Raw genomic sequence first — 57,671 nt, 5'->3', positions numbered from 1 at the left:
GCCGAAGGCGAAGTGTTGCAATTAATGAACATCGGCAACACCGATGTCGATGAAGAAGATTATCTCAAAGTCATCCGCTACAAAACGGCCAAGCTATTTGAGGCTGCGGCGCGTTTGGGCGCGATCTTAAATAACAGTGATCCTGCGCTTGAAGACGCCATCGCTCGTTACGGCATGCATTTAGGTACGGCGTTTCAAATTATTGACGACGTGCTTGATTATTCAGGCCAACAAGAAGAAATCGGCAAATCACTGGGCGACGACTTATCTGAAGGCAAGCCGACCTTGCCATTGATTTATGTGATGAAGCACGGCGAACCCGACGCCGCTGCGGTCGTCAAAGATGCGCTCGAAAACGCCAAGCGTGAAAACTTCGACGCAGTCTTGGCTGCCGTTCAGCAAACCGGGGCGCTTGAATACGCGCGCCACACTGCCGAGCAAGAAGCCGAACGCGCCAAAGCGTGTTTGACCAGCTTGCCGGACAATCCATTTACGCAAGCGCTGCACGCGCTGGCAAGCTTGGCGATTGATCGAAATAGTTAATCCATTTGCCATGATGGACATCAGCCTAAGGTGCGCCTTAGGCTTTTTTACGCCTGAACCCTATCGAGGTATGGGCAGCCGTCAAGAATCGACTTATAGTCTTTACTCTTTTCTTGGGGTGCTTTGACATGAAACACTGGTTTTTATCGCTCTGTTGTCTGGCGCTGTGGCCCAGCATGAGTGCTGCCGATTCGTTTCGTCTGGCTGCTGCGGCCAATTTACAAGCCGTGACGCAAGCTTTGAGCAAAGACTTTTCGCAAAAAACCGGTCATCAGTTTCAAACCAGTTTTGGCGCTTCAGGCAAGTTATTTGCCCAAATTAGCCATGGCGCGCCGTTTGATGTCTTAATGTCGGCTGATCTGAAATACCCACAAACATTACTTGATCAAGGCGCCGCCATCGCACCACTGGTGCATTACGCCAATGGGGTGTTAGTGCTCTGGAGCAAGCAAGCAACCATCCCTAAAGATTGGCAAACTTGGCTGCAATCGAGTGCAGTACAAAAAATTGCCATTGCCCAACCCGAAAGCGCGCCATATGGCCGAGAAGCGCTGCGGGTTTTAAGCGACTTACCGCAATTTCCGGTACTCAAAAGCAAGTTGGTATATGGCGAAAGCATTGCTCAAGCCAGCCAGTTTATTGCCACTGGTGCGGCGCAAGCCGGTTTTAGCGCCAAATCCATCGTCAGTAACCCCGATCAAAGCCAAAGTGGTGCTTGGATTGAAATCCCACAATCCGCGCATCAAGCCATCGCCCAAGGCGCAGTGCAAACGCGCTTCGGTAAAGACAATGCCGCCGCCAAAGCCTTTGTACGTTATTTGCAAAGCCCTAGCGCCCAGCAAATTTTGCAGCGCTATGGTTACTTGGTACCACCACCATGAATCGACTGCCTGCAACCTTAACGCAAATCGATATTGATGGCGGCATGGCATTTATTACTGCCGATTATTTGCAATACCGTTTCAGCGCCATGCTGCTCGGTATTCAAGATGATGTTGCCCAATGGCAAGTGGGTCACGCCGTTGAGCTGGCTTTTGCGGAAAACGACGTTGCGCTTGCTGTGGATTTACAGGGGCAAATTAGCCTGCGTAATCGCTTTCACGCCCAGATTGAACACATTGCAAACAGCCGACTATTAAGTCGAGTTACGCTGCGCTTTGGTGAGCATACCTTGCACGCCTTAATTACCCGCTCATCGTGTGAATCGCTGGGTTTACACTGCGGTCAAAGCGTTGAATGGTTACTTAAATCCAATGCCATGCAGGTGAGCCGTGCTTGATCCACAACCCTTATTACTCACGCTAAAATTAGCAGCGCACACGACGATTTTACTCACCATCGTGGGTATTCCTCTGGCGTATTGGCTAGCGATGGGCCAGAGCCGTATACGGTATATATTTGAAGTCATCACCAGCTTACCCTTGGTGCTACCGCCAACGGTGCTAGGCTTTTATCTCTTGCTGCTATTTAGCCCGAACAGCAGCGTCGGCGGCTGGTTGGTCGCTCATTTTAATGTGCATCTGGCTTTTTCTTATGCCGGCTTAGTGATTGGCTCAATGCTGTTTAGCTTGCCGTTTATGGTATTACCGCTGACCAGTGCTTTTCGGCAACTCTCACCCACGCTACTCGATGCCGCACGCACGCTAGGCAAAAGCGAAAGCAATATCTTATTTCGCGTCATATTACCCAATTGCCAAATGGGCTTAATCAGCGCGCTAATTTTAACTTTTGCGCATACGGTGGGCGAATTTGGCGTGGTGTTAATGATCGGCGGCAATATCCCGGGGCAAACGCAAGTGGCGTCCATTGCGCTGTATCACGAAGTTGAAACCCTCAATTACAGTGCCGCGCATTTATACGCCGCAGTGCTGGTAGGCTTTTCTTTTGTGGTGCTGATGGCGCTGCGCTTAATCAGCGGAAAAACCCGCCATGCATAATCTCTATCTTGATATCCAAACCCCAATGCAATCGGCACATGGCGCCCGATTATTACAAATCAAAACGCAAATTCAAGCAGGCAGCATTACCGCAATTTCGGGGCCGTCTGGCGCTGGAAAATCAACGCTATTACGACTGATCGCCGGATTAAACACGCCGCAGCAAGGCGAAATTCGCTACGGCGATCAATACTGGTTTAACGGCAAAACGCGCGTTGCGACTCGGCATCGCCACGTTGGCATGGTGTTTCAAGACTATGCACTGTTTCCCAACCTCACCGTGCGCGCGCAATTGGCTTACGCTCAGCAACAACGTAATGAAGCGCAGATTGATCAGCTGATCGAGCAAATGGGTTTACAACAATTGGCTTTGCGTAAACCTGAGCAACTTTCTGGCGGCCAACAGCAGCGCGTGGCGCTGGCTAGATCATTGGCTGCTGAGCCAAAAATCCTGTTACTTGACGAAGCGCTATCGGCGCTAGATCGCAGCCTGCGGGATGAATTGCAACAGCATTTGCTCAATTGGCAAGCGCAATCGGGCGCAATGATCATTGTGGTTAGCCATGATTTAGGCGAGATTTTTCGTTTAGCCAGCCGCGTCATTCAACTCGAAAATGGTCAAATTATTGCCGATGGCACACCTGCGGCCGTGTTGCTGCCACAAAGAGCCAGTGGCCGTTTACAACTGATGGGGACTTTACTCGCAATTGAATCAGCTGGCGTAGCGGCACTCCTCACCGTAGCGTGTGGTAACGAAACCGTGGCAACATTAGTTAGCCCCGAAGAAGCCGCACGCTACAGCATCGGGCAATCGATCTCGCTCACCGTCTCTGCGGCCAATGCTTGCGTCAGTGCAGTCAATTGATAGTGTACCTAAGGTAGTCGCTCGGCATTGGCTAAGCGATAATACAAAATCGTCGTGGGTAACCACGTGAGTAAATCATCAAATTCAGCGTCAGGCGTATCTTGTACAAAGCGCGGCGTTGCGCCATCGGCGATGGCATCGCGGTTTTCTAGCTCGTCGGCGCTACTCCCTACGCCATTGGGGCCGCCGGAAAACACCACTGCTGCCGCATCGTCGATGCGTTTAATCGCACTCACCACCTGCCCATCGCGGCGACTGGCGGAATAGACTGAAATTTTCCCTGGTGTTGCCAAAGTAAAACAAGGTTTCATCGCCGAGCTGCCACAATTGGGCGTACCGGCATCATCTCGCCCGGCCAAATCATTGGCATAACTACTGCCTGCTCCGCCCGTGGTCGATGTCGTCACCTGATATTGCAAACGGCCACCCCATGCATCCAACTCAGGCAAGCCCAAGTCTTGCCATGGCAAATCGCCAAATACCAAGCTGCAGCGATAGGCATTGGTGCCGGCGCCATTACGCGCTTCTTTGCCGGCATTGGCCGCCGTATTGGCCAATGTCGGGTCTGCTGGGCATGGCAGGCGATTATTAATCAGCGCAAAACCAATCAGCGCCTCATTGGCAGCGCGCAACATCTGCTGCGTTTCATTCCAACGACGTTGGCTGATTTGTACATTGAGCGCCCCCAAACCGGCTGCCATCAAAATACCGACCACCAGCAAAACAATCGCCATCTCCAGCAGCGAAAACCCGGCCTTTTTATGCGTCATGAGCATGTTTTTTTCCTTGCGCTACAGACGCCCAAGCGGCAGAGATACAGCACATCATTACTACTGCATGATGGACTGACGTACTGCCGATCTAGCGGGTTGAGCCAATGCGTTTGATTTTGGCTATCGTCCAAATACAGCGCTAAATCGCTGCTGGCATTGGCCGCCAAACTGGGGCTAGGCGCTAAATTATTTGCGCGAGGCACTCGGCTAGCGCCCGGAATAATCAAAATCGCCTCGATACTGGCATCCACCACGCCATCAATCACAAAAGGAGCCGCGCAAATATCGCCTTGCTTGACCGCGTAAAAAATCGCCCGATGCCAAATATTTTGTAAAAACCACTGCGCCAAACCATTGCTTGCCGCCAACGGGAACATCCCTTGCCCAGTCCAGCTATCGCTGGCGCGAGGCAAAATACCGGCGCATAAATTCGCTTGGCTAGCGCAAGATAAAGACGTGGTATCGGGTTTATTGTTGCGGCAGCTGGCATCAGCCAACAGATTGGCTGGATAAGGATAAGACGCAGGCGTTGATACGGGTAAACTCGGCAAAGCAATTTGATACGCCTGCCAATAGCGTTTTAATTGTGCCGCCGCCTCGAGTGCCAATCGATGCGTGGTGCGATCAATCAATTCTCGCCCAGTAATCACGCCAACTTGATCATTAAATGTCTCACTCACCGCCGCAGCAATATAAGGCCCGCCCAAGGTTGCGTTATTTTGTCCCTTACCGCCTTCCAAATATTGATTCACCGCCCACGGCGCGGCGCGCACTTGATGACTTAGCGCTGGGCCCGCTGCAAAAATCAGCGCTGCTGGCGCTTGACCATTATCACTATGCTGCGTGACGCCATCGGCGGCATAGAGTGACAAATTGGCAAAGCTATCGCTGTTGACGCGTCGTGCTTGGGTGGCGCTGGAGCGCACGGCAAAAGCCAAATCGACGACATACCATAATGGCTGGCCAGCGCCATCCAGCAGTTTAGGGATGCCTAATGTTTTCCACGGCAATAAACCGATGCGGTTGGCTGCATTACTGCCATCACAACTGGTAATCGACACGCCCTCAAACGCGCCACTAGCGCCAACCGCAGCCGGACAAGGTAATTCTGCTGGACTTAAAGCGCGTCCGCCCGCTGTGCCCTCACGGCTTAATGACCACGCCAGCAGCGCTTGTCGGGCGGTGGCGATGGCTAAACGACTATTGTCACGGCGCTCATCGGGTCGATCCCGCATTTGTACCACAAGAGTTGATGCCAGCACCAAAACCATAAGCAGCATCAGCACCAGCAACGTGGCACCAACTTGCTTATGGGTTTTTTTCTGACAATACATGGGCGGCTAGCCTGTTTATTTCAGCAAGCTTAAACCATAGAATACGCGGCATAAAAAAACACCCCAATGGGTATTGGGGTGTTGCTTTTTGTGTATGCAGGCTAGCGGGCTATACCCTATAGAACTTAATCAGGAAAGCCATTTGGATTTTGGCTTTGCCAGCGCCAGCTATCATTACACATGTCTTGCAAGGTTTTTTCTGCGCGCCAGCCCAGCTCAGCCAACGCTTTACTCGGATCGGCATAACACGTGGCAATATCGCCCGCGCGGCGCTCCACAATCGCATAAGGCACTGGATTGCCACTGGCTTGCTCAAACGCTTTCACCATATCGAGCACCGAATAGCCAACGCCAGTACCTAAACTCACCGTGATATTGCCCGGCTGGGTTTCGAGTTTTTGTAGCGCTTTTACATGACCAATCGCTAAATCCACCACGTGAATATAATCACGCACCCCAGTGCCATCGGGCGTGGCATAGTCGCCACCGAACACCGACAATTGCGCGCGTTTTCCCACCGCTACTTGCGCCACAAACGGCATCAGATTATTCGGAATCCCTTGTGGATCTTCACCAATCAAGCCCGATTCATGCGCGCCAACCGGATTAAAATAACGCAGCAAGGCGATATTCCATTCTGGCTCGGCAACGCGTAAATCGCGCAAAATGTCTTCCACCATCAATTTGCTGCGCCCATACGGATTGGTCGCCGATAGCGGAAAATCTTCTAAAATTGGCACTGCGTGTGGGTCGCCGTAGACGGTTGCGCTGGATGAAAACACCAGATTTTTAACGTTCGCGGCCTTCATTGCATCGAGTAAACGCAAAGTGCCAACGACATTATTGTCGTAATATTCCAGCGGTTTGGCGACCGATTCACCCACGGCTTTCCAACCGGCAAAATGCACCACCGCGCTAAAAGACCAGCGCGCAAAAACGGCATCGAGGGCTGCGCGATCACGCACATCGGCTTTAACCCATTCTATGGCTTGGCCAGTAATGGTTTTCAAGCGCTCAAGCACTTCAGGTTTGGCATTATTAAAATTATCTAAAATGACCGGTTTAAAACCTGCTTTGACCAATTCAATATAGGTATGTGAGCCGATATAGCCCGCACCGCCGGTTAGCAAGATATACATCGATATTTTTTCCTAAATATTTAAACTCAATTCATGCAACAAAGAGGCAATGTTCAGATTAGGTGTTGATGCTGTGCCGCGCTCGTCGAGCTGGGGCTTAAAAACCCGTTTAAGCGCACCGAGTGAGGAGCGAGACAAACAGCTATATCGTTTGGCTCACGACGATCGAGGGCACAGCGGTGCTGGGCGCGCTCGGGTCGCCTTTCTTTCCCCCTCTTTCTTTGGCGAGTCAAAGAAAGAGGGTCCCCGTCGCGGACTGCGACTGTAAAATAATGTGCCGCAGGCACTTAAAACCATCAACACGTAATCTGAACATTGCCAACAAAGAGACGCTGGCTTGGCCAGCCATTAGCTACGCTCTTGCCGCCACAAGAAAAACAAGGCCATGCTCAATAACACCAGCGTTGGAAATCCTGCCGCCAACATCGCAGGCAAGTTATAGAGTTCGCCAACATAGGTGACCAATTGGCTACCAAAGTTAAAGCTTACGCCCAATAAAATGCCGAGGAAAATTTTAACCCCGACATTCCCCGCCCGACGTTGCGCCAAAGCAAACGGCAGAGCAATCAACATCATCGATAAGCAGGCTAAGGGGTAAAACAATTTGCCCCAAAAGGCTAATTTATAGCGCTGGGTACTTTGTTTATTGTTTTCCAAATGGCGAATATAGGTATTGAGCGCATCCACCGACATTTCTTGCGGTTTAACCATTAACACCGCCAACATATCGGGATTAACCGAGCTTTGCCAAACCTGTTCTTTGATGGGGGTCACTTGCACTTTGGGCTCGGAGAAATCAGTACGCTGCACATCCGTGAGCTGCCAGCTGCCATCTTTTTGGTATTGGGCTTTATTGGCATCCAGGATATAAGCGAGCTTCGCGCCGTCGCCCAGCTGATAAATCCGCACTTTCTCTAGCGTCATATCTGGATTCATCACCGAAACATTGATGATTTGCTTTTCATCTTTTACCCAGACACCCGACTGAAATTTACCGAGTAAGACCGATTGCTTGGCTTCAATTTGATAGCGCTTGGCAGCCTCAGAACTCATCGGTGCCAGATATTCGCCCAATAGATAAGTCAGTACCGCATAGCTGGCACCACACACAATCAACCATCCACACAGGCGAAGAATCGACACCCCGGCGGTACGCATTACGGTAATTTGCGAGGTATCGGCCATGCCAGATAAAGCAAAAATACTGCCAATTAACACGGCAACCGGCAGCAATTGATACAAACGACTTGGCAAAGTCAGCAAGACATACACCAAGGCATCTTTGAGCATATAGCCGTCTTTGCCCACATCGCGCAGCTCGCCAATCATGTCAAAAAAGATAAAAATACCGGTCAAAACCACCAGCGTAATCAGCACATAGCCAAATACGGCACCAAATATATAACGACCCAATCGACTCATGACCTTAACCTCGCACGCGGCTGCGCCACCAGAACAAACCAATGGTCAGTAAGGCCACCAAACCATGCAAAGGCCACATCCCTATTTGCGGTGAAATTTTGCCAACGGCAATCCAAGCTTGCATCACATTAATACCGTTGTAATAACCAAATGCCAATAAAGCGGCAATCACCAAATGAAAGCCACGACCACCACGTGGATTGGAAAACGCCAACGGAATCGCAGCCAACATCAACAAAAAGGCCTGAATCGGCAACGCCATTCGCCAAGCCAACTCGGCTTGATATTCCCGCGAATCACTGCCCCATAATTTGGCGGTACTCATCGCCGAGGTCGCCGGATTAACCACCACTGGCGACGGGTCTTCAACACGCACACGGCCTTCTTTAAACGTTAAAATATCGTATTGTGGTGAGCCACTCGGGGCTTTATAGGCGGTAGCGTCTTTAAGCCACATCCAACGATCACCCATTTCATCAACAAACATGCCGCCATTCTCGGCCAGCACGGTGGAGATTTTGCCGTCTTGGCGAATTTGCACAAAGACGTTTTCGCCCTCATTCCGATCACCGGAGAAATTCTCAATAAAATAGACTCGATCAGCACCGCGCGACTCGCGAAAAACCCCCGGTGACACTTGTGAGACCTCTTCGTTTTTTAAACTGGCATCGCGATATTCTCGCCCTTTAAGCTGCGCCCACGGTGATACATACAGGGCCAGCAGGGCGATTAAAATCACCACCGGCACGCCCATTTGCATTACCGGTAAAATAAAGCTGCGAATCGAGCGCCCAGCCGCGAACCAGACGACCATTTCGTGGTCTTTCCACAATCGAGTCAGCACCGTCAAAATGGCGATAAACAGCATTAAAGAAAATAAAATCGGGAAATAACGAATCGCCGCAAAGCCCATCACCGCCCAAACGGCCGAAGAGGCTAATGCGCCAACCGCGGCTTCTCCGAGCAAACGAACGACTTGCGAGGTCATGACAATGACCAATAAAACCACGAATAGCCCAAAAGCCACCCAGGTCATTTCATGGATAAGTGTTTTTCGAAACAGCATGGCGTATTTTAATCTGTCTTTTGACTTGGCCCGAGGGTCAGTGAATAATCAGTGAACTAGAGCAAGGTTTGCTCAATGTCTATTAGCGCAAGACCCAATAAGGAGTCCCCCGTGGAATTTACCATAGTTTCCCCCGCCCCCGAGCATGCAGATTGCGTCGTATTACCCGTTCTTGGCGAAAAATTACCTAGCTTTGCCAAAGAGCTGGATATTAGCTGCGGCCATCTATTTACCACGGCGATCCAAGATGGTGAATTAGCCGCCAAAGTCGGCAGCACGGTTTCACTCGGTCTGCCAGTGAGTTTAGGCTATAAACGCGTTTTATTAGTGCAACTGGGTAAAGAGCCCAATATCAAAGCCATTCGTGACGCCAGCCGCGCCATTGCCAAGGCCTTGTTGGCCAGCAAAAACAAAACCGTTTGTTTGGCGCTGTCTTTAGCGCAGTTTAAAAAACAAGACAACGAAATCCTTGCGCAAGAATTAGTCCAAGCATTAATGCTTGAAGCCTATCGTTTTGAGCAGTTTAAATCTGAGCCAGCACCAGCGGCGACACTTGAAATCGTCAGCTTAGTCGCACCGAAAAAAACCGACATCGAGCCAATCGAGGCCGGTTTAGTGTATGGCCTAGGTATTGGCCACGGTATGAATCTCACTCGGGACTTGGGCAACTTACCCCCTAATGTATGCACACCAAGCTACTTGGCTGCGACGGCACAACATTTAGCGCATACCTATGATTTCTCTTGCCATGTGTTAGAGCAGCCCGAACTCGAAGCGCTCAAAATGGGCTCATTCCTCTCGGTTGCCAAAGGCTCAATCGTGCCACCACAATTTATTGTGATGGAATACCGTAATGCCGATAAAAAAGTCGCGCCAACGGTGTTAGTCGGCAAAGGGATTACTTTTGATTCTGGCGGTATTTCACTCAAGCCCGGCGAAGGCATGGACGAGATGAAGTACGATATGTGCGGCGCAGCCACTGTGCTCGGCGTGTTTCGTGCCGTTGCCGAGCTCGATCTCAAAATCAATTTAGTCGGCGTGATTCCGGCGTGTGAAAACATGCCCAATGGCAACGCCGTCAAGCCCGGTGATATTGTCACCAGCATGAGCGGGCAAACGATTGAAATTCTCAATACCGACGCCGAAGGTCGTTTGATTTTATGCGACGCGCTCACCTATGTTGAGCGCTTTGAGCCGGCGGCCGTGATTGATATTGCCACACTCACTGGCGCTTGCATTATTGCTCTGGGCCACACCACGACAGGACTGTATGCCAATAACGAGCAATTGGCTGCTGATTTACTCAGCGCTTCACGCCAATCGGATGACAAAGCTTGGCAAATGCCATTGTTTGACGAATACCAAGAGCAATTGAAATCCAATTTTGCCGATATGGCCAATATCGGTGGCCGTCCAGCGGGCTCGATCACGGCTGCTGCGTTCTTGTCGCGCTTTACCAAAAAATATCATTGGGCGCATCTGGACATTGCCGGCACCGCGTGGAAATCAGGCGCAGCCAAAGGCGCTACTGGCCGCCCTGTACCCTTACTCGTTGAATATCTACGCGCGCAACAAAGCTAAAAGGAGTGTAGCGCCGTGTTGTTTTTCAACACGGCGCACAACAGCATGACTGAAATTTCATTTTATTTTAATGTGAATAACCGAGAATCCGCGCTTTGCCAATTAGTGGGTAAAGCGCTGCTGCAAGGCCATCGCATGTTCATCTTAACTGGCTCAGAGGCGGCAACCAGCGTACTGGATCGCCTGTTATGGGAAATCCCACCAGCCGGATTTTTGCCACATTGCCAAGCCGACGCCGAGTTTGCCGAACAAACGCCGATTATTATTGATCACCGCGTTGAATTAATCACTCCGCGCAGCCTGCTATTTAACTGGACTGAGCGCGTGGCACCCCGTTTTAGCGAGTTTGAGCGTTTAATCGAAATTGTCGACAGCGACGAAGCACTCAAAGCCGCCGCACGCAGCCGCTGGGCCGCATATAAAGCACAAGGTTTTACCCCCAATGCAACCGACATGCAGGAGCTACTCAACCGTGGCAGAACAGAATCTACCGCTCAATGAAGACACGGTAAGCCCTTTATTTAATAAAATGGACGCCCTGATGGCGCGCCATCGCAGCCCTGCGGGCAAAACGCAGGATGAAATTCCCGTTCTCACCGATCTTGCGCCCAAGCTAGCCGACATTCCGGTGCTCACCGATGTGATTAGCAAAGAAGAATTACTGCAAAAAATCGAACATATCGAGCGCAGTCTAAACGACGAACCCGCCAGCAAAGCCGTTAGTGAGCCAATTCAAAACCGTGGCATTCCAGTACTCATGTTCTCGACGCTCTCTTCGCCCGACAGCGAGCTTGACCTCACACCACCACCCGCTCTAAGCAATATTCAGTTCGAAACTCCCGTCAGCGAAACAATCCCAGCGCCCGCCGAACCGATCTTTTTTAATCTGCCGCGCTTAGATCTTGCCGCCATCGAAGAAGATATTCCGTTAATCCCTGCCAGCAAACCTGCCGCCGCCCCCGTTGCCGCACCGTTTGAATGTGTTGCCGATGATTTAATCATCGATTTCTCTGCCCCAATCGAGCCCCATCACCAAGTAAACGCCGAACCAACTGCCGCAGAACTCGTCCCACCACTTGCGCAGCCCGAATCCGAGCCCGCAATACTGCCCGCCACCAGCACCAGCCGCCAGCCCACACGACTGGTTGCCAGCAGCACGCTAGTTTGGGAAGACGACGTCGAAAGCGAGCCGCAAACACTTAGCACGCCAGACGAATTGCCCAGTGCTAACACGCTCAGCGAAGCGGCCATCGCTGACCTTACCGCCATCGTCGGCGCACAACTGGCCGTCGACATCGCCAGCGAAGTCGAGCAATTAGCCCGGCAGCATTTCTCTAAACTGATGGCGCAATTTTACGGCGACACGCTACGCGAACTCACCAGCGAAATCAGCCAGGAACTAGAAACCCGCCTCGCGCCAAGAATTAGTGAATTAGTCAAACAAGAATTAATCAGTCAAGGGCTGATTAAAAACGCAGAATAAACCGAATAGCGACAGCGAAACTCCGTCTAAAGCAAAACCATCAATAAAGGGTATCTCACTCTAAGTCTTTAATTAAAAAGCTTAGAACAAGATACCCTTTAAAAAAACCTCAAACCCAGCATTAAAATATTCAGAACAAGAGCAACAACTTCACTTTGCGTATACCCAAATGGAATTACGGTGTTTTAAATATTTGCGCGACTGATTTTGATGCTGCCTCAAGCAATAATGCAGAAGCCCCCATGGTCTGCATTGCAACAATCAAGCCCTCCCCAATTAAAAACAATTGCATTGCCATTGTTGGCGGATCAATTGCACCAGATTGAGAGCAAATCATTTCAAGATAATTCAAGACGCGTAATTTATGCGCTTTGGATAGAAGATGCGGGCTGGCGCTGGGTTCAGCAAATTCAGCGGCCGCATTAATAAATGCGCACCCACAAAAGTCAGCTTCACTGCCCCAATTAGCCAAAAAAGCCACATACGCTTGTGGTCGATCAACAACGTCGGCGGCCTCAACAAAAGCCTGCATGCGTTCAAAAAACTGCGTATCGCGCAAGTTTAATGCCGCAGCAATTAAGTGATCTTTACTCGGAAAATAACGATACAAGGTCCGCTTAGTCACACCAGCAACACGGCTGAGCTGATCAACCCCCGTTGCGTGAAAACCATGCTGGTAGAACTCGTTCAGTGCTGCGTTAACAATTTGATCAGATGTATTCATACCGGTCATTTTAATATGAACATTAACAACAAGTACACCGATCTGTTGACTTGTCGGTATACCGATCAGTATCCTAGCTGATCATCTACCTACAAATTGGAGTTCGATCATGGCTTTTAAATTTCGCCTTAACTCAAAAGCACCGCCAGTGCCATCCACTCAATTTGTATTGATCTCCATGTTAGGGGCTGTTTTAGCCATTGGCATCACCGCGTGGTTATCAAAAAACTCTGGATTTTATTGGCTGATGGCGCCATTTGGTGCGAGCTGTGTTTTGGTATTTGGTTTGCCAGACTCGCCGCTGGCTCAGCCGCGCAGCGTGGTCGGCGGCCATTTGATAACCACTCTTGTCGGCTTAATCATGCTGTATGCCGTAGGCGACTTTTGGTGGTCAGAAGCGCTGGCCGTTGGTTGGGCTTTAGCCCTCATGCAACTCACCCGCACGGTACATGCCCCAGCAGGAGCAAATCCATTACTGGTGATGGCAACTCATCCGGGATTTAGCTTTCTGATTACGCCGGTATTGCTTGGTGCGCTGAGCATTGTCGGGGTTGGATATCTCATAAACAATCTTAGGCAAAGCGGTAGTTATCCTCGATATTGGTTTTAATTTTCTAAGTACCATCGCACTGATGGAGCACGGCGAAATTGCAGATCAGCGCAAGTTGTAACAAGTAAAAGGGTATCTAGCCCTAAGTGTTAAACATCAACACTCAGCGCCAGATACCCTTTACTTCAACAATTAAAAACCAGAATCAAGACTTCCCAATTGGTTTATTGGGTTGTTCTTGCTTGATGGCGAATGTTTTGCCTTTGAGCGTGATTTGGATATTGCTTGGGCCGGTAATCGGCAAGCGATATGTCACTTTCACGTCTTTGGCTGCGCCAATGGCCAAGGCCGGCAGTGCCATTTCTACGGTGTGAAAATCGCCTTTTAAACCGCCAATATTATTGCCGGTATGGCCAGATGCCACTGCGGTGATTGCGCCGCCGCTTAAATTATCCGGTGCGGAGACTGGATATTGGAAGCGGATTTTGCCACCCGATGGAATCGCCACGCCGGTGTTGTTGACGATATGCAGCGTTGGAGTGATCGGGAAATTATCGTCGCCCATGGGAAATTTATTCAATTCCACACTCACGTCGATGACTTCGATTGGCGTAATGGCACTCACCGGATTGGCGCTACTCGCTACAGTATTGCCATAAGGCGCTGCGCTACGGAATTTATCGGCCAAAAGACGCGTTAGGCTAGAGCCCGGTACGTACTGACCTTTGCCGCCGTTCAGATTGCTTTGATTCGCATCCCAATCATAATCACCGGCCAATTCCCAGTTCATTGCGCCACCAATGCCGTTTTTAATAATCCAATCGGCCTTGGTTTGCATCGCTTGTTCATCTTCAGTTGAGATAAATACCTTGGTGGTATCGTTCCACAGCCAAGATGCCACCAGCGTTGGATCGTAATACCTTGTGTATTTACCGACGATATTCGCCGCAGACATATTGAACTGCGCGAGGTAATCGCCGGCAATGCCTTTTTCTAGATTTTTGGCATGCCACATTGGATTGGAGCCATCGGCTTGTTCCTTGCCGTTTTCATCGACGTCAAACCAGATATTGTCGATGCCATACGCGCCAATACCGCACGGCGCAACCAAGCCCGGTGGACACGTTTGCGTGGTGGCATCACCCCACAAGCCACCAGCACCACCACCCTTCACATCACGCCAGCCACGGGTGTAATACGGCACGCCCATATTGATGCGCCCTGCTGGCATCATGCCGCGATAAAAATGGTAGGCCCAATCGGTGTTCAGATAGCCCATGCCTTTGTATTGCGGGTCGTTATAGATGTTGTAAAACACCAATTCGCCGTCTTTACCATCGTCATACAAGGCGGCGTTCGGGCCAACGTATGGGCTCCAAGTGCCGTGTAAGTCGTAACTCATCACATTTAAGAAATCGAGGTATTTAGCCGCTTGGAAGGTTTCCATGCCGCGCAATAAATAACCCGAAGCCGGTACAGCGGCAGTGAGTTGATAATATTTATTATCCGCAACTGACGCAGCATTGAGTTTTTCACGCAATACCCGCATCAATTCGCGGTAGCTCGCTTGCAAGCCTTTGAGGCGCGGCGTAGAAGCCGTCCAATCGAGCGGATTGCCCGCATCTTTGAGTGACGTTGGATATTCATAATCAAGATCGGCACCGTCAAATTGATATTGGCGCAAGAAAGCCACCACAGATTCGGCAAAGGTATTAATCCCTGCGGTATTGATTGAGCCATCGGCATTGGTGGTCATTGAATAAAATCCACCCGAAGATACGCGTTTACCATCCGCGCCAAAGTAGCCGCCGGTTTCTGCCCAACCGCCAATCGACACCAAAACGCGCATATTGGGGTATTGTTTTTTGTATTTGGCGAGCAAATTGAAATGCCCTTTAAACGCCAAGCTCGGGTCCATCTCTGCGCCTACAACCCCCGGCCATGTCATATCGGTGGATTCATTGCCTGCCACTTCGGCGTTCACCGAGATTTTATTGCTGCTATCGATGTGCGCGAAGGCGTAGTTAATATGCGTTAGATTTTTCCACGGAATATCACTGGCCAAATAGCGTTGCTTGCCGTCTTTGCCGGTGCGCCAATTGGTGAAGTAACCGATATTGCGACGTTGCAAACCATTGGCAAGTTGCTCACGGCCAGCTGTGTCGTAAACCAAGCAATACGGCACATTGGCCACCGCCGACACCGCCATACCTTCAGGGCGGCAAGCGTCGTTATTCCCAACTGGCGGCGTTGGTGTGCTACTTGGTGTGGCGGTTGGCGTGGTGCTTGGCGTAGCGCTTGGCGTGGCTGTTGGGCTGGTCGTCGGTGTGGCGCTTGGCGTCACGGTTGGTGTAATCGTCGGTGTCACTGTGGGTGACGATGTTGGCGTTACCCCGCAAGCGCCTAAATCTTTCCACGGCCCCCATTGATCGGTGGCCGACGGCGTATTCCCTTGCGTCCACCATTTGGCCTCAAAATTTCGGCCGTTATAACTTACTCGCTGACCGCCGTTATAGGTACTGGCGCTATTCCAAACCGCCAAACAATTCCCCACTGGTGCAGCGCTGGTGGGCGTCGGCGTCGTGATGGGTGCAGTAGTTGGCGTAGTCGTTGTGACCGGGGTTGGCGTGGCGCTAGGCGTTGGCGTGCTCGTTGGTGCCGCAGTGCTGCTCGCGCTCACGGCTTCCCACAGCGTTGGCGTTGCTGCCGGATTCCAGCCTGCGCCCACATACGCGGTATGCGTTGAACGGGCGGTATAGGTCTTACCAGCATAAGTTACTTGCGCTCCAGCTGTATACGTCGTTCCTTCGGCCCACTCAGCAGCAAAAACCCCACTACTGAACAGCAACCCCAGCGCAACCACCGACATGCGTAAACGCAAGCCTTTGTGTTTATTCATCATCTCTCTCATCCTCGTTTTTATATTTTGACACTAGGGTAATCCCTAGTGTCACCGAGAATAGTCCGCTTCATCGCTAACGACAAAACCACAAAGCACAAATTGGTATTGATACAACAATCAAATAAATACCAATTTCTCGCGAGCGATGGATGTTGGCTCGTTACCCGCCAACAACATTTACAGTGGTAAAAAAAATATTGCCGCTGCGTTTTTTTTGCGGCATTCCCCATTCGCGCCAAGCAAGCTTTATAATCTATGGTTTCGCTTTAACTGAGCACGCACCATGGAACTCGCCAAGAGCTTCGAGCCACAGAATATTGAATCGCATTGGTACCCGTTTTGGGAAAGCCAAGGCTACTTCCAACCGAGCATGGACCTTGCTCGCGAGGCATTTTGTATCCAATTGCCACCGCCGAACGTCACTGGCACGCTACATATGGGCCACGCATTTAATCAGACCATCATGGATGGCCTGACGCGTTACCACCGCATGCGCGGCGACAACACTTTATGGTTGCCCGGTACCGATCACGCCGGTATCGCCACGCAAATCGTTGTAGAACGCCAGCTCGATGCACAAGGCATTAGCCGCCACGAACTCGGCCGCCCTGCTTTCCTCGAGAAAGTATGGGAATGGAAAAAAGAATCTGGCGACACCATCACCAGCCAAATGCGCCGCATGGGCTCGTCGGTCGATTGGAGCCGCGAATACTTTACGATGGACGACAAAATGTCGACCGCCGTCGTTGAAGCCTTTGTGCGCCTGTTTGAAGAAGGCCTGATTTACCGAGGTAAACGCCTATCAAACTGGGATGCCAAACTCGGCACTGCTGTTTCTGATTTGGAAGTGATTTCCGAAGAAGAAAACGGCCATATGTGGCATATCAAATATCCAGTTGTTGGCAGTGATGAGTTCATCACCGTCGCCACCACACGCCCTGAAACGCTACTTGGTGACGTGGCAGTTGCGATTGCGCCAGATGACGAGCGCTTCTTGCATCTGGTTGGCAAAATGGTTGAGTTGCCGCTCACTGGCCGCCAAATCCCCGTCATTGCTGACGAATACGTTGATAAAGCTTTCGGTACTGGTTTTGTCAAAATCACCCCAGCGCATGATTTTAACGACTACCAAGTCGGTAAACGTCACAACACGCAACTGATCAATGTGATGAGCTTGCAAGCGACGATTTTGGCCAAAGCACAAGTATTTAGCTTTGAAGGCGCCAGCCTTGGCAGCGTTGAATTGCCAGCGGCGTATGCTGGCATGACTACCGCTGAAGCGCGTAAAGCGATGCTCGCTGATTTGGATGCACAAGGTCTGCTCCTTGACACTAAACCGCACAAATTAATGGTGCCGCGTGGTGATCGTACTGGTACCGTGATCGAGCCATTGCTGACCGACCAATGGTTTATGGCGATGAGCAAGGCCGACGAAACTGGCCAAAGCATTACCGAAAAAGCGCTTGAAGCAGTTCACAGCGGCGAAGTGCAGTTCGTGCCGAATGACTGGGTGAATACCTATAACTCATGGCTCAATAATATCCAAGATTGGTGTATTTCTCGCCAATTGTGGTGGGGTCATCAAATCCCAGCTTGGTATGACGAAGACGGCCAAGTGTATGTAGCGCGTACTGAAGCTGAAGCCATCGCCAAAGCCGGCGGCAAATCGGTAACGCGTGATAACGACGTACTCGATACGTGGTTCTCTTCTGCACTCGTTCCATTCTCAAGCCACGGCTGGCCGAATGAAACACCGGATTTGAAAGCGTTCTTGCCTTCATCGGTGCTGGTAACGGGCTACGACATTATTTTCTTCTGGGTTGCCCGGATGATTATGATGACCAAACATTTCACCGGCAAAGTGCCATTCAAACACGTGTATATCCACGGTTTGGTGCGCGATGCGGAAGGACAAAAAATGTCCAAATCCGAAGGCAATGTACTCGATCCAGTTGATTTGATCGATGGTATTGCCCTAGAGCCCTTGCTAGAAAAGCGCACCACGGGATTACGTCGCCCAGAGAATGCACCGAAAGTCGCAGCCAAAACCGCCAAAGAATTCCCAGAAGGGATTCCTGCGTACGGTGTTGACGCGCTGCGTTTTACGTTTGCGTCACTGGCATCACTCGGTCGGTCGATCAATTTTGACCAGAAGCGCTGCGATGGTTATCGCAATTTCTGCAATAAAATCTGGAACGCGACGCGCTTTGTGATGATGAATGTCGTCGACAAAGATTGCGGCCTCGAGGACGGTGCAGAGTTGGAATACAGCTTTGCCGATGAATGGATTATTTCTCGTCTGCAAGAGACAGAAACCACCATCACCACTGCGCTCGACACGTTCCGTTTCGATTTGGCAGCGCAAGCCATCTACGAATTTACGTGGAATGAATACTGCGATTGGTATATCGAGCTGGCCAAAGTGCAAACTCAGCACGGTACCGAGCCGCAGCAACGTGCAGCACGCCGTACGCTCATTCGCGTGTTAGAAACCATCTTGCGTTTGATTCACCCGATCATGCCGTTTATTTCGGAAGAAATCTGGCAAACCGTCGCACCACTGGCGGGCAAGAAAGACACCGAGTCACTGATGATGGCGGCGTGGCCTGTAGCGGACGCCAGCAAAATCAAACCCGAAGCCGTCGCTGCGATTACTGAGCTCAAAGCGATTGCCTTTGCGGCGCGTAATTTGCGCGGTGAAATGGGCCTGAGCCCAGCTGTCAAAGTGCCGATGTTTGTTGAAGGCGGGCCAGAGCTGCAAAAATACGCCAAGTATTTAATGCCGCTGGCTAAATTGTCGGAAGTGAATATCGTTGCGAAGCTACCAGAAGGTGATGCACCGGTGGCCGTTGCTGGCACGACGCGCCTGATGCTCAAAGTCGAAATCGATAAAGCCGCTGAAACCGCGCGCTTAAATAAAGAAATCGGTAAAACCAGCGATGCGCTAGAAAAACTCGTCGCCAAGCTAGAAAAGCCAGGCTACACCGAGAAAGCACCAGCGCATTTGGTGGAAAAAGACAAAGCGCAAGTGATCGAGCTACACGACAAATTGCACAGCTTGAATGTGCAAGTGGATAAATTGAAATAAACCATCCACCGACAATCAAAGGCCACTCGCAAGAGTGGCCTTTTTTAATTCATCGCTCAATTGAGCACAGATTATCGGCAGCGCAAGGTTGCAGAACTGCCTTCACGGACTTCGGTTTTTTTCAAATCACCACGGCAAAAATATTCGATCTTCGCGATTTTTTTACGACCATCAGCAGGATCGCCACACCACTGATTACCCGCTTTAAATTCATACGCAGACCGCCCATTGGCTGAGCGGGCAAGGCGCTGGGTAAAGTCACAGCGATTACGCGATGCGCCATATGTTGCGCGTGAAATGCGGATTTCACGCTGCCAATTGCCATTATTATTCCCATGGCCGCCGCCATTCATCATGCGAACAGCTTCACGAAAACCATCGCGAAAACCATCTTGATACTGCGAATTTTTGCCGCGTAGCATTTGTTCTGGCATGCGTGGCTCGCCGGCAATCACCGTGCTCGACAGCAAAACTAAGGCACAACATAGTTTGAGTTTCATCATTGACCCTTCAATTGAAGGTCAAGATCATCAAGTTTGGGTAATAAGATGGCAAGCGACATAATTACCATGCTGTAATATTACAAACACGCTTATTTCAAAATAGACATCAATATCATGCTACTTGGCCATTTAAATCATTCCAACGGCGCTTTACCGGTCATCATCGAAACCGCACTCAATTATTTACGCCATACCGACTTTAGCACCATGGCGGCAGGCCGCTATCCACTCGATGGCGAGCGCATGATTGCCATTGTGCAAACCCCAATGACCCAACCTTGGGAAACGGGAATGCCTGAGTTTCATCAACGCTATATTGATATTCAATACCTGGTTGCAGGTGAAGAAGTGATTGGCTATTTACCACCCAATCCGGCGTTGGGTCTGAGTGTCGATCAACTGGCCGAGCGCGATATTGCTTTTGTTCACCCACAAGAAAACGAATCACGGCTGGTGTTAAGTGCCGGCATGTATGCCATCTTTTTCCCTGGCGAATTGCATAAACCGTGTCGTGCGCTCAACACTCCGGTAAGCATAAAGAAAGTTGTGATTAAAATTGATATAAACTGCCTCAATTAAATATTCTTTTAGGAGCACGGCATGAAACGATTATTCATTAGTGGGATTTTGGCTTTGTCACTCACTGGTTGCGGCTATAACGCATTGCAAGCCCAAGATGAAACAGTGGCAGCGGCTTGGTCCGAAGTGCTCAATCAATATCAGCGCCGTGCCGATTTAGTCCCTAATTTAGTCAATGTGGTGAAAGGCTATGCCGCGCATGAAGAAAAAGTATTACTCGGTGTGACCGAAGCGCGCGCCAAAGTGGGCAGCATTCAAGTCACCCCCGAACTCGCCAATGACCCTGCCGCACTCAAGCGTTTTCAAGAAGCACAAGCCGGCATGGGATCGGCATTGTCGCGCTTGATGGCGATCTCGGAAAAATATCCCGACCTCAAAGCCAATGAAAACTTCCGCGATTTATCGGCCCAACTCGAAGGCACCGAAAATCGCATTACCGTCGCACGTAATCGCTATATCCAAGATGTGAAAGCGTTTAATACCACCGCGCGCACCTTTCCGAACAATCTCACCGCCAAGATTTTTGGCATTGAAGTGAAACCCAACTTTAGCGTTGAAAACGAAAAAGCGATTTCAAGCGCGCCAACGGTGGATTTTAGTGGCGAGAAAAAATAATGCAGCGCCGCTGCCAATTATTAATCTATATGTTAGGTATATTGCTATGCCCTTTTTTATTTGCCGCCAGCATAGCAATACCCCAGCTTAATGCTCGTGTTACCGATTTAACGCAGACGCTCAATGCCCAGCAAACTGCCACGCTAGATCAGCAGTTAGCCAGCTTAGAGCAGCGCAAAGGTAGCCAATTGGCGGTGCTGATCGTACCAAGCACTGGCGATGAAAGCATTGAGCAATTTGCGATTAAAGTGGTCGATCAATGGCAATTGGGCCGCAAAGGCGTGGATGATGGTGTGCTGCTATTGGTCGCCAAAGACGATAAAAAAGTGCGTATCGAAGTCGGTCGTGGTCTTGAAGGCGCTTTGCCCGATGTGGTGAGCAGCCGGATTATTCGTGAGTTTATTTTACCCGCGTTCCGGCAAGGTGATTTTGTCGGCGGTATCGACGCTGGCGTGGCCAAAATCAGCGCCGTGATTGATGGTGAAGCACTACCGCCTGCGGCGACTGCGCCGGCTGCTGCTGCGCCATTTAAAATCCTTGGCTTAGAGCCGCTCACATTGGCGGGGATTTTATTTGCTGGCTTTATTTTGAGCCAAATCGGCGGTCGCTGGCTGGGACGCGGCGGCGTGGCCGCAGTGAGTGGTTTTGCCGCCATCAGCACCGGCACACCGATCACGCTGGCTTTGCTACTTGGCATCGGCATGGCATTGACGCTGAGCATTGTTACTAGTCGTTTATTTATCGAACTTATCGGCCTCGTTTTAAGCCATCAAAGCGGACGCGGCGGCGGTTTTAATCATCGCGGTGGTTATGGTGGCGGCGGATTTGGCGGCGGAGGCGGTGGCGGTTTCAGCGGCGGTGGTGGTGGATTTGGAGGCGGTGGCGCCTCGGGAGGATGGTAATGCAAAAATTTAAACGCCTCTGGCTGCACTTAAAGCCCAATCAGGCTGTGCGCTATTTTAATCCAGCAAGCCAAGCGACGCTGAGCCAAGTCATTAGCACCGCTGAGCAAGGGCATCGGGGAGAGATTCGATTAATCATCGAGGCGCGCTTACCGATAGCTTTAATTTGGCAAAACACCACCGCCCGTGAGCGAGCGCTAAGCTGGTTTTCTGATCTACGCGTTTGGGATACCGAGGGCAATACCGGCATCGTGCTGTATCTGTTACTAGCTGAGCGGCAACTAGAATTAGTGGCCGATCGTGGCATTGCCAACAAAGTACCGCCAGCGCAGTGGCAAGCCATTTGCCAGCAATTAGAGCGCGATCTGGCCGCAAATCAGGTGCTGCCCGGTTTAAGCCAAACGCTGACGCAATTGGGCGACTTATTGGCGCAGCATTTTCCTTTGCCAATGGATGGCGAGAATCCTAACGAACTAACTAATGAGCCAGTGATTGTGATTTAAACCCCTACCCTCAGCCAACTTAATTGGCTGAGGCCGTCCAACGCCATGAGCGCAACAGCGCTCATGGCCATCGATATATTTCATACGGTATATCGACAAGACTCTTATTAAATATAATTCAGAAGTCAATACCCTATCAAGCAACATCCCACCGCATGATTTCTTCGACAATAAACCCTTGAACGCCATCGATTCGCATCGCCGCTAACGTTGCCTGCTCGGCGGCGGTTTCGACGGATTTGGCGATCACCATAAAATCCAAACCATGGGCAATTTTAATCATCGCATCCATATAAAATTGGTGATCTCGATTGTGATCAATTTGCTGACTAAACGCGCCATCCACTTTGAGATAATTGACTTTTAGCCGGCTTAAATACGCCAATGAACTCAAACCGCGCCCTACATTATCTAAGCCAACTTGCACCTGAAGCGGCGTCATTTTGTCGATAAAGCCAGCCACATCGCTCAATTGGTGGATCGCTTCATGCTCAGCCAATTCAAAACTCAGCCGCTGCGCCAGATGCGGCGTGGCAATTAATCGATCGCCAAGCCAAGCCATAAACTCAGCATCAGCAATAGAAATACCAAATAAATTAATCGCCAACCGAGTTTGTGGCGGTGCTGCAGCCATTTGCGTTAAACAGCGATCAATCACTAAACGATCAAACTGCGGTAATAAGCCATGGCGCTTGGCCATCGGTATAAATAAGGCAGCAGGGATCAACTCACCATCGGCATCCCGAATTCGCGCAAACACCTCATGGTGCAAACTCTGACCATCGAGCGCTTTAACGCGCTGCGTATCAAGCTCGATATTTTGCTGGGTTAAAGTCGTTTGCAATAAATCACGCCATTGCGTGGCATTGCGCGTTGCCAAAGTATTTTTATCCTGACCTTCATCCAGATAAAAAGTATTGGTGCCCGCAGCTTGGGCGGTACGTAGGGCCAAATCGACTTCAGACAGCCATTCACTCCCCGTTTGCGAGTGATACATCACCACGCCTATATGACCAATTTGTGCATACGGCGTCAGGCCCTGTTCGTTAAGGGTACTCAGTTGCTGCATCAAATCGCTCGCAATCTGCGCAACTTGCTCTGATTCTGCATCGGCAATCAAACAAGCAAATGTATTGCCACTCATTCGCGCAATAAATGAGTCTTCAGCGCTATTGGCTAAATTGGTTTTTAACAGGTCAGCGATCGCGATCAATAATGCATCAACCGTCTGAAAGCCTTGCTGCTCATTGAGTGCATTTAAGTGGCTCACCTCTAAAAACAATAAAGCACGATAAGCTAAGGCTTCATCAGCCGCTAAAATCTGCTGAAAATGCAAATCAAAATAACGCCGATTAGGTAAACCCGTTAGCCGATCAAGATAGGCGTCTTGCCGCAGTCGATCAATGCTAGCCATTTGCTCTACAAACATTTCTTTGAGCTTTTGCGTCATTTGATTCATCGCTTGCACCACTCGGCGTAAATCTAAAGTCCACGGCAATGGGCTTGGCGCTGGATATTCCCGATTACAAATGGCCATGGCTTGCATTTCAACTGCACGTAATGGACGTAAAACGACGTGCAACAGGCTAATCGCAACGCATAAAGTCAGAATAAATGCCGCCAAAAACCAATAAAAAGCATTCACACTACTTCCCCACAATGAGGCATACGCAATCCCCGGATTGGCTGCAATCCGAATTGATCCCGCTTGCTGCCAACCATGATTCATCAGTGCTTCACCGCTTGGCGTTTCGATTGGAAATAATCGCACAAACCAATCGGGCACCTGATTAACATGCAAAGGCGCAATTCTTTCTAAAATGACAATCCCATTCACATCAACAATTTGGATTTTTCGGTAATAGCCACTATCAAATACCGCATCGAGCATACTTTGTACGATAACCCGCTGCTGTGGGTCTAAAATCAACGGCGATAACTGCATGCCCAATGAGGTTGCCGTGTCCTGAGAAATAGTGCTTAATTGCTCAGTCAAAAAAGAGCGTGAACTTTGTATGTTTAAATAAATACTGCCACAAAATAACACGCTAAATAATAATACAATCATTAGAATCAACTGTTTTAACAGTGTCATCACGCTCTCCTTAAAACTGCAAAGTCATTTCAATCATCAAATTCATGACCACGACGTGACACTAATTGCGACCAAAAACCAATATTATTTTTCCTCGCGCTGGCATTACCATTACTGCGGTCTTTAGCTAACCAAAGACCTTGACCATTAAAACTATAAATTGGTATTAAATCCGGACGTAAAGTGGCTTGACGAACTTCAGGGATTAAATTATCTAAAATCAATGGCATTTCGGCAGGGGCCGGATAATAGCTTAAAACCATATGCGCTAAATTATTAGGCCCAAAACCACTGGCTTGTACGTAGGTAATTCTTAATTTGTTTTCTGCTACGCCTAAGGCTAACAAAGCAAAATACTTAGCAATCGCAAAGTCCTCACAATCTCCTCGCCCTTTAGCTAACATTTCAATCGGCGTTGCCCAGTAGTCCTCTACGCCCCAGTTTTGAGCATCACTCACAAACATAATTTGTTGATTAAAAAAATCATTCACTAGTTTTAATTTTTTTAATTCACCGATTGTTTTATCACTCGCCAATAAGACCTGCCAAGCTTCTAGTCTTTGTCTACTTGCTGCGCCATATTTTTTATCGACTTTATCTAACATCTGCGGACTTAATCGAAACGGATCATCTCCTTGACTATCTGACAACAAAATGATTTGCGGCAATAGCAAAGCCGCAACAACTAACCATTGCCGCCAAGTGAAATATCGAAATAATTTATTGAATTGCCACACAAAACACCTATTAAATTCATGCCAACTGATCGCCAATTAAAACTGACGATTCATAAACAAAGCCAAATGAACTCGGTCAGAAATATTTAATTTGGAAAAAATCGTACTTAAATGCGTTTTCACTGTGCGATCTGAAATATTCAACTCACGAGCGATGAGTTTATTTGACTGGCCTTGCGCCACTAAATTGGCAATTTTTCGTTCTTGAGGGGTGAGTTGCTTTAAATTTTTATTCGTATCGTGCACAGAATGCGAAGCGGTGTAATGCTGCAAACCTTTTAATAAAAATGGCAATGCGCCAGTCGAAACCCAAATCCCATCGCGCGAGGTGACATCCACAATCACCTGTAAGCGCGCCAACGGCAAATCAGGCGTGCAGCAAGCCTTCACACCGATGGCCAGCCAAGCGAGCTCCGCATCGACAGATAGCTCGCGAAAACCCAACAGCAAGCATGTCGCTTTAGCCAGATTCATCAAAAACAGCGGTTCTGGCATGCTCGAAAAAATTCGCATATCCAAAATACAAGACCGTGGCGGCTTAAGTAATAAATCCGCCAACGGCGGCATATCAGCACACGGCATTAAATGCCCTTTTCCAGCCAAAACCTGCGCCCAAAGCGCTTGAAATTCAGCATGATTAGAAATGACACAATCTGTCTCAGACATGATTCATCCCGCTGAGTATTGGCAAGGGTACGGGTTTAACCCTAGTACCTGAGGACGATTCGATCGCAACAACAAGGCCATAGAATCAAGATCATGCATAAGTCGTGACGCAAAAGTTCGATTGCATTGTTAAGTAGCATCAAAGCGGCGGTCGCTTTTTGTCATCGAACTTGAGCACTGCCTAGCATTGATCGACTTTAAGCCTCTTCAATAGTTTAGGTCTAAGCCCTGTGAAATACCAATGACAGCAATTAGACCGCATTACCTATAGCGAGAATCTCATCATGGCCAAGCAAGCAAATATCTCGACTCACACCATTGCCAGCAAAGGCACCGTGACGCAGGTGATCGGCGAAGTCAAAGTGCTAACCGCCGCTGGGCAAACCCATACACTTCAAGTCGGCGATAAGGTGAATGCCGGTGACACCATTCAAACTGGCGCCACTGGCGCAGTTGCACTCCAATTTGAAGGGGCGAATCCGATTAGTCTTGGGCATTCAGATTCATTAAGCATTACCAGCGAATTACTCGCTAGTTTGTATCAGCCCGCAATCAGTGCAGCCAGTGATGCGGCCAAAATTCAAGCCTTAATCGAGCAAGGCGCCGACCCGACTCAAGTGGCTGCAGCCACTGCGGCCGGTGCTGCTGGCGGTGAAAATGCAGGGCATAGCTTTGTGGTGATAGACGGACCACACTCTCGGGTGCTAATTCCAACTGGATTTCCTACCGAAGGTATTCTGCTTGACGGAAAAAATATTTATGTTGACCCCATTATTGGCAATCGAGCTCCACAGGCGCGAGACGATACAAGCCAAAGCCTTAATAGTTCAAATGCGGCTGATGACGCTTTAACCACGCCAGAGGATAAGCCACTCACCATTAACCCTGCGCTACTGCTCGCCAATGACCGCGACCCCGATGGCGATACGCTGACCATTATCAGCGTGCAAAACGCTGTGCATGGCACTGTGGCGATTGTGGATGGCAAAATCGTCTTTACACCAACAGCCGATTATCATGGTCCAGCCAGTTTTACCTATACCGTGAGCGATGGCCGTGGTGGCACTGCGACGGCAACAGTCAATATCGGCGTGACACCCGTCAATGACCCACCAAAGGCCAATAACGACAATAGTACCGGTGCGGCTGATGACGCCTTAACCACACCAGAAGATCAACCACTTACCATTAACCCTGCGCTACTGCTCGCCAATGACAGCGACCCCGATGGCGATACGCTGACCATTATCAGCGTGCAAAACGCTGTGCATGGCACGGTGGCGATTGTAGATGGCAAAATCGTTTTTACGCCTGCAGCGGATTATCATGGTCCAGCCAGTTTTACCTATACCGTGAGCGATGGCCGCGGTGGCACTGCTACGGCAACAGTCAATATCGGCGTTACCCCAGTCAATGACCCGCCCAAAGCCAATAACGACAACAGTACCGGCGCCGCTGATGACGCCTTAACAACGCCAGAGGATAAGCCACTCACCATTAACCCTGCGCTACTGCTCGCCAATGACCGCGACCCCGATGGTGATACGCTGACCATTATCAGCGTGCAAAACGCTGTGCATGGCACGGTGGCGATTGTAGATGGCAAGATCGTTTTTACGCCTGCAGCGGATTATCATGGTCCAGCCAGTTTTACCTATACCGTGAGCGATGGCCGCGGTGGCACTGCTACGGCTACGGTGAATATCGGCATTACACCCGTCAATGACGCACCAAAAGCCAATAACGACAATAGTACCGGTGCCGCCGATGACGCGTTAACCACACCAGAAGATCAACCCCTCACCATCAACCCTGCTGTCTTGCTCGCCAATGACAGCGACCCCGATGGCGATACGCTGACCATTATCAGCGTGCAAAATGCTGTGCATGGCACGGTGGCGATTGTGGATGGCAAAATCGTCTTTACACCAACAGCCGATTATCATGGTCCAGCCAGTTTTACCTATACCGTGAGCGATGGCCGTGGTGGCACTGCGACGGCAACAGTCAATATCGGCGTGACGCCCGTGAATGATCCACCGATAGCAGAAAATGATCGCTACACTGGGCTTGAGGGTGATCCACTGAGCACCCATGAAGATGAAGCGCTGTCGATTAATCCGGCCATTTTATTAGCCAACGATCATGATCTTGACGGCGATACACTGAGTCTGGTGAGCGTACAAAATGCCAGTCATGGCGTAGTCAGTATCATCAATGGCCAAGTGATATTTACACCTGACGCAGACTTTAATGGTGTCGCTAGCTTCTCTTACACCATTAGCGATGGTCATGGTGGCACTTCGACTGCCACAGTCATGATTAATGTGATGCCAGAAAACGATGATCCTTTGGCCAAGGACGACAACAGTACCGGCGCAGCGAATGACGCTTTAACAACGCCTGAAGATAAGCCACTGACTATTAATCCTGCGCTACTACTCGCCAATGACAGCGACCCCGATGGCGATGCGCTGACGATTATTAGCGTGCAAAACGCCGTGCATGGCACGGTGGCGATTGTGGATGGCAAAATCGTCTTTACACCAACAGCCGATTATCATGGTCCAGCTAGTTTTACCTATACCGTGAGCGATGGCTTTGGTGGCACCGCCACCGCGACGGTGAATATTGGTGTTACGCCAGTGAATGATCCGCCAAAGGCAGAAAATGACCGCTACACCGGACTTGAAGGCGATCCACTCAGCACCCATGAAGATGAAGCGCTGTCGATTAATCCGGCCATTTTATTAGCCAATGATCATGACCTTGACGGCGACACACTGAGTCTGGACAGCGTACAAAATGCCAGTCATGGCGTAGTCAGTATCATCAATGGCCAAGTGATATTCACACCTGACGCAGACTTTAATGGTGTCGCCAGCTTCTCTTACACCATTAGCGATGGTCATGGTGGCACTTCGACTGCCACAGTCATGATTAATGTGATGCCAGAAAACGATGATCCTTTGGCCAATAACGACAACAGTACCGGCGCCGCGAATGACGTTTTAACGACGCCAGAAGATAAGCCACTGACTATTAATCCAGCGTTACTACTCGCCAATGACACCGATATTGATGGCGACACACTAAGTATTATTAGCGTACAAAACGCCAGTAACGGCAGCGTCGAGCTCGTTAATGGCAATGTGGTATTCACGCCCAACCCCAATTACAACGGCCCAGCCAGTTTTACTTATACCGTGAGTGATGGTTTCGGCGGCACAGCGACGGCGACGGTGAATATCGGCGTAACGCCGGTCAATGACGCGCCAATCATTAACGACACGAATAATTGGATGTCTAGCGATCCAGCTCAAGCTCCAACTGCGACTAATCATTACTACGCTTTGCTTGTCGACACCCCGACTGATATCGATACAAATGACAACTTAACCATTACTGCTGCCAATGTTCCTGCTGGCGTTTATTACTTTAATGGTACGACTTATGTTGCAGTCACCTCTGGCATGACACTCTATGACGCAGCGGGTGGGATCAATTTGCTCGACAATTTGTTCTACAAACCAACAACCCCGATCAACGATATTCAAAATTTAGCTTTCACACTCAATGTCTCAGATGATGCTGGCGCGCATCAGTGGACTCAATCCGTATTTATCCATGAGGTTTTTCAAACCGCCATCCCTGGTCCACAGGGCGCGATTTCCTCTGGAAATGCACCTTTAACTTCGGGACACAATGCTGAAGCCAGCAGCGTGCTATCAGCCGGCTTTGTCAATTCAATTAATGCAGACCCTGGTGCTGGACAGCTTATTCTTAAGACTAATTTCCAAAGCTGGAACAATAAAATTGCAAATCCAGCTGTCGATGGCGGATTCGAAATTAATTCTGCCGATCAAAATGGCAATGCTTTAGAAGCACAGGTTAATATTTATATTTTTGTTGATGGCATCAAATTCCAAGCCATCAGCACTGCCGATGGCAATCCCAACACTTGGACTTATGATGGTGCGCCACCTGGCGGCAGTGGTTTAATGAAAACCACCATCGATTTTGATGCGGTCGTTAACACTAGCAATCCAAGTCAATCTCTTGCGAGTTATTTACAAGGTCACCCTTCTTCGATTGGTGACTCTTGGACGATTCAATACGACGATACTCAAGGAGGGAATGAACAGGCACGCTACGTTTCATTTGAGTACCAAGTATTTGACCCCGGCAATCCTGCGATTGCCGTTAATGGCAGCGAACTCGCGGATCAAATTTATGGCACATCCGGAAATGAAAACATACTCTATGGCAATGGCGGTAATGATGAAATTTTCGGACAAGCAGGCAATGACAACTTAAACGGCGGCACAGGTAACGACACGCTCACTGGCGGTAGCGGTAATGACATCCTCAACGGTGGCGTAGGACATGATATTTTGAATGGCGGGAATGGCTCTGATCTCTTTGTCCTCAGCAATTTGGCCGCGAACTCAGATACGATCCAAGACTTTAAAGTGGCAGTGCCAGATAACAACAACACCAGCAGTAGTGGCGACATCCTCGACATTACCGACTTACTCAGTGGTGCCAGTGCTGCAGCAGGCGTTTTTGTCGCTGGCAATGCCGTCGCAGCAGGTGCTTTCTTGCAATTTGAATCTGATGGACTGGGTAATACTAAAGTCTGGTTTGATGCTGATGGCAGTGGCGTTGGCAACCCTGCAGTACAAGTTGCTACGCTGACGGGGGTTGCGGTCGATCCAAGTACTTTACTCAATACCTTACTCAATAACGGTGAAATTCAAACCCACCATTAAACACGAACCTAACATCCCGCAATGAAAATACCCAGCTATGCTGTAATGCCGTTCACTTAAGCTAAGTGAGCGGCATTTTTTTCCTCTATTTCATTGCTGGTGTCGCTTTTGACGCAAAGGTATAGAGAAAATCAATCTAAAAACCCTGAATTTCCTCCGCGCCTCTGCGCCTCTGCGTCAGGTTTTCAGGGCTTGTCGTTAAGTGAACTGTATTTCAGCTATGCTGGGTATTTTCATGTAACAAATAACATACAAAGTCGCGATAGCAATACCCACCTATCGCTCACGTAAAGCTTCGTCTCGTGCTTTCACAATCGGCTTCATTAAATATTGCATCACCGTTTTTTTACCGGTGCGGATATGAACAGTAGACAGCATGCCGGGAATGATCGCTAAAGCATGCTGACCTTGGCCAAGATGATTGCTGCGAGTGCGTACTCGAATTAAATAAAAACTCTCTTTTTTAGCCTCATCAACCACCGAATCAGCAGTAATGGTTTCTACATCAGCATCCAAACCACCATAAATCGCAAAGTCATATGCGGTGAGTTTCACGGTGGCATCTTGCCCTGGGCGCAAAAAGCCAATATCTGAGGGACGAATTTTGGCCTCAACCAAAAGATTATCTTCTAATGGCACAATCTCCATCACATCCATACCCGGCTGCAATACGCCGCCGACAGTATTGACTTTAATTAATTTAACGATGCCATCTAATGGCGCACGAATCGTCGTTCGCTCAAAGCGATCATTCAGTGCAACCGTTGTGGCTGCAGTACTCCCAAACTCAGCTTTAACCAAAGACAATTCATTGCCTGCGTCGGCAATGGCTTTGGCGCGCACCCCTGCAATTTTGCCATTGGTTTCAGTCAAGCTACTTTGCAAACGAGGAATGGATAATTTGGCTTCATTGATTTCGCCTTTTAAATCGCTAATTTGCCGTTGCAAGTGCATAAAATCGATTTGAGAAATTACATTTTTTTCCGCCAACGGCTTACTCATTTCATATTCAGCATTGGCTAATTTCAAGCCGGCTTCTAACTTAGCGACTTTTGCGCGCATGGCTTCAACTTCATGCGCACGCTGAGCGGCCTCACTTTGCAAAATCGACACCGATGATTCAAGTTCGCGCCGTCGTGCCGCAAAAAGTTGCTGTTCTGCAGCGATGACTTGCGGATTGTTTTTTAATAAATCGGCTGGCGGCTCAAATGCCGTGCCATTGGCCTCTGCGGTCAATCGCGCCATTTTGGCTTCGAGTGCATCGTGCTTTACGGTGCTTTCTTCTAATGAAGATGAAAAACGCTTCTCATCCAACTTCATTAAAACCTGCCCTTTGCGAACAATTTCGCCGACTTTAACTGGAATCGACGCAACTATTCCACCTTCTAAATTTTGAATTATCTGGATCTGACTTGACGGGATCACCTTGCCTTCAGCCACGGTGACTTGATCGATTTCGGCAAAAATGGCCCAAATAATCAGCAACAACAGCAATGCCGAACAGACATAAAGCAAAATATTAGCGTGTCGAGTCGACTCACCATAAATAGCGGCTGCGCCATCATCCAAAAAATGCAGGTCATCGCGTTGGATCGGCTTATTTTTCGGCATGAAGTTTACCTCCGGCCAACATGGCGAGCACATCAGCCTTAGGCCCATCGGCAATTAAACGCCCACCATCGAGCACCATTAATCGATCAACCAAGCTGAGCATCGACATCCGATGCGTAATCAATAACAAAGTATGATTTTTGTCTAATCGATGCGCAAAACGCTGCTTAAATTGCTCTTCACTACGATTATCTAAGGCACTCGAGACTTCATCAAAAACATAAATAGCTGGGTTCATTAATAAGGCACGGGCAATGCCAATGGTTTGTCGTTGCCCGCCAGAGAGCCCAATGCCTCGCTCTCCAACCGGCATATCAAAGCCTTTAGGATGCCGACTCACAAATTCAGTCACCCCTGCAATATTGGCCGCATCGAGCATCATTGCATCATCAATATACGGCGCTGCTAGCACAATATTATCTCTTACCGAGCCATGGAACAAAAACACATTTTCCGGAACGTAAGCAATATTATGCCTGAGCTGTGCAGGATCAATTTGGCGTACATCTACACCATCAACCCAAACCGCACCACGCGTTGGCTCATGAAAGCCAAGAATCATTTTTTCTATCGTGCTTTTGCCCGAACCGATTCGGCCAATAATGCCAACTCGCTCTCCAGCTGAGATATGAAATGAAATATTATCCAGCGCCAATACATCCTCACCGGGATAAGAGAAACTCACATTTCTAAATTCAATATCACCACGAAAATCAGGCCGATGCACAAAATCTTGCCCCTTCGGGCGCTCGATATCTAATTGCATCACCTGCTCCATGCCATTTAAGCCCGCACGCGCCTGATGATAACGACTAATTAAACTCGCCACTTGCGCAAATGGACTTAAAGCACGTCCTAATAATAAATTACATGCAATCAAACCACCGACGGTTAATTCATGAGCTCCAATTAAATAGACTCCCGCAATCACCATTGCCACCGTTGCGATTTGTTGAATAAAGCTCGCTTGAATCATTATCAACGATGAGAACCCGCGAGAACGAACCGCCAAATGACCAAACTCACCAATTATTTTTTCCCAGCGGGTTTGCGCAATACTTTCGGCATTACATGATTTAATACTTTCAATTCCAGCTAATGTTTCAATTAAACTGGCTTGTTTTTGTGCTGCAACGCGAAAACTTTGTTGAATAATCTCGCCCAATGGACGCTGCAATAACAAACTCAAGCCAACAATCATTGGAATACATACAATAGGAATCAATACCAGCCAGCCACCAAGCCAAAAAATAACCAATAAGAATAAAATTACAAATGGAATATCCACTATCACCGTAATGGTTGCTGAAGTAATAAAATCTCGAAAACCTTCAAACTCTTGAAAATGACTCACCATCGTACCTAATGAATTAGGACGTGACGTGGTTTTTAAACTCAAAACATGCTCAAAAATTTGCGCCGATAACATGACATCAATTCGTTTACCGGCTAAATCAATATAATAAGCGCGTAAAACTTTAATAATAAAATCAAAAACCAATAATAAAATAACGCCAATCGCCAGCACCCATAAGGTGTCATAAATCTGATTAGGAACTACGCGGTCATACACATTCATCGTAAACAGCGGCAAAATTAAAGCGAATAAATTGATCAAGCCCGCGGCCAACAAGACATGGCTATACAGCGGGTAACAAAGTCGCAAACTACTCCAAAACCAATGCTCTGCACGTGGGATGTGTTTTTTTTGAGTACGAGTATCAAATTGAAAACTCGGTTTTACAAAAATAACAAAACCGCAATACAAGGCTTCAAGCTGCTCTGTCTCAAGCCATTGCTCGCCACCAGAGGACTCGGCTTCTAAAATTTTCCAGCGCGTGTCCTCGCGTTCAATGGCAACACATGCGCCGCCATCTTTCAATAAAATCACAACCGGCAAAGCTAGCTCAGGAATATCACTGAGTGCTCTACGTTGTAAACGCGCGTTCAAACCCGCACGTGCGGCCGCACGAGCAAATAAAACGGCACTTAAGCGATTGCCTTGCAATGGCAATCCACTGGTTAGCGTTTGCGCTGAAAATGGTCGGTGATAAAAACGAGTTAGTTGAATTAAGCAGGTGGTGAGCGGGTCGTTAGAAATAAAAGCGGTATGCGGAATCGCTGACTCATGAGTGGTAAATTCTGCAGAAGTAGTATCCACGGCACACGTCCATTAGATAGAGCCATTCAGAAAATAAAGTGTCTAAACTGTGCTTCGATTGGCGTTAGCACCAAGATGATAGAGCAAAAATCTTGAGCGTCTTACAGCAAAGACAACGACGCTCTCGATCTTCTAGACCAACGAAGCACAGCTCTGCGCCTACTCGGGCAATAAAGTGCCATCCAATGGCGTAACACCCAATGTTTTAAGTAATTGATTCCCATCGGCTAGCAATCTAAATCGAGCCCGTAATTCATCAAATTGCCCGATGACCAAATCTCGGCTCGCGGTGAAATATTCATTTTCGCCATCGAGTAAATCCAGCAAAGAGCGCTGCCCCAAAGAGAACTGCTTGCTGTATTCATCCCGCGCTAACTTGCTCGATTCGGCGTATTTGCTTAATTCAGGAATACGCTCTTTGGCAATCTGCATCGAATTCCACGATAAACTGGCATTTTGTCTAACTTGACGCTCAACCCGCCGTGCTAACTCTTGCGCGGCATAAGTCAGCTCAGTTGTCTCAGCAACTCGCTGTTGATCAGCACCACTTTTAAAGGCATAACGCATTCTAACCATGCCGTAAACACGGCTCGCACCTTCAAAAGAAAGTCCGTCTAATGAATTACTATAAGTCGCCCCAGCCTCTAAATTGACGCGCGGATACATTTGCGACTTCGCAATGCCCAATTGAGCCCGAGCACCATCAACGTCTGATTTGGCGGCCTGCAATAAACGATTGCCAGCCACCGCCCAATCGCCAACCAAATCAGCATGATTAGGTAAATCTTGTGGTGCTTCAGGGCGAACTAAATCTTGCGGCGCTTCGCCAACAAATCGCACATAGGCAATCTTGGCTTCATTCAAACTGGACTGCGCTGCAGCCACATTGGCTTTTGCCAAAGCGACCCGCGCATTGATTTGCTCATCATCCGATTTGCGACCAAAGCCACCGGCGGTGCGTAATTTAACTTGCTCTGCGGTGCTTTCATGTGTCGCTAAATTCGCTTGCGTTAAAGCCAACAAAGCTTGTGCTTGCAAAACATCCAAATAAGATTCGGTGGTCTTTAAGGCAATATCCTCTGAAGTACTCGCCAAACGATTCGCTGCGCCAAACTGACGTGCTCTCTGACGAGCTACTTCGCTGGCTGTGCCTTGTGCATCAAACAGCATTTGCGTCAGTAAAGCCTCAGCATCACGACGAGTAAAACTCGTTCCCCTGTCATTAAATGCCACGCGAGTGGCCAGGTTTTTATCGTATTCTCGCCCTATCCCTGCAGATAAATCCACTTGCGGATAATAAGCTGATTTTGCTTGTTCAACGGCGTAATTACTGGCTTTACGGTTGGCCGAATCGATCAAAATATCAGGACTGGTTTGTAGTAAGCTTTCAACCACTTGTGGTAATGGTGCGGCATAAACTATTGATGAAAAACTAGCAATAACCGCCATAAACACTTTTGATTTATTCATGCTTTAACTCCTCACTAACAACTCCCTGTCAGCAGCATCGAATTTAATTCTTTCAAGCTTATTGTTTTGTGGGTACTTAAGACCAAGCGCATTTCGAGAACAAGATTTCTAGGATGGTCGGTAATTTATTGGCGAAGTAAGGTTAGATGACGCTACAGCCCTCGCCGCTATTTAGTCTTTACTTCGAATTTAATGCGGCGTCTTGATAGTATTTAGAGCCAACCACCGTGGCTTCTGCGGTTAATCCAGCTTCAGTAAACTGATAAAAGTACACCCCTTTGCCCAAATGTCGAGCTCCTGAAATCGCCTTGCCGCTCTCATCGGCTTTCGCAGCTAATGTCGCTTCAGCTGAGCCAGTCCAACCTTTATTGATAAATTGTTGGAATGCTTTCGCGGTCGAAAAAACAAACACCTGTCGTGTTTCTTTAAACCCTAAACCAAGGCCAGCTTTAGCCAACACCATTTTCATATAAACTATTTTTTTGCCTGAAACGGCCATCCCATCACCCGCACCTGCGCCGAGCAGAACCAGCTGTACCCCGCCGGTTTGGAACACGGCATAGCCAGCGGCTTTGGCTATTTGCGCTTGAGCATCGGGATATAATTTGTAAACTTCGTTGAGTGTGGCTTGGGTGTGTTTTTGAATGGCGGCACGCTGCTGTGCGGGTGTGAGTTGAATCTGGCCCGCAGCAGGCTCGCCTTGTGGGCCATCCATCGTTTGTGCCAACAACACACTACTGGCTAGCATCAAGCCGCTAACGACGATGATTTGTTTCATCCGCATGATCACAACTCCTAATGTAAAGCCATCACGGGCTAGACACTAGGTATAGCAGAAATTACCGCGTAAGCTACGTTGATTTCTGCTTTGCCTTACCACCATATTGTGAGCAAAATACCTGCCAACAACGCGGCAATCACCGCCAGAATCGCATTACGCTTTTTTTGCTCCCACATCAGACCGCGATAACCGGTAAGCAATAATTCAGTGTGGTTTTGATTGAGGACTTCATTGAGCTTGCGCGGTAAGGTTGGCAATAAAGTAGCCCATTGCGGCGCTTCTTTTTTCAAAGTCGAAATCAAACCTCGCCAGCCCATTTGCTCATTCATCCAGCGTTCTAAAAATGGCTTTGCGGTTTGCCATAAATCCAAATCCGGATCGAGCTGACGACCAAGACCCTCAATATTGAGCAAGGTTTTTTGTAACAGCACCAGCTGCGGCTGGATTTCAACATTAAACCGGCGTGATGTTTCAAATAAACGCAGCAATACAAAACCAAAAGAAATTTGGCTTAATGGCTTATTAAAAAACGGCTCACACACCGTGCGTATCGCCGATTCAAGCGCTTCAACTCGGGTATCTGCGGGTACCCAACCGCATTCAATATGCGCTGTGGCAACGCGATGATAGTCGCGGTTAAAAAAGGCTAAGAAATTAATGGCCAGATACTGCTTATCAGTATCACTCAGCGTGCCAACAATACCAAAGTCTAGCGCGATATACCTATTGTCAGGCGCGACAAAAATATTGCCCGGATGCATATCGGCATGAAAAAAACCATGACGAAAAACTTGGCTAAAGAAAATCTCTACGCCAAATCGACTGAGTTTTTTCAAATCCATACCCGCCGCTTTCAATTCATCAATGCGGCCAATTGGAATGCCATCCATCCATTCCAAAACCAAAACTTCACGCGAACAAAAATCGTAAAACACCTCAGGCACAATTAATTGCTCTGAATGGAGAAAATTACGCCGCAATTGGCTGGCATTGGCCGCTTCATGCATTAAATCCAATTCATCGTGCAAATAGCGATCAAATTCAGCGACCACTTCACGTGGTCTTAAACGCTTGCCGTCAGCAAATAGTTTTTCAACTAAAACGGCCAGCGTTTTCAATAAAGCCAAATCGCTTTCGATCACCGGCAAAATACCTGGGCGTAAGACTTTAACGGCAACCGCCTGACCATTATGCAAACGCGCACGATGCACTTGCGCCACCGAAGCGGAGGCAACCGGCTGTGGATCAAACTCCAGAAATAACTCAGCAATCGATCGCCCAGCACTGCGCTCAATCTGCTCAATCGCCACTGCAGAAGCAAATGGCGGCACATTGTCTTGCAATTGGGCCAATTCATTGGCGATATCGAGCGGCATTAAATCGCGCCGCGTCGACAGCACTTGACCAAATTTAACGAAAATCGGCCCTAATGACTCCAAGGCCAAACGTAAACGCACCGCACGTGGCTGATCAAGGCGACGCCAAAATAGAGCGCGATTCACTATTTGCCCCAAACCACGCACTCGCTCATGGCCGAGTAAAAACTCATCCAAACCAAACTGGACAACGACACGAGCGATTTTGATAAAGCGATACAAAGACATCCGAGATTTCCGTGAAGCCAATTGCGCAGCGCACTACGCCCAACTGGCAGAAACTAATTAAGAACGTTCAAGACGGCGTAAGCGTAATTCAAGTCGAGCGACATCATCGCGCAGCTGATCAACTTGATCACAAAACTGGGTCACGGCATACGCTTGCGGCAACATTTTTTGTTCATCGCGACAATATTCAACCAAGGTTTGCGCCATCCGCTCCCCCATCGCTTGCGGTGTACGCACCATGCTAACCGCGACACGGCGCACCCGTTCGGCCAAAACATCACCCAGCAATAAAGATAAATCCTCGCTGGCATCCCATTGCAAAGCCGCGAGTACGTTCCCCACCTTGCCGGCAAGTTCAGCATCACCGCTAATTTGCACCAGCCGAGATGCCGCCGGTCGATCTCGCCAGCGTGTAATAAAAAATCGCGCCGGCAGCGTTAAGATCGCCTCAGCATCCGCCTGCGAATCGGCCAGTAAACCCGCTTCAGTCACCACCACCGTTGCCGCAGCAAAGGGCAGTTGCACCCGAAAGGTACGCCCCTGTAATCGCGCTAACTCAGCGGCTAACATCGGCGCTTGAGCGAATAAGTGATTCAAAATTCCAGCTAGCAACATCACGCAGCACTCTTCATCATTAGCGTCTTTGACATCGGCTTTGCCCGCAAGCAAGTTAATGTCACCAAACCCTAAGTATTGACTGCCAGACCCTAAGCAATAAAGGTCACAGCGCAATACCTAAAGTTAAAATTTAATGCCTTTATGCAAAGCCACTACGCCACCCGTCAAATTATGAAAATCAGCACGGCCAAACCCAGCATCAAGCATCATTTGTTTCAGCGTCTCTTGATCAGGATGCATCCGAATGGATTCAGCCAAATACTGATAAGAATCGGCATCATTGGCGACCAATTTGCCCATAAATGGCAGCAATTTAAAGGAGTAAATATCATAAGCGGGTTTTAAAGGCGCCCATACTTTAGAAAACTCCAGCACCAGCAAACGACCACCCGGTTTTAACACCCGATGCATTTCTTTTAATGCCGCATCTTTATGCGTCATATTGCGTAGACCAAACGCCACTGATACCAAATCAAAGTAATTGTCTGGAAACGGCAGTTTTTCAGCATCGCACTGGGCAACAGGTAGTGCAAAACCTTGATCCATCAAACGATCACGGCCAACACCGAGCATTGAGCTATTAATATCCGTCAGCCACACTTGACCGGTTTTGCCGACTTTTTTGGCAAAGGCTTTCGATAAATCGCCCGTACCACCGGCAATATCAAGCACTTTGTCACCTGCTTTCACACCGCTGGTTTCAATGGTAAAAAACTTCCAAACTCGATGCAGACCACCGGACATCAAGTCATTCATCACGTCGTACTTTTGTGCAACCGAGTGAAACACCTCGGCGACTTTCTGCGCTTTTTCTGATTCATTGACGGTTTTAAACCCAAAATGAGTCGCTTGATCGTGTTCGCTCATCGTGCACCTATTTCTTGAATTGAGCCTAAGCTCATTATTAATAACTCTTAGGTATATCAATCAAAAGCCAACTAAATAAAGGCTAGCTTGATATACCCATCTAAATAATCTAGCGTGACGCGCCCGCTGCAGCTAATCTTTGCAAATATTGATCCCAAAGCGCTGCTTGATCACGCCCTAGTTCGTACAAATATTCCCAAGAGAACAAGCCCGAATCGTGGCCATCGTCAAACACCAGTTTGATCGCATAATGGCCAACGGGCTCAATCGCGGTGATATTGACCTTGGCTTTACCGACTTGCAAAACTTCGTTCCCAATGCCATGGCCACGGACTTCGGCGGATGGACTGGATACGCGCAAAAACTCACACGGCAGCTGAAATCGAGCCCCATCGGCAAACGAGATATCAAGCACCCGTGAGGCTTGATGCAAGACCAGTTCAGTCGGTTGCGGCGTTGTTGGTAATAAACCAGCCATAAAAATCACTCTCTCTCGAATGGAGTCGCCATAATACCCTGCTTTTCACTTGCTTCGCAGCCTAGAGGCGGTGAACGATTGATTTAACAGCGGCATTTTATGGATTTGGCACCAGGACAAAAAACACCGCACACAGCCAAAAACTGGCATGACCAACGTGCTAAGTCAGCATTTTGTAACGCAGCGCCATGGAAAATCCCAAAGGATATACGGTGCACTTCTTTACATAGTTTGAAAATATATATCGGCAAGTCGTCGACTTGTAATATTCTATTCATATAAAAGCCTTATTCTCGCAACAAACAAATTGAACTTTTTCCGCGAGGAGCACTCTATGGCCGCTACAATTTTACTGGTTGAAGACGAACCAGCAATTCAAGAGTTAATTGCTTTTAATCTTTCCCAAGTCGGTCATCACATTATTCGTGCGGACTCAGCAGAGGCCGCTAGCAGCGTAGTTCGCAACGCACTGCCCGATCTTATTTTATTAGATTGGATGCTGCCGGGGATGACAGGGATCGATTTTGCTAAAAAATTACGTGCTGATGAGCGTACTCGATCGATTCCTTTGATCATGCTCACTGCCCGCTCCGATGAACAAGATAAAATCATTGGCTTAGAAACCGGTGCCGATGATTACATTACCAAGCCATTTAGCCCGCGCGAATTACAAGCCCGCATTAAAGCGGTATTGCGCCGCCGAGCTCCGCAAGTGACCGATGACCCAGTGGAAATCAAAGGCTTACGTTTAGATCCGATTACCCATCGGGTGTTTGGCAATGCTCAGCCGCTCGATTTAGGACCCACAGAGTTTCGTTTATTACACTTTTTTATGACGCATCCTGAACGAGTACACTCGCGCGCTCACTTGCTCGATCAAGTGTGGGGTGATCATGTGTTTGTTGAGGAACGCACGGTCGATGTGCATATTCGTCGCTTACGATCATCTTTAGAGGGAACTGGGCACGACAATTTAATTCAAACCATTCGTGGCTCAGGCTATCGACTCTCTGTGAACTAAGCCCGTAAAAATCATCAACTGCACGTCATGTTGATGATTTTTGCGTCGCCAAACATTTTTTTGCACCACCAAAGGCCGTTTCATGTTCTGGCTGCGCTCGATTATTTTGTATTGTTTTATTGCTGTCATCGCTTTTGCCATCAGCGCCATGACCAATATCATCTGGGGCTTTGTGTTTGCACTTGTGATGCTCAGCATCACGATTTGTTATCACCTGATTAACCTCAATCGTCTCAACCAATGGCTCAAACACCCAAATGTGGACACCGTCCCGGGAAGCATGATGCTGTGGCAAGATGTATTTGACCAACTGTATGAGCAAGTTCGTTCGCAAAAAAAATCCAAAGATCGCTTAGCCAATACGCTTGATCGTTTTTTATCTGCTGCCGAAGCCTTGCCCGATGGCGTGGTTATTTTGGATGAATATGATCGTATTGAATGGTGCAATCCAGCCAGCCAGATTCATTTGGGCCTAAATCGCAAAACCGACTCTGGTCAGCAAATTACCAATTTACTGCGTCACCCTGCATTGCGGGAATATTTAAAAGAGCAAGACTTTAGTCATCCCGTCACCTTGCGCACCATGCGCCCTCAAGAGCAAGTGCTGTCGGTGCAGATGATTCCTTTTGATTCAACCCGCAAGCTCTTACTCAGTCGTGACATTACCCAGCTTGATCGAGTACAAACAGTACATAGAGATTTTGTTGCCAATGTTTCGCATGAATTACGCACCCCACTCACGGTCGTTGGTGGTTTTATTGAAACCATGATTGATATGCCGCATATCGATGCACCAACGCGTGAACAACATATGCAGTTAATGTACGAGCAAACGCAAAGAATGCAGCGTTTAGTTGATGATTTGCTCACACTATCCAAACTTGAAAATGGCCAGCAGCTCAAAGAAGAAGAAGTCGATATCCCTCAGCTACTCCAGCTGCTCCGCATTGAGGCTGAAGGTCTATCACAAGGGCGCCACACCATCAGTATCGAATCCATCGCACGTCAACGCTTAATTGGTAATCATGATGAACTGCATTCAGCATTAGGCAATCTCGTGTCCAATGCGGTTCGCTACACACCGGCAGGTGGCAAGATCATGCTCTCTTGGCAAATGCGCGCCGACGAAGCATGTTTTGTCGTCAAAGACACCGGGATTGGCATTGCCCCAGAACATGTTCCTCGACTCACTGAACGCTTTTACCGAGTTGATCGTGGCCGCTCACGCAATACCGGTGGCACAGGGCTGGGCTTAGCCATTGTGAAACATATTTTGCATCGCCACCAAGCGGTAATGGCCGTCGAGTCGCGACTCGGAGAAGGTAGTGAATTTGCGGTAAAATTTCCAACGCAAAGGGTTTTGGAGTAAGTATCAGTAACATAAAACAAAAACAACGCAAGAAAGCATGACAGTTTGTGCAAACACAAACCTAGCCTCTTGATGTTACTAGATAATGCCCCAAGATCATTATTACCCACTCACACAGGCGTATGTAACTATGAGCAAAATTGCGGCAATTAAACCTTTCGGTCAAAGTATCTGGTTGGACAATCTTTCGCGTGGTCTCATCGCCTCAGGTGAATTGGCGAAAATTCTCAAAGAAGACGCAATTGCTGGCGTGACTTCTAATCCGGCTATTTTTTACAAATCAATCTCTTCTGATCCGCTGTACACCGGTGATTTAGCTGAATTGAAAAAACAAGATTTGACTGCCGAACAACGTTACGAAGCGTTGGTAGTGCCGGACATTCAAGCGACTTGCGATTTAACTCGCTCGATTTACGACGAAACCAAAGGTGTTGATGGTTATGTGAGCTTGGAAGTGTCTCCGACACTCGCCAACGACGCACAAGGCACCATTGATAATGCAAAACGTCTTTGGGCTGAAATTAACCGCCCGAACGTGATGATCAAAGTGCCAGCTACGCCAGCCGGTGTGATTGCATTTGAAGAGCTGATTACTTCAGGGATTAACGTCAATGTGACATTGATGTTTAACTTAACTCACGTTGATAACATCTTGACTGCCTACATTCGCGGTCTAGAAGCACGTGCTGCAGCTGGCTTACCGGTAGACCATGTCCATGCTGTTGCATCGGTTTTCTTGTCACGTGTTGATAGCTTAATTGACCCACAATTAGAAGCCATCGGCACGCCAGAAGCACTGGCATTACGTGGCAAAGTTGCGCTGTCTTTTGTTAAAGTATCGTATCAGCACTACAAAAAACTGTTTCATGGCAATCGTTTTGCCGCACTTAAAGCATTGGGTGCACATCCACAACGTCTGCTGTGGGCTTCAACCGGTACTAAAAACAAAGCGTATAGCGATGTAATGTATGTTGAGGAATTGATTGGACCAGAAACTGTTAACACAGTACCTGATGCAACACTCGCACTATTCCGTGATCATGGTAAAGCAGCCAATACACTCGACACCAATATTGATGCCGCAGTTGCAAATTTAGTGGCCGTTCGCCAACTTGGCATTAACTACAACCTTGCTGGTGAACAGTTACAGCAAGAAGGTTTGAAGCAATTTGACGAAGCCTTCGTGAAGCTGCTTGAACTCACAAAATAAACACGTCTCTGAATAAAAAAGCCCAAGTTAAAAACTTGGGCTTTTTTATTCATTAAATTCATGCAATAGACATAAAGCCTTCATCAATACTGACAAATAACACACAATTATTTATGTTATTCTTACGTGTACCAACTTAAGGCAACAGAAAAGCCGTTGCTTATGTTTATTTAAGCAAAGGAAACCAAATGCGAAAAATCCTCATTGCCAACCCCAAAGGAGGCAGTGGCAAATCAACACTGGCCACACATTTAGCGTCATGGTTTGCATGGCAAGACGATGCGGTCATGCTTGGTGATCTAGATAAACAGCATTCAAGTCATCACTGGCTTGATCTTCGCCCCAAATCCTTACCCAGCATACAGCGCTGGGATATCGGCACTGATCATATCGCTCGACCACCCAAAGGCTGCCAAGTTGCCATCCTCGATACGCCGGCGTGCTTTAGCGGAAAAAAACTCAAACACGCCATTCACCTTGTCGATCACATCATCGTCCCAGTACTGCCATCGGCTTTTGATCTTTGGGCTTGTGCCGATTTTTTCTCTGATCTTGCTGAGCTAAAAGCAGTTCGCCATGATGAAGTCAAAGTCGGCATTATTGGGATGCGGGTTAACTCACGAACCCAGTCAGCGCAGCAGTTACCAGCGTTTTTAAGCCGCTATGATTTACCGTTGTTAACCTGTTTACGAGATACTCAGCTTTACAATCAAACCATACAACGCGGCATGACATTATTTGATTTACCCCACTCGCGAACCGAACGAGATCGACAAGAATGGCAGCCACTCATTGATTGGTTGCATATCCGTTAAATCGACTCACGGCAAACTGCTAGCGTCATCCATTCGAAAGTCTGCACGGGCTAACGCTTTATTGCCATCAAGAAGCGCTTTGCGCCATGCTCGCCGATCGCCTATTCATCCGCACGTCATATAAAAACAATAAATTCAGAATCAAAAAGACAGAAAAACACCAGGTTTTTACTAAGCTATATGAAAGTTGTTTGCAACTTGCGCCAACAACATTGCCAGTATTCTGCATTTATCATTTATTTTGGAGAGAACCAATGTTTGGCTTTACTTTTCAGACTGAGCAAAAATCAGCACCACTCATCAATGATCTGGCGATGTATACCGCTGCTTTAGATGAAATTGATGCCGTCATTATGTTGGCCGATACCTCTCCAGAAAATAAGATTTTTTACATGAATCGCACCGCGCGAACCTTCATGAATAATAATCGCGCAGTAATGAATCAATCTTTGGTCGCCGGTGCTGATGTTGGATCAGCAATGAATAATTCTATTCATCAATTTCATCGCGACCCTTCTCGAGTCAAAGCTTTATTGCAAAATCTAGCTAGCGGCCAAGTCAAAGAGCATTTGGCTGATATTCCTGTTGGCGATATTTTATTCCAAACAAAAGTGAGCCCAATCTGGGGTGAAAACAATAAACTCATTTGTTTTATGGCTCAGTTCAAAAATATTTCGGCAGAAAGAAAAGCCCAAGAATTCGTCGAACACAATCGGCAACGGCAGTTATTTTTAGAAGAACGGATCGCCGAACTCGCCGATAATTTAGGTGCGATGGCGGTCAGCGTCGAAAGTGTCGCCGTTCAATCCTCTTCAGCGTCGCAATCTTCTGAAGTCATGCTCAATGAAAGCAAACGTGGCGTTGACATCGTTAAAGACACCAATGTGAGTATCGAAGAAGTGGCGCGAACGATTGATTTAACCGCGGCTAGTTTGCTCGAACTCGGGCAGCGCTCAGAATCAATTGGCATGATTGTGGCGGTCATTCGTGATGTTGCAGATCAAACCAACTTATTGGCACTCAATGCCGCCATCGAAGCAGCCCGTGCTGGCGAACAAGGTCGAGGGTTTGCGGTGGTTGCCGATGAAGTTCGCAAATTGGCAGAGCGCACGACCAAATCCACTAGCGAAATCTACAGCATGGTCAAAGACATTCAACATGAAGTTAAACGCAGTGTAGAAGCAATTCATCTTGGACAAGCTGCAGTCCATACCTCAGTTGATGATTGCAAACAAGCTGTTGAAGCCTTAGAACGTATCCTTAATGAAGTCCATCGTATGAATGACTACATCACTCAAATTGCCAGCGCAGCTGAAGAGCAAGCGGCAGCATCGCAAGATATTTCCAGCAAAGTGAACGATCTATCAAATTAAGACTTTGATTGCTTAATTAAAATAAAAAACGCCGCGATCTGCATCGCGGCGTTTTTCATCGCACTCAAAACAACTGAGTGCGCCACATCTACTTATTGCTTAATACCATACACTTTGCCATTTGGCAGAGTCAGCGTTACACCGCTTGGAATCGTCATAGGCATAAATACACGCATACCAATGGTGATAGTTTTGCCTGCGCTAAAGTCAGACACACCCCAACCAGACGATTTCATTTCATAAGTGACGCGATGGAAGCCGTTTGGCAGGCCACCCACATTACCTATCGTGCTCGATGCTGGTACTGCAGACCAAGTACCACCGCTGTAGATATCAACCAAGTTTTCAATGCCTGCACCTGTCGGTGGATCGCTAGGTTTCAAGAATTGAACTGTTGCTGGTACCAATGGCGTCGATGGTGCGATATTGAATGATACTTTCGCGCCAGTCAGATCAACATTTGAGTTGTTTTTCAGTTTCACACCAATGGCAAGTGGATAGTTATCATCGCCTTTAGGTTTGAAGCCAACCAAATCAATTGCTACATCCAATACTTCAGCTGGCTGAACAAACTTCTCATCACCCGCTTTCACACCATATGGTGCTGCTGCGCGCAATTTTGTCGCTGCCAATGCTGTTAGGTGGCTACCCATACCGTATGAAGCAGTACCATTTTGCGCTGGCGTGCTGTAGTCACCCGCCATTTCCCAGAACATGATACCGCCAGCACCTTGGTCGATTGCATACTGCACTTTGGCTGCAAATGATTTCTCATTTTCAGTCGACAAGAACACTTTCTTTTGTGGATTCCACAACCATGATGATTTAGCCACATCATCGTAAGACTCGATGTAATTACCAATCGCTTGACCTGCAGGCTTAGTCACATCATGACCGTATTGAGCAACGTACGGTGTTGGCAAGCCATCACGCAAGTTGTTCACGTGCCACAACGGATTCACACCGGCAAACATTTCATTGCCAGCTGCATCACGGTCGAACCACAAGTTATCAATACCTTGTGCGCCAAAGCCGCATGGTGCACCGGCTTTCGGGCTCAATGCATCTGGGCCTAAGTTGCCACCAGTGCCGAGGTAACATTTCTTTTGATCAGCAAGGGCTGAAAGACCCCACAGACCATTGGTGCCACCCGTTACGTTTTGTGAACCGCGAGTGTAGTACGGTAGACCGATATTGATACGACCACCTGCTAGTGCAGTACGGAAGTATTTATAAGCCCAATCGATGTTCAAATAACCTTGCGCGTTGTAGTACTTGCCGTCACCTGCAGTGTCGTAGATCTTCGCATCGGCGATTTCATTATCTTTACCTGAGTCATACAAGGCTGCATTGTGACCCACAAAGTGGTTCCATGCGCCGTGCAAGTCATAGGTCATGATATTGACGAAGTCGAGGTATTTCACCGCTTCGAAGTCTTCCATACCACGTAGCAAGTAGCCAGACGATGGTGATGCAATCGTCAACTGGTAGTATTTGTTATCAGCAACCGCTTGTTTGTCCAACTCGGTACGTAGCGTTTTCATCAAGGCCATATAGCCTTTCCACAAATCGCCACGTTTTGCATTGCCGATCTTCCAGTCTTCTGGATTACCAGCATCGCTCATTGAAGTTGGATATTCGTAATCGATATCGATGCCATCAAAGCCGTATTGCTTAACGAATGCGGCTGCTGACTTCGCAAATGTATCAATGCGATCTTGGCGAATTGCGCCAGTCACTGGATCAGTCGTCAAAGCGTAGAAACCACCTGATACGGCACGGCCATTGGCTTCAGTGAAGAAGCCACCAGTCTCAGCCCAGCCACCAATAGAGAGCAGCAATTTAACGCCGTTCTTATTGTTGGTCTGCAACATGTTGAAGTGACCTTTGTATGGCAGATTCGGATTGAGCGCGTATTTCGCGCCTTTCTCTGGCCATTGCATACCCACTGAAGCATTGTCTGGATTGTTTACATCACCGATCCCTACTTTCCAGTTGGCATCCACGTGCGCAAATGCGTAGTTCACGTGAGTGATGTCTTTCCAAGGCACATCTGCGCCGAGGTATGAAGGTTGACCATTTTTACCTGTACGCCAGTTAGTGAAGTAACCGATGCTACGGCGTTTCATGTTGTTGGCGAGTTTTTCACGCCCGTCAGCACCGTAAACATCGCAATATGGCACGTTCGCAACTTCAGAAACCAAACCAGCTGGACGGCATTGATCTTGCGAACCAGGAGGAATCGGCGTTGCCGATGGTGTTGCGGTTGGCGTTGCGGTCGGCGTCGCGGTTGGCGTCGCGGTCGGAGTTGCTGTTGGCGTCGCGGTTGGCGTCGCAGTTGGCGTCGCGGTTGGTGTCGCGGTTGGTGTCGCTGTCGGAGTTGCTGTCGGAGTTGCTGTTGGCGTCGCGGTAGGAGTCGGAGTCGGAGTCGGAGTCGCGGTAGAGCCAGCACATGGACCTAAATCTAACCAAGGTTTACCAGAGCCCACATTCACCGAAGGCTCATTGCCTTGCGTCCACCACTGCGCTTTATAGTTACGGCCATTTGAACTAACCAATGCGCCGCCGTTATAAGCAGTTGCACTATTCCATGCGGCATAGGTGCAACTACCCGGAGCAGCCGTTGGCACGGCTGTTGGTGATGCTGTTGGAGCCGTACTAGGGGTTGCGGTAGGCGCGGTACTCGGTGTGCTGGTTGGCGCAACAGTTGGTCCTGTCGCTTGTAGTTCCCATGGCCCCCATTGATCAGCACCAGGCACATTACCCTGAGTCCACCATTTGGCTTTGTAATCTTTATTTGCATAAGTAACAACATCGCCAGCAACATAAACACTGGCGCTATTCCATGCAGATGCAGCCATTGCATTCACTGAAATCATTGCAATCGCGGCAGGTAATGCGGCAAGAGCAATACGATTGATATGGGACATTGATGTCTCCTCCTATATTATTAATTGGCATTCATGTGATAGAAAAAATGGTCCTATCAATCACATGGGGCTGTTATCAATTTGTAAGAATCATGATATTTACCCTTGCTAAGTGAGCCTGCAATGATTGGGTCAACTTTGGCATTACTGATTAATACTGAAGCGAATTCTATTGTCAATATGACAAACAATAACAAAACCGCATTGGTAACAACTCCAACCATTCAGCATCAACAAAACTACATACCGAGGAGTACTAGAAATTTCCGCAACGCAACAAGCCACACCCAAGCCACTGATAAAAATCAACAAATTTAAATATCCCACCACTCCGACCGCAAAATAAGAAAAAACTGATGTAATTAATTCAAACAAATAATTCGATATAAAACTCAAAATACTTCATAACATCTGCGGCATATTGCAGACAGATTTTATAAATTTAAAAAATCATCAAAATCGCTACAACAGTGTTGCTTTCAATTTTCTTGCAATAAAACAAGAAAACACTGTCATCGCAAATGCTTACATATTGAATCAAATAGGTATCAAGTTGAGTATCATTATCAAAAGCTAGATCGAGTAATGCTCAAATGCGATATCATCTAGAGATAAAATAAAGCTCACTCATTGGTCACTGATTATGTTGATTCGTAAATTATTCAAATTTGAAAACGCGCACATTGTTCGCAACTGCTCATCTGAGCGTTGCCGTACTTCGATTCATGGTCACAGCTATAAAGTGGAGGTATTGCTAGAAGCAGACGCATTAGATAATGGGCAAATGATCTATGACTTTGGTCTAATGAAAGGCACGATCCGTGATGTCATTGATGCATTTGATCATGCAATTTGTTTTTGGGATAAAGATGATGCGGAATACATTCGGCTTTGCCAAACTTTTTCGGCACGCTGGATTTCTATGCCGGTTTCGCCATCTGCAGAACAATTTGCTCGGGTGTTTTTTGTCATCATCGATCAACTTTTACAGCAAACCATGATGGCCAATGGCGAAAGTGATGTGCGACTACACTCAATCATTGCGCACGAAACTGAAACCGGTTATGCACAAGCGTTCCGACATGACGCCTACAATCCACGGATGGGTGAAATTAAGCTCAGTGAGGTGGTTTTTTCTGCACAATGCCAGAACGAATGGCACGATCCGCAGATGTATGAAAAACTATTGGCAGGCGCTCAATTTCAGAATCCAGTGATACCACAACAGATTAAATGAGCACTCAGGCAAGGGCTTATCGCAAGGCATAAAAGTAAAAGACAAGCCGTTAATTACTTTTATGCCCGATCAAAATAAAAAATACTTTAGATTAGTGTTCTTTCTCAATCATTATCTTCGGGCAAAAACAGCATAAAATAGAATAGAAATAGCATTGTGCCTATCGGCCAAATATCACCTATTGCACTCGACATGCCATTAAAATGCTGTAAATGGCCATAGCTCCATTTGTAACCATCTAAATTACTACTGCCATTTGGCGATAATGGCCACAAATAAGTAATAATATTTATTAGGCATAAAGCCAAAAAACCAGCCCATGCGCGCAAACGACGATTTAAACGCAGAAAAAAGGCCAACAATACAATCCCCGCAATACCACCCAAAGCAATATTCAAATTAATCCATGCAAAGAATTGCTCAGGCTGCAATAACATCCCAGCAAAACCCATCTTAACCAATAAAGCACAGATTAATACGCTAGCAATTGCTCGCGGGGCATAGCGATGATATCGAACCAATAACGAAACAAATAAAGCCACCGCCAATAGATGCAGCATCATTCCGCCACCCTCTAATAACCTTAAAAATAAAGCAGGACTTTGAATTGGAGAAACAAAAGGTTGCGGTAAACCTTGCGGCATCACAACAACACCCAAAAATGGCAAACTCGGATCAAATTGAGTAACAAACCATAATGCTAACCAAATGAATCCCCACTCAACAACAGCACTGGATGCCAAATAATCATGGCGAAAATGCAGCCAATACTGCAAAAAATAGCGATGACTTAATACAACACCTGCTATCGCACCAATCCCTCCCCCCAATACATTACTGATCATATCCATATTTGAGGCAACACGACTCGGCAAAAACTGCTGCACAAACTCAATGCTCATTGAGACCAAAAGACAAATGCACGTTGCATACAAAAAGGCCAAACGATAGCGACGCAAAATAAGTACCGCACTTAATCCCAATGGGATGTAAGCCAAGATGTTAATCGCATTATCAAAGACTGTGAAATAGTAGGGTAATGGATAGGTATAAAACGCAGTAATCGGCTCACCAGTAAAACGCCAACCACTAAATGGATACAAACTGACAATTAAAATGAGGAGCAATGAAACAGCAAACAAAAATGGCGAAACCATCGTGGGTTTGGTTTTTTTTGCTAAATAACGAATAGAAGAAATAGATGACATAGAGAGTCAATATACCGGCTAACTCGCGCTAGCCGGTATATTGATAACACTTATTTAGAAGTTTTCACTTTGGTCCACAATTTATTGAGTTCGCGCAATTGTTTTCCTTCTAAGGCATTGAGTTGCTGTAATTTCTTCATCACTTGCGCATCAGGGAATACTGATGGAATAGATTTAATATCTGCCTTCACAAAAGGAACAGCAGCCAAATTAGGATTGCCAACGCCAATCAAATTGGTCAAATCCGCAGCATTCTTACCTTCTAGGATAAAGTTCATAAATTTATACGCTAAGTCAGGGCGTGGCGCATTTTTAAGAACCACCATGCTATCGACTGACATGGTATTGCCTTCTTTTTGCAAACCGTAATTCACTACAAATGGGCGTTTAGCCGCTTTTGCATCGGCAACGGCTTGAAACATATCGCTAGAATAGCCATGAGCAACCCAAATATTGCCTACAGTCAGTTCCTTGATATAGCTTTGCCCATTAAATGCCGCCCAATATGGCTTAGCTTTAATAATAGTTTCTTGCGCTTTTTTTAGTTCATCTGGATTCGTTGAATTGGCTGAGAAACCGTTATACATTAACGCCGCAGCAAAAACTTCACGACTATCATCCAATACCGTTACTTTACCTTTGATTTTAGCCAAGATAACCGGATCAAAAATCAATGACCATGAATCCGCACTAACGCCCAATTCTTTCAGTTTGTTCTGGTTATAACCCAAGAGAGTCGTTGTAAATGAATAAGGTAATGAATATTTATTACCTGGATCAAATTTACTATTCATAAATGCAGGATTAATATTTTTAACATTTGGCACCTTAGCCAAATCTAAACCCTGCAATAAATTTTGTTTCGACAGCGGAGGAATCGCAAACCCTGTGGGAACAGCAATATCATAACCCTTGGCCCCTGCCGATAACTTTGCCAACATTTCTTCCATAGCGCCGTAATAATCTTGAACTACACGGCATTTACAGCTGGCTTCAAAACGTTTCACCGTTTCTGGTGCAAGATAATTATTCCAGTTATAGATATGCAATACATCTTCAGCTTGTGCGACACCCGCAGCCATCATTAACGCCAGAAAAAGTTTTTTCATTGGTGAAAACTCCAAATTCAGTGGTATTTAAATATAAGTCAATAAAGAATACGACTTTTAAATCTAATTATTTAGCCCGCAATGCACTTGGTGCGACTTTACTGGCGATCAAAATCAAAGTCAGTGTCAGTAGCATCAATAAAGTAGAAATGGCATTCACCTCTGGTGTCACTGCAATCCGAATCATCGAATAAATTTGCAATGGCAAAGTGGAAGCGCCAGCCCCCGCAGTAAAGAATGTAATAACAAAATCATCGATCGATAAAGTAAATGCCATTAAAGCACCCGCAATAATACCGGGCATAATTAAAGGCATTGTCACCAGTCGAAATGCTTGGATCGGAGTGGCGCCTAAATCACGCGCCGCTTCAACTAAGGCCTCATCCATGCCTTGTAAGCGCGAACGAACAACAATGGCGACAAAACCAATACAAAAAGCAATATGCGCCAAAGTAACCGAGACCATGCCCAATGTCATATTGAGCATCACAAAAAATATCAATAAAGCAACACCCATCAAAATTTCAGGGATGGCAATCGGGGTCAAAACTAAAATCGGTAACACGCGCAGTTTGTATTTATGCATGGCTAAACCAGCTAAAGTACCCAGTACGGTTGCACAGAAACTGGTCACCACCGCAATAATTAACGAATTACGCGCCGCCACAAGCATTTGCTCATTGTGAATTAATAAGCCATACCATTTAAAAGTAAAGCCAACCCATTCTGCATTGAGTTTTGAATCATTAAATGAATAAGCAACCACAATAATCAACGGCACATACAAAAAGCCATAAACAAAAATTGCGGCAGCCCAAAGCCATTTAGATTGTTTAGAGTGCATTACGCTGCTTCCCCCGACCAATCAACATTCCTAGACCTGCCATCATCAATACCGCTAAAGTTAGCATAATGGATAGCACCGAGCCGAAAGGCCAATCACGACTATCTAAAAATTGTTGTTTAATTAAATTACCAATCATCATGCCATCCGTACCGCCGAGTAAATCGGGTACCGCAAACATACCCAGCGCAGGAATAAATACCAAGGCTGAGCCTGCCCATACCCCTGGGAGGGATAGCGGCCAAGTTATTTTCCAGAAACGCTGCCAGCCAGATGCCCCTAGGTCTTGGGCTGCATCAAGTAGAGCTACATCGTGCTTTTCAAGGTTGGCATATAAAGGCAAGACCATAAATGGTAAGTGAACATAAACCAGCACCACGATGACCGCAAAATGACTATACATCAGCTGAATCGGCGCAATACCGAGCAGAGCCAATCCTTGATTAATCGTCATCGCAAAATAACCTTGCGGGCCAAGGATAATCATCCAAGCATAAACTCGAATTAAAAAATTGCTCCAAAATGGCAAAATTACTAGCAAAATTAATAAATCACGGTATTTTTTAGGGCTCCGCGCAATTAACCATGCCAGCGGATACGCCATTAGCAAACAAACTAAAGTAGTTATGCCTGCATACCAGAATGATTTAATAAATAATTCAACGTAGATCGAATCTTCAAAAAATCGTGAAAAATTTTCAAACGTAAGATATTCCTGCCAATTCCCAGCGTGGATTAGCAGCTCATTTTTACCTGTATCTGGATTGATATCAATTAAAGGCAATAAACCACCGTAATCACCCGGAAAACGGAAAGCGGCGAAAGCCATAATCAATGTTGGAATCGCAAAAAATATCAATAGATACAATAACGGTGGGCCAGAGATTAACCAACGGCCTAGTGATTTATTTTTTGCCATGGTTTAACTCAAAATAAAATGGCCAGCGTCATAACGCCACGCCAATTCGACCAAGTCATTATCATCAAAGAATTTTGCCCGTCCTGGCGCAGAATTCGGCAACATGGTTTCGACCAAAATGCCATTCTCTAGTTCAATAACATAAATCGTCACATCACCCAAATATAAGCAATCGTGTACTTTGCCTTTGAAATGAACTTCATCGGCCACATCCAATGGTAAAGTCGCGGCGAGTTTGATTTTTTCAGGGCGAAGCGTTAGCGTGCCTTTTTGTCCCACTTTAACGTCGGGCAATAACAAGGTTTCGGCAATACCAACACCGGCAATTTCAACTTGCATTCGATCATGGCCAATGGCCACAATCGTGCCATCAAGCAAATTACATTGCCCAATAAAATCAGCCACAAAGCGGCTTTTTGGATGGCTATAAATCACTTCAGGCACATCCAACTGTGCCACTTGTCCTTTATTCATCACCGCAATTCGATGCGATAAGGCTAAAGCTTCACCTTGGTCATGGGTAACATACACAAAGGTAATGCCGACTTCTTTTTGCAAATTAATTAATTCAATTTGCATTTCTTCGCGTAATTTAGCATCCAGCGCAGATAATGGCTCGTCCAGTAATAATAAGCGCGGACGATTAACCAAGGCGCGCGCAATCGCAACGCGTTGGCGTTGGCCACCCGACATCTCATGCGGAAAGCGCTGGGCAAAAGGCGTTAATTGCACATCTTCTAAGACTTCCGCTACGCGCTGTTTTAACTCTTCAGCCGGCACATTGGCCATTTTGAGCGGAAAAGCAATATTTTGCGCCACGGTCATATGTGGAAATAAAGCGTAATTTTGGAATACGGTGTGCACCGGGCGTTTCTCTGGCGGAACACCTGCCACATTGACGCCATCCAAAATAATTTCACCGGAATCAGGTTGTTCAAAACCCGCCAACATCCGTAATAGCGTTGTCTTTCCACAGCCAGATGGGCCGAGCAGCGTAAAAAACTCGCCCGCTTCAACGGACAAACTCACGTGGTTTACTGCAGTAAAATCACCAAATTGTTTTACTACATCACGGATTTCCAGCAATGCCATGATTATCCTCTATACAATTAGCCCTATATTTTAACAAGATAACGCGCAGAGGGGCGACCAATACTGCATCGATATCGATGAAATAAAGCCCAATAGCCCCCAAATGTCGCATTGTGGCAGCATCATTTCAGCAAAAACACGGTTTTCTCCGGAATCAAGCAAGAATTGTACGCAGAACGCATATAATTGCTCAGTTCATCTCTGCCGACATGGGTTCGCAAGTGGAAATTCGCATTCCTGTTGTCAAACTACAATTGGGCCAGTTCGTTAGCGAGCTCGATCGCCCTTGGCTTGACACTCCGTTTTTAATGCAAGGCTTTTTAATTGAAAGTCACCAGCAAATCGAATTACTGCATAATCACTGTGAATATATCACCCTTGATCTGAATCGCTCTGTCGGCGGAATCGCGCAATGGACGTCTTTACTCACAGCGACAGATCAAATCGAGTCTAGTCGATATCTGCCACATAATCCGCCTGCTTTTGACAAAGCCGCTGTAGAGCAACGCCATGATCGACTCAATATATTAAGAGAACTGCGTAAGCTGTTTGCTAATTGGCGTCAGCAATCGGCAACCAGCACCCCATCAGCACTTAGCGCAGATATTGTCATTTATGATGATACTGCGGCGGTTGAGCAAGAAATAAAAACGGCCAGCAATTCACATCAAACGGCGCAGCGTTTGGTACTTAGTTTGATGGAAGCGGTTCGCCAAGATTTACAGCCGAAGGTAGAAGAAATCAATGAAGTAGTTTCAGATTTAGTTGGCTCAATTATCCGTAATCCCAATGCCCTACTTTGGCTAACGCAACTGAAAGATCGCGACCAATACACCTACGCCCATTCCATTGATTCAGCGGTGTATTTACTCGCTTTTGGCCGTCACTTGGGCTACCCCCGCGCCGAATTACAAAATTTGGGCATGGCCGGTTTAATGCTCGACGTGGGCAAAATGCGCTTGCCACCCGAATTATTAACCCGCACGGGGCGCTACACCCCGGGCGAATTTATGCTGATGAAAACGCACGTGAATCACAGCTTAGATATTCTGTCGCAAATGGAAGGCATCTCGATTGATGTGTTTGATATGGTGGCGCGCCACCACGAACGCTATGACGGCAGCGGCTATCCATTGGGGCTCAAGGCCGAGCGCATCGGCATGTTTGCCAGTATGGCGGGCATTGTCGATTGTTTTACTGCTCTCACGAGTGATCGCAGTTATTCCAATGCCAAGTCAGCGCATGAAGCTTTACAACTGATGTATAAATGGAGCGAACGGTATTTCCATCCGGCCCTGATTGAGCAGTTCTCACAATGCGTTGGGATATTTCATGTGGGTACCCTCGTTGAGCTTTCCACCGGCGAGGTCGGTATTGTCATTGGCCAAAATCGGGTGCGTCGTCTCAAGCCTAAATTACTGATTATTTTAGGTCCAGATAAACACCCCTACGCCAAACCGCATACGCTTGATCTCATTACCAACCCCAGCTTACCGAGTGGTTTGCCGATCAATATTCGCCGAGAGTTACCGCGCGGCGCGCATCAAATTGATCCCCGTGAGTTTTTTTTGGAATAAACATAAATCCCGATGTCTGCGACTGCCTTTGCTCACGATCTGAACGAGATCGAAATCCGCCATATTGAACGCTTAACGACGGCCATCTCACACACGCACAGTGGCCGATATTGCGGCGTATTACATATTGAAGTTCGCCATCGACCACATCGCCCCAAACAAAGCGCCGTTGTCGCACAAATGGCCATTGCTTTACGCAGCCTATTACGCGAAAACGATCAATTATTTCATATTGACCACCAAACACTGGGCTTATTAATTCCCAATATTGCCGGCATTAGTCATGCACTACTGGCGGCCAATCGCGCGCAATATTTATTATGCGAAGCCCCAGAAACACCACAACATTTACATCCGCATATTGGCATTGCTATTTACCCAGAGCATGGCGAAAACATGCCTGATTTACTTAACTCAGCGCGGATCGCGGCGCGTGATTTTGCACAAGAGCAAATTGGCGTGTATGACCCAAACCGCGATTGGCTCGGCCAACAACTGGCGCGGCTCGAAGCGCCATTACGCGAAGCGCTGGCACAAAATCGCTTTCATTTAGCATTTCAAGCGCAAATCAATAGCCAAAACCAGCACATCGTTGGTG

General features: G+C 47.6%; 48 protein-coding genes (2 of these 48 running past the window's edge). 23 read left to right on the top strand and 25 right to left on the bottom strand.

Translation table 11 applies throughout. The features are described 5' to 3' along the window. The 5 genes from ispB to K4H25_RS04080 form a co-directional block, all read left to right on the top strand. Nucleotides 1-543: the 3' portion of an octaprenyl diphosphate synthase gene (gene ispB, locus K4H25_RS04100; RefSeq protein ID WP_221022867.1), read on the top strand. Its footprint begins 420 nt before the window's first position; 543 of the gene's 963 nt are visible here — the last part of the coding sequence; its start codon lies beyond the left edge, outside the window; its stop codon occupies nt 541-543. Nucleotides 544-671: 128 nt separating this feature from the next. Then, complete coding sequence (gene modA / locus K4H25_RS04095) at nt 672-1,424, top strand: molybdate ABC transporter substrate-binding protein (RefSeq protein WP_221022128.1); 753 nt, start codon at nt 672-674, stop codon at nt 1,422-1,424. Further along, on the top strand, nt 1,421-1,822 hold the full coding sequence (locus K4H25_RS04090; RefSeq protein WP_221022127.1) for a TOBE domain-containing protein: 402 nt from the start codon (nt 1,421-1,423) through the stop codon (nt 1,820-1,822). Before modA ends, K4H25_RS04090 begins: the two co-directional genes overlap by 4 nt. Further along, nucleotides 1,815-2,480, top strand: a complete 666-nt coding sequence (gene modB, locus K4H25_RS04085) for a molybdate ABC transporter permease subunit (protein WP_221022126.1) — start codon at nt 1,815-1,817, stop codon at nt 2,478-2,480. The genes K4H25_RS04090 and modB overlap by 8 nt, the downstream gene beginning before the upstream one ends. Next, nucleotides 2,473-3,345 carry an ABC transporter ATP-binding protein gene (locus K4H25_RS04080; RefSeq protein ID WP_221022125.1) on the top strand — a complete coding sequence of 291 codons (873 nt, stop codon included), beginning with the start codon at nt 2,473-2,475 and terminating at the stop codon, nt 3,343-3,345. The genes modB and K4H25_RS04080 overlap by 8 nt, the downstream gene beginning before the upstream one ends. Nucleotides 3,346-3,353: 8 nt before the next feature. On the opposite strand, the gene K4H25_RS04075 is transcribed toward K4H25_RS04080, so the two are convergent. The 5 genes from K4H25_RS04075 to lptF all read right to left on the bottom strand — a co-directional run bounded on the left by K4H25_RS04075 (nt 3,354) and on the right by lptF (nt 9,079). After that, entirely contained in the window at nt 3,354-4,121 is a 768-nt protein-coding gene (locus K4H25_RS04075; RefSeq protein WP_221022124.1) for a type II secretion system protein, read from the bottom strand. Next, nucleotides 4,112-5,452, bottom strand: coding sequence for a hypothetical protein (locus K4H25_RS04070; protein ID WP_221022123.1), 1,341 nt, complete (start codon nt 5,450-5,452; stop codon nt 4,112-4,114). Before K4H25_RS04070 ends, K4H25_RS04075 begins: the two co-directional genes overlap by 10 nt. A 125-nt stretch (nt 5,453-5,577) precedes the next feature. Continuing rightward, nucleotides 5,578-6,591 carry a UDP-glucose 4-epimerase GalE gene (gene galE / locus K4H25_RS04065; protein WP_173533181.1) on the bottom strand — a complete coding sequence of 338 codons (1,014 nt, stop codon included), beginning with the start codon at nt 6,589-6,591 and terminating at the stop codon, nt 5,578-5,580. Nucleotides 6,592-6,939: 348 nt separating this feature from the next. Then, the gene (gene lptG / locus K4H25_RS04060; protein ID WP_221022122.1) at nt 6,940-8,013 is read right to left on the bottom strand and encodes an LPS export ABC transporter permease LptG; all 1,074 of its coding nucleotides are present in this window, start codon (nt 8,011-8,013) and stop codon (nt 6,940-6,942) included. 4 nt (nt 8,014-8,017) lie between these two features. Further along, complete coding sequence (gene lptF / locus K4H25_RS04055) at nt 8,018-9,079, bottom strand: LPS export ABC transporter permease LptF (RefSeq protein WP_221022121.1); 1,062 nt, start codon at nt 9,077-9,079, stop codon at nt 8,018-8,020. Nucleotides 9,080-9,190: 111 nt separating this feature from the next. Between lptF and K4H25_RS04050 the strand changes: the two genes are divergently transcribed. From K4H25_RS04050 to K4H25_RS04040, 3 genes are read left to right on the top strand one after another with little or no spacing between them, the layout of a single operon-like run. Next, complete coding sequence (locus tag K4H25_RS04050) at nt 9,191-10,660, top strand: leucyl aminopeptidase (RefSeq protein WP_255587994.1); 1,470 nt, start codon at nt 9,191-9,193, stop codon at nt 10,658-10,660. 45 nt (nt 10,661-10,705) lie between these two features. Beyond that, entirely contained in the window at nt 10,706-11,161 is a 456-nt protein-coding gene (locus tag K4H25_RS04045) for a DNA polymerase III subunit chi (protein WP_221022119.1), read from the top strand. Then, nucleotides 11,133-12,143 (top strand): hypothetical protein, encoded by a 1,011-nt coding sequence (locus tag K4H25_RS04040; protein WP_221022118.1) that lies wholly within the window; start codon nt 11,133-11,135, stop codon nt 12,141-12,143. The genes K4H25_RS04045 and K4H25_RS04040 overlap by 29 nt, the downstream gene beginning before the upstream one ends. 175 nt (nt 12,144-12,318) lie before the next feature. Here K4H25_RS04040 and K4H25_RS04035 read toward each other — a convergent pair whose 3' ends face one another. Beyond that, complete coding sequence (locus K4H25_RS04035) at nt 12,319-12,867, bottom strand: TetR/AcrR family transcriptional regulator (protein WP_221022117.1); 549 nt, start codon at nt 12,865-12,867, stop codon at nt 12,319-12,321. Nucleotides 12,868-12,976: 109 nt separating this feature from the next. On the opposite strand from K4H25_RS04035, the gene K4H25_RS04030 reads away from it, so the two are divergent. Further along, nucleotides 12,977-13,477, top strand: a complete 501-nt coding sequence (locus K4H25_RS04030; RefSeq protein WP_221022116.1) for an HPP family protein — start codon at nt 12,977-12,979, stop codon at nt 13,475-13,477. A 145-nt stretch (nt 13,478-13,622) separates the two neighbouring features. On the opposite strand, the gene K4H25_RS04025 is transcribed toward K4H25_RS04030, so the two are convergent. Beyond that, nucleotides 13,623-16,319 (bottom strand): glycosyl hydrolase family 18 protein, encoded by a 2,697-nt coding sequence (locus K4H25_RS04025; RefSeq protein WP_308443237.1) that lies wholly within the window; start codon nt 16,317-16,319, stop codon nt 13,623-13,625. A gap of 283 nt (nt 16,320-16,602) precedes the next feature. On the opposite strand from K4H25_RS04025, the gene K4H25_RS04015 reads away from it, so the two are divergent. Continuing rightward, nucleotides 16,603-19,407, top strand: a complete 2,805-nt coding sequence (locus K4H25_RS04015) for a valine--tRNA ligase (RefSeq protein WP_221022115.1) — start codon at nt 16,603-16,605, stop codon at nt 19,405-19,407. A gap of 71 nt (nt 19,408-19,478) precedes the next feature. Here K4H25_RS04015 and K4H25_RS04010 read toward each other — a convergent pair whose 3' ends face one another. Then, a complete protein-coding gene (locus K4H25_RS04010) occupies nt 19,479-19,910 on the bottom strand; it encodes a hypothetical protein (protein WP_221022114.1) in 432 nt (143 codons plus the stop codon). A 114-nt stretch (nt 19,911-20,024) separates the two neighbouring features. On the opposite strand from K4H25_RS04010, the gene K4H25_RS04005 reads away from it, so the two are divergent. From K4H25_RS04005 to K4H25_RS03990, 4 genes are read left to right on the top strand one after another with little or no spacing between them, the layout of a single operon-like run. Continuing rightward, on the top strand, nt 20,025-20,489 hold the full coding sequence (locus tag K4H25_RS04005) for a NanQ anomerase/TabA/YiaL family protein (protein WP_221022113.1): 465 nt from the start codon (nt 20,025-20,027) through the stop codon (nt 20,487-20,489). 21 nt (nt 20,490-20,510) lie between these two features. After that, nucleotides 20,511-21,104, top strand: coding sequence for a LemA family protein (locus K4H25_RS04000; protein ID WP_221022112.1), 594 nt, complete (start codon nt 20,511-20,513; stop codon nt 21,102-21,104). Further along, entirely contained in the window at nt 21,104-22,006 is a 903-nt protein-coding gene (locus K4H25_RS03995) for a TPM domain-containing protein (RefSeq protein ID WP_221022111.1), read from the top strand. Before K4H25_RS04000 ends, K4H25_RS03995 begins: the two co-directional genes overlap by 1 nt. Then, complete coding sequence (locus K4H25_RS03990) at nt 22,006-22,509, top strand: TPM domain-containing protein (protein ID WP_221022110.1); 504 nt, start codon at nt 22,006-22,008, stop codon at nt 22,507-22,509. Before K4H25_RS03995 ends, K4H25_RS03990 begins: the two co-directional genes overlap by 1 nt. 136 nt (nt 22,510-22,645) lie before the next feature. Here the strand turns inward: K4H25_RS03990 and K4H25_RS03985 are convergent, their stop codons facing one another. The 3 genes from K4H25_RS03985 to K4H25_RS03975 all read right to left on the bottom strand — a co-directional run bounded on the left by K4H25_RS03985 (nt 22,646) and on the right by K4H25_RS03975 (nt 26,007). Continuing rightward, nucleotides 22,646-24,604, bottom strand: a complete 1,959-nt coding sequence (locus K4H25_RS03985; protein ID WP_221022109.1) for an EAL domain-containing protein — start codon at nt 24,602-24,604, stop codon at nt 22,646-22,648. A gap of 29 nt (nt 24,605-24,633) precedes the next feature. After that, nucleotides 24,634-25,209, bottom strand: coding sequence for a transglutaminase-like cysteine peptidase (locus tag K4H25_RS03980; RefSeq protein WP_221022108.1), 576 nt, complete (start codon nt 25,207-25,209; stop codon nt 24,634-24,636). A gap of 168 nt (nt 25,210-25,377) precedes the next feature. Further along, complete coding sequence (locus tag K4H25_RS03975) at nt 25,378-26,007, bottom strand: helix-turn-helix transcriptional regulator (protein WP_221022107.1); 630 nt, start codon at nt 26,005-26,007, stop codon at nt 25,378-25,380. Between the two features lie 284 nt (nt 26,008-26,291). Here K4H25_RS03975 and K4H25_RS03970 point away from each other — a divergent pair, with 284 nt between their 5' ends. Then, a complete protein-coding gene (locus K4H25_RS03970; protein ID WP_221022106.1) occupies nt 26,292-30,779 on the top strand; it encodes a retention module-containing protein in 4,488 nt (1,495 codons plus the stop codon). 276 nt (nt 30,780-31,055) lie between these two features. Here the strand turns inward: K4H25_RS03970 and K4H25_RS03965 are convergent, their stop codons facing one another. From K4H25_RS03965 to K4H25_RS03930, 8 genes are all read right to left on the bottom strand, one after another. Continuing rightward, nucleotides 31,056-32,390, bottom strand: a complete 1,335-nt coding sequence (locus K4H25_RS03965) for an HlyD family type I secretion periplasmic adaptor subunit (RefSeq protein ID WP_221022105.1) — start codon at nt 32,388-32,390, stop codon at nt 31,056-31,058. Further along, nucleotides 32,377-34,551 carry a type I secretion system permease/ATPase gene (locus K4H25_RS03960; protein WP_221022104.1) on the bottom strand — a complete coding sequence of 725 codons (2,175 nt, stop codon included), beginning with the start codon at nt 34,549-34,551 and terminating at the stop codon, nt 32,377-32,379. The genes K4H25_RS03965 and K4H25_RS03960 overlap by 14 nt, the downstream gene beginning before the upstream one ends. Nucleotides 34,552-34,710: 159 nt before the next feature. Beyond that, complete coding sequence (locus tag K4H25_RS03955) at nt 34,711-36,021, bottom strand: TolC family outer membrane protein (protein ID WP_221022103.1); 1,311 nt, start codon at nt 36,019-36,021, stop codon at nt 34,711-34,713. Between the two features lie 178 nt (nt 36,022-36,199). Beyond that, the gene (locus K4H25_RS03950) at nt 36,200-36,805 is read right to left on the bottom strand and encodes a lipid-binding SYLF domain-containing protein (RefSeq protein ID WP_221022102.1); all 606 of its coding nucleotides are present in this window, start codon (nt 36,803-36,805) and stop codon (nt 36,200-36,202) included. A gap of 89 nt (nt 36,806-36,894) precedes the next feature. Beyond that, nucleotides 36,895-38,406, bottom strand: coding sequence for a ubiquinone biosynthesis regulatory protein kinase UbiB (gene ubiB, locus K4H25_RS03945; RefSeq protein WP_221022101.1), 1,512 nt, complete (start codon nt 38,404-38,406; stop codon nt 36,895-36,897). Nucleotides 38,407-38,463: 57 nt separating this feature from the next. Then, nucleotides 38,464-39,075 (bottom strand): ubiquinone biosynthesis accessory factor UbiJ, encoded by a 612-nt coding sequence (locus K4H25_RS03940; RefSeq protein ID WP_221022100.1) that lies wholly within the window; start codon nt 39,073-39,075, stop codon nt 38,464-38,466. Nucleotides 39,076-39,147: 72 nt separating this feature from the next. Beyond that, the gene (ubiE, locus tag K4H25_RS03935; protein ID WP_173533158.1) at nt 39,148-39,891 is read right to left on the bottom strand and encodes a bifunctional demethylmenaquinone methyltransferase/2-methoxy-6-polyprenyl-1,4-benzoquinol methylase UbiE; all 744 of its coding nucleotides are present in this window, start codon (nt 39,889-39,891) and stop codon (nt 39,148-39,150) included. Between the two features lie 109 nt (nt 39,892-40,000). Further along, a complete protein-coding gene (locus K4H25_RS03930) occupies nt 40,001-40,369 on the bottom strand; it encodes a gamma-butyrobetaine hydroxylase family protein (RefSeq protein ID WP_221022099.1) in 369 nt (122 codons plus the stop codon). Nucleotides 40,370-40,703: 334 nt separating this feature from the next. On the opposite strand from K4H25_RS03930, the gene phoB reads away from it, so the two are divergent. The 5 genes from phoB to K4H25_RS17055 all read left to right on the top strand — a co-directional run bounded on the left by phoB (nt 40,704) and on the right by K4H25_RS17055 (nt 46,157). After that, nucleotides 40,704-41,390, top strand: coding sequence for a phosphate regulon transcriptional regulator PhoB (gene phoB / locus K4H25_RS03925; RefSeq protein WP_173533157.1), 687 nt, complete (start codon nt 40,704-40,706; stop codon nt 41,388-41,390). A gap of 82 nt (nt 41,391-41,472) precedes the next feature. Continuing rightward, nucleotides 41,473-42,759, top strand: a complete 1,287-nt coding sequence (phoR, locus tag K4H25_RS03920) for a phosphate regulon sensor histidine kinase PhoR (protein WP_221022098.1) — start codon at nt 41,473-41,475, stop codon at nt 42,757-42,759. A 130-nt stretch (nt 42,760-42,889) separates the two neighbouring features. Then, entirely contained in the window at nt 42,890-43,969 is a 1,080-nt protein-coding gene (gene tal / locus K4H25_RS03915; protein ID WP_221022097.1) for a transaldolase, read from the top strand. A 188-nt stretch (nt 43,970-44,157) separates the two neighbouring features. Next, nucleotides 44,158-44,784, top strand: a complete 627-nt coding sequence (locus K4H25_RS03910; RefSeq protein ID WP_221022096.1) for a nucleotide-binding protein — start codon at nt 44,158-44,160, stop codon at nt 44,782-44,784. A 254-nt stretch (nt 44,785-45,038) separates the two neighbouring features. Beyond that, nucleotides 45,039-46,157: a methyl-accepting chemotaxis protein gene (locus K4H25_RS17055; RefSeq protein WP_308443236.1), complete on the top strand. Its 1,119-nt coding sequence runs from the start codon at nt 45,039-45,041 to the stop codon at nt 46,155-46,157. A 92-nt stretch (nt 46,158-46,249) separates the two neighbouring features. Here the strand turns inward: K4H25_RS17055 and K4H25_RS03900 are convergent, their stop codons facing one another. Beyond that, nucleotides 46,250-49,087 carry a glycosyl hydrolase family 18 protein gene (locus tag K4H25_RS03900; RefSeq protein ID WP_308443235.1) on the bottom strand — a complete coding sequence of 946 codons (2,838 nt, stop codon included), beginning with the start codon at nt 49,085-49,087 and terminating at the stop codon, nt 46,250-46,252. Between the two features lie 643 nt (nt 49,088-49,730). On the opposite strand from K4H25_RS03900, the gene K4H25_RS03895 reads away from it, so the two are divergent. Beyond that, nucleotides 49,731-50,324 carry a 6-pyruvoyl trahydropterin synthase family protein gene (locus K4H25_RS03895; RefSeq protein ID WP_221022094.1) on the top strand — a complete coding sequence of 198 codons (594 nt, stop codon included), beginning with the start codon at nt 49,731-49,733 and terminating at the stop codon, nt 50,322-50,324. A gap of 104 nt (nt 50,325-50,428) precedes the next feature. Here K4H25_RS03895 and K4H25_RS03890 read toward each other — a convergent pair whose 3' ends face one another. The 5 genes from K4H25_RS03890 to K4H25_RS03870 form a co-directional block, all read right to left on the bottom strand. Beyond that, the gene (locus K4H25_RS03890) at nt 50,429-51,532 is read right to left on the bottom strand and encodes a VanZ family protein (protein WP_221022093.1); all 1,104 of its coding nucleotides are present in this window, start codon (nt 51,530-51,532) and stop codon (nt 50,429-50,431) included. 50 nt (nt 51,533-51,582) lie between these two features. Beyond that, on the bottom strand, nt 51,583-52,641 hold the full coding sequence (locus K4H25_RS03885) for an ABC transporter substrate-binding protein (protein WP_221022092.1): 1,059 nt from the start codon (nt 52,639-52,641) through the stop codon (nt 51,583-51,585). Between the two features lie 67 nt (nt 52,642-52,708). After that, nucleotides 52,709-53,485 carry an ABC transporter permease gene (locus K4H25_RS03880; RefSeq protein WP_221022091.1) on the bottom strand — a complete coding sequence of 259 codons (777 nt, stop codon included), beginning with the start codon at nt 53,483-53,485 and terminating at the stop codon, nt 52,709-52,711. Then, nucleotides 53,475-54,404, bottom strand: a complete 930-nt coding sequence (locus tag K4H25_RS03875) for an ABC transporter permease (RefSeq protein WP_221022090.1) — start codon at nt 54,402-54,404, stop codon at nt 53,475-53,477. Before K4H25_RS03875 ends, K4H25_RS03880 begins: the two co-directional genes overlap by 11 nt. Before the next feature lie 3 nt (nt 54,405-54,407). Further along, entirely contained in the window at nt 54,408-55,496 is a 1,089-nt protein-coding gene (locus K4H25_RS03870) for an ABC transporter ATP-binding protein (RefSeq protein WP_221022089.1), read from the bottom strand. A gap of 221 nt (nt 55,497-55,717) precedes the next feature. Here K4H25_RS03870 and K4H25_RS03865 point away from each other — a divergent pair, with 221 nt between their 5' ends. Further along, the gene (locus K4H25_RS03865) at nt 55,718-57,073 is read left to right on the top strand and encodes a cyclic di-GMP phosphodiesterase (protein ID WP_221022088.1); all 1,356 of its coding nucleotides are present in this window, start codon (nt 55,718-55,720) and stop codon (nt 57,071-57,073) included. 12 nt (nt 57,074-57,085) lie between these two features. Next, nucleotides 57,086-57,671, top strand: partial view of a putative bifunctional diguanylate cyclase/phosphodiesterase gene (locus K4H25_RS03860; protein ID WP_221022087.1) — the start only. Its footprint extends 671 nt past the window's final position; 586 of the gene's 1,257 nt are visible here — the first part of the coding sequence; the start codon lies at nt 57,086-57,088; its stop codon lies off the right edge, out of view.

This window comes from Deefgea piscis (assembly GCF_019665785.1).
In the GTDB taxonomy this organism is placed as follows: domain Bacteria; phylum Pseudomonadota; class Gammaproteobacteria; order Burkholderiales; family Chitinibacteraceae; genus Deefgea.
This window is presented reverse-complemented; position numbering and strand designations above follow the sequence as displayed.

What these genes read in the sequence shown, in the direction of transcription:
- modA (WP_221022128.1), top strand. Translation starts at nt 672, where the DNA reads ATGAAACACTGGTTTTTATCGCTCTGTTGTCTGGCGCTGTGGCCCAGC.
- K4H25_RS04090 (WP_221022127.1), top strand. Translation starts at nt 1,421, where the DNA reads ATGAATCGACTGCCTGCAACCTTAACGCAAATCGATATTGATGGCGGC.
- K4H25_RS04080 (WP_221022125.1), top strand. Translation starts at nt 2,473, where the DNA reads ATGCATAATCTCTATCTTGATATCCAAACCCCAATGCAATCGGCACAT.
- K4H25_RS04075 (WP_221022124.1), bottom strand. Translation starts at nt 4,121, where the DNA reads ATGCTCATGACGCATAAAAAGGCCGGGTTTTCGCTGCTGGAGATGGCG.
- K4H25_RS04070 (WP_221022123.1), bottom strand. Translation starts at nt 5,452, where the DNA reads ATGTATTGTCAGAAAAAAACCCATAAGCAAGTTGGTGCCACGTTGCTG.
- galE (WP_173533181.1), bottom strand. Translation starts at nt 6,591, where the DNA reads ATGTATATCTTGCTAACCGGCGGTGCGGGCTATATCGGCTCACATACC.
- lptG (WP_221022122.1), bottom strand. Translation starts at nt 8,013, where the DNA reads ATGAGTCGATTGGGTCGTTATATATTTGGTGCCGTATTTGGCTATGTG.
- lptF (WP_221022121.1), bottom strand. Translation starts at nt 9,079, where the DNA reads ATGCTGTTTCGAAAAACACTTATCCATGAAATGACCTGGGTGGCTTTT.
- K4H25_RS04045 (WP_221022119.1), top strand. Translation starts at nt 10,706, where the DNA reads ATGACTGAAATTTCATTTTATTTTAATGTGAATAACCGAGAATCCGCG.
- K4H25_RS04035 (WP_221022117.1), bottom strand. Translation starts at nt 12,867, where the DNA reads ATGAATACATCTGATCAAATTGTTAACGCAGCACTGAACGAGTTCTAC.
- K4H25_RS04030 (WP_221022116.1), top strand. Translation starts at nt 12,977, where the DNA reads ATGGCTTTTAAATTTCGCCTTAACTCAAAAGCACCGCCAGTGCCATCC.
- K4H25_RS04025 (WP_308443237.1), bottom strand. Translation starts at nt 16,319, where the DNA reads ATGATGAATAAACACAAAGGCTTGCGTTTACGCATGTCGGTGGTTGCG.
- K4H25_RS04015 (WP_221022115.1), top strand. Translation starts at nt 16,603, where the DNA reads ATGGAACTCGCCAAGAGCTTCGAGCCACAGAATATTGAATCGCATTGG.
- K4H25_RS04010 (WP_221022114.1), bottom strand. Translation starts at nt 19,910, where the DNA reads ATGATGAAACTCAAACTATGTTGTGCCTTAGTTTTGCTGTCGAGCACG.
- K4H25_RS04005 (WP_221022113.1), top strand. Translation starts at nt 20,025, where the DNA reads ATGCTACTTGGCCATTTAAATCATTCCAACGGCGCTTTACCGGTCATC.
- K4H25_RS04000 (WP_221022112.1), top strand. Translation starts at nt 20,511, where the DNA reads ATGAAACGATTATTCATTAGTGGGATTTTGGCTTTGTCACTCACTGGT.
- K4H25_RS03995 (WP_221022111.1), top strand. Translation starts at nt 21,104, where the DNA reads ATGCAGCGCCGCTGCCAATTATTAATCTATATGTTAGGTATATTGCTA.
- K4H25_RS03990 (WP_221022110.1), top strand. Translation starts at nt 22,006, where the DNA reads ATGCAAAAATTTAAACGCCTCTGGCTGCACTTAAAGCCCAATCAGGCT.
- K4H25_RS03985 (WP_221022109.1), bottom strand. Translation starts at nt 24,604, where the DNA reads ATGACACTGTTAAAACAGTTGATTCTAATGATTGTATTATTATTTAGC.
- K4H25_RS03980 (WP_221022108.1), bottom strand. Translation starts at nt 25,209, where the DNA reads ATGTTAGATAAAGTCGATAAAAAATATGGCGCAGCAAGTAGACAAAGA.
- K4H25_RS03975 (WP_221022107.1), bottom strand. Translation starts at nt 26,007, where the DNA reads ATGTCTGAGACAGATTGTGTCATTTCTAATCATGCTGAATTTCAAGCG.
- K4H25_RS03970 (WP_221022106.1), top strand. Translation starts at nt 26,292, where the DNA reads ATGGCCAAGCAAGCAAATATCTCGACTCACACCATTGCCAGCAAAGGC.
- K4H25_RS03965 (WP_221022105.1), bottom strand. Translation starts at nt 32,390, where the DNA reads ATGCCGAAAAATAAGCCGATCCAACGCGATGACCTGCATTTTTTGGAT.
- K4H25_RS03955 (WP_221022103.1), bottom strand. Translation starts at nt 36,021, where the DNA reads ATGAATAAATCAAAAGTGTTTATGGCGGTTATTGCTAGTTTTTCATCA.
- K4H25_RS03950 (WP_221022102.1), bottom strand. Translation starts at nt 36,805, where the DNA reads ATGCGGATGAAACAAATCATCGTCGTTAGCGGCTTGATGCTAGCCAGT.
- ubiB (WP_221022101.1), bottom strand. Translation starts at nt 38,406, where the DNA reads ATGTCTTTGTATCGCTTTATCAAAATCGCTCGTGTCGTTGTCCAGTTT.
- ubiE (WP_173533158.1), bottom strand. Translation starts at nt 39,891, where the DNA reads ATGAGCGAACACGATCAAGCGACTCATTTTGGGTTTAAAACCGTCAAT.
- K4H25_RS03930 (WP_221022099.1), bottom strand. Translation starts at nt 40,369, where the DNA reads ATGGCTGGTTTATTACCAACAACGCCGCAACCGACTGAACTGGTCTTG.
- phoB (WP_173533157.1), top strand. Translation starts at nt 40,704, where the DNA reads ATGGCCGCTACAATTTTACTGGTTGAAGACGAACCAGCAATTCAAGAG.
- phoR (WP_221022098.1), top strand. Translation starts at nt 41,473, where the DNA reads ATGTTCTGGCTGCGCTCGATTATTTTGTATTGTTTTATTGCTGTCATC.
- tal (WP_221022097.1), top strand. Translation starts at nt 42,890, where the DNA reads ATGAGCAAAATTGCGGCAATTAAACCTTTCGGTCAAAGTATCTGGTTG.
- K4H25_RS03910 (WP_221022096.1), top strand. Translation starts at nt 44,158, where the DNA reads ATGCGAAAAATCCTCATTGCCAACCCCAAAGGAGGCAGTGGCAAATCA.
- K4H25_RS17055 (WP_308443236.1), top strand. Translation starts at nt 45,039, where the DNA reads ATGTTTGGCTTTACTTTTCAGACTGAGCAAAAATCAGCACCACTCATC.
- K4H25_RS03900 (WP_308443235.1), bottom strand. Translation starts at nt 49,087, where the DNA reads ATGTCCCATATCAATCGTATTGCTCTTGCCGCATTACCTGCCGCGATT.
- K4H25_RS03895 (WP_221022094.1), top strand. Translation starts at nt 49,731, where the DNA reads ATGTTGATTCGTAAATTATTCAAATTTGAAAACGCGCACATTGTTCGC.
- K4H25_RS03890 (WP_221022093.1), bottom strand. Translation starts at nt 51,532, where the DNA reads ATGTCATCTATTTCTTCTATTCGTTATTTAGCAAAAAAAACCAAACCC.
- K4H25_RS03885 (WP_221022092.1), bottom strand. Translation starts at nt 52,641, where the DNA reads ATGAAAAAACTTTTTCTGGCGTTAATGATGGCTGCGGGTGTCGCACAA.
- K4H25_RS03880 (WP_221022091.1), bottom strand. Translation starts at nt 53,485, where the DNA reads ATGCACTCTAAACAATCTAAATGGCTTTGGGCTGCCGCAATTTTTGTT.
- K4H25_RS03875 (WP_221022090.1), bottom strand. Translation starts at nt 54,404, where the DNA reads ATGGCAAAAAATAAATCACTAGGCCGTTGGTTAATCTCTGGCCCACCG.
- K4H25_RS03870 (WP_221022089.1), bottom strand. Translation starts at nt 55,496, where the DNA reads ATGGCATTGCTGGAAATCCGTGATGTAGTAAAACAATTTGGTGATTTT.